This is a genomic window from Streptomyces sp. NPDC012769, assembly GCF_042901205.1.
Classification (GTDB): Bacteria; Actinomycetota; Actinomycetes; order Streptomycetales; family Streptomycetaceae; genus Streptomyces.
On sequence record NZ_JBIBCP010000001.1, the window covers coordinates 1 to 57,671 of the forward strand.

Sequence of the window (57,671 nt, forward strand, 5' to 3'; positions counted from 1 at the left end):
GCCACCCCGTCGGTCGGCTACCAGTCCGGCTGGACGGACTCGTCCACGGGCGAAGTCAACATGGCGGCGCGCTGGTACCAGCCGGGCACCGGCGGTTTCACCAGCCGCGACACCTGGCAGCTCGACCCGGACCCCTCGGTCCAGGCCAACCGCTACACGTACGGCAACGCCAGCCCCCTCAACGGCACCGACCCTGACGGCCACCGGGTCAGGATGGACGGCGGCAGCGGTTCCACGGGCACGACGGTGCCGTACCGGCCCTGGACGCCGCCCCGGGAGACGGTCACCGCCGATGAGATGCGCGCCAGCATGCAGCGGTGGTCCGGTAGCCCGCAGGTGTCCAGCCCGAACCGGTACAACAACGTCAAGAGGCGGCACGGCTCGGTCGACAACGACTGGGGAAGCTCCTCCAGCTCGTCGAGCCGGCCCGGCTACAGCGGCCTGAACTGTGACAAGTACTGGTACAAGGAGGCTTGCGGCGGCAGGGGCTCGCGGGCTGACTACCGCACCACCACCCGCACGGAAATCGGCACCGCGGCCAGTGGTTCGCGCGGCGGTAGCGGTGGCGGCGGGGGTGGTGGTGGCGGCTGTGGTGCCCGGTGCCGCACGTATGTCAGCGCGGCCCCGCCTCCGCCGCCGATCGACCAGAACCCCAACAACGGCAAGAGCCCCGTCCCGGCGCCCAAGCACATCGTCGAAATCGCGACCGGCGCAATCGCCGACGCGGCGTGGACCCTGGCCGACGGTTGGGCCCAGGTGTTCACTGCCCAAGCCGTGACGGGGATGCTGACCTCGGGCGCCCAGTTCACTCCGAGCCAGTCCGTCGCAATCCTGCCGGCCCCCGTGAACGTATTCGGCGGCAAGAACGGCGGACGTGATCGAAACGACCAGAAGTGCGACGACGGCCCGGGTGTGAGCGAGACCGGCCACGCCGTCTACCTGCCACGCGAGCGCTACTACGACGACCACGAGGGTAGCTATCAGTGCCGGGCGACAGGTGTCTACGGACTCCTGGACATGAGTGACTACAACAAGGGCCGGAAGCACCCGGGGACGAACACCAACGGTTCCACCCGTCCGCCCGGCATGAACGAGATCGATGCGCAGGGCCACACGCCTGCGAACGGTCACCTGATTCCGGCTGCGGCAAAAGGCTCCGGGATCGATCTCCGCAACCTTGTGGCTGAGTACGAGGAGACCAATACCCCCTACCTCAACCACGGTGTGGAGAAGGAGATCAGAAACACGATCAAGTCCGGCAAGAAGCTGTCCATCTCGGTGATTCCGCACTACGGAAATGCGAAGTCGGGCATTCCCACGACTCTCGAGTACAACTACGGAGTCCCCGGAGAGTGGATGAAACATTGTGTGATCCGTCAGTCCCCGACAGGCGGGACCACGACCGGCAGCGCAGACTGCCCGAGAAGGTGATCTCCATGACAGGTGAGTTTCTCGACCGAGTGCTGGCGATGCTGGGGGACCCGCCTCGGGAGCATGCGGACCCCGCTGCCTGGTCCGGGCTGGAAGCGGAGCTGGGTTTCTCGCTCCCGAAGGATTACAAGGTGATCGTGGACGCCTATGCTCCGGTCAAGCTGAATCACCATCTCTATCTCGACCATCCGGCAACGGATCGCTGGAACCTCACAGCCGGCATCCGACAGACGTCGGAGGCGTGGGCTCAAGTCCCTTGGGACGATGATGTCGACGGAGATCCTCGTATTGCCCTGGGGCTTGACGAGATGGAGTTCGGGACACCGAGAGGGCTCACGCCCATCGCTTCCGCGGATAGTGGCCAGACTGTCTTCCTTGCGCGCAAGGACTCGCGTGATCTGCTCTTCGTCGAGGACGGTGACGGCGAGTTCTTCGAGTACTCCATGAGTTTCTCCGAATGGTTGTTCCGGTACCTGATCGGAGAAGACATGTCCGGTCCGGGTTCCTCCTATTTCTACCCGGGTCCGGTCGTACTGGAGTCAAGGCCCATGCAGCCGGGTGAGCAGGTGATACGCCGACAGGGCCCGGACCGGGGCATGTAATCACCACCTGAGACTGGTCCTGCGCCATCGGACTCGTCTCGATGACCCAGCTGTCAAGAACCTTCGCCCCACCGATCTCGTCATCGGTGGGGCGAAGCGTTTCCCGAGCCGGAATCAGGCGCGCCGGGCCACCCGAACCCCGGGGCGACATGTGGACCGGACGCAGTTCCAGCCGGGGCCGGCGATCCGGCTGGCGGTGAGCCCCGCAGGGAGGGTGCCCTGGACGGTGACCGTCGTGCCGTCCGTGGGAGCGGACCCGTCGTTGCGGACGGTGAGGGTGTACTCGCCCCGGCCGCCGCGGATGAAGTTCCCGGTGTGGGTCTTGTCGATCGTCAGGGACGGCCCCGGGGTCGGGATGCCACCGCCGTCCTTGTACCGGGCCAGTGCGAAGTCGCCCGTGGCACTCCCGGCACCTCCCGCGGCGACGATCCTGCCAACGGACTGGACGGACACGGCATTGGCCCCGTCGCTGCCGGCGAAGAAGTCGGTGCTCACCCTGCCGTCGGCGCCGAAGCCCGCATCCAAGCTGCCGTCACTGTTGTAGCGAGCCACCGCCCGTGATAGCGACTTGCCAATGCCGGCGGCGTAGCTGGGGCTGCCCTCGGGCGCGGACGGCCGCGTCGATGCGTGCGGAAACGTCGGCGCGCGCATGCTTGCGAGCGCCGCGGTGTATCCGTAGACAGGGTCGTCGTCCCAGGTCCGACCGACGACGGGCTGACCGTCGGCGCGGAGCGAGTCAAGTGTCCGGGATCGCACGGGAGTCTGGGGCGCCGCCCATTCCGGACACGAACGGCGCATGCACCGGCTGCCACAACCGCAGCAACGGCAACCTCCGCCTCATCGACTATGAGGCCGGGGAACAATGCCGCCGTCCCGGGATCACCATCACGTGGGGCGCGTCAGGACCGCAGGGACCGGCTGGCCCACAGGGACCCGCGGGCGCACAGGGACCATGGCCGTCTGCCCGCCGGGCCAGCCGGGCCCTTCCTGCCACGCTGCCGCAGAACTGACGTGGCCGCGCGCGCCCATGCGCTTCACACTGGCGTCCGGGGTGAGCGTCGCCATCCTTAGGGTTCGACCGTAATTACATTACCCGTAGACCCACACCCAATTGGATCCGGAATCTGCCGCATCCAGTTCATGCATGTCGACTATCCGATGTGCCGTGCTCGAGAGACTGGCACACGACCGGAACGCCTTCCAGGGAACGGCCTCAGGAAATGGCCCCGTCCACTGCTTCCCGTCCACAGCGAATACGTATGCGTACCACCATCGATTGAAGTTGTGGTTTCCGTGCCATACTACCTTCGATGTCAGAGGTTCAATGTTGTACCATCCTGTTTTTTCCCACTCTGACCCGTCGCAGTTGGGGTGCCACCATTCAAACGCTGCGCTAATTCTGACCGTGTGATTATTCAGAATGGTGATCATCAGGATCCCTGCCCCGCGGAGTTCGGCGAGTGGTGTTTCCTGGGAATCTGATATCCTTGCCGGTTTCTTCGACGGCCAGATAGGAGGTCTCGCCTTCGCCCTCCAGCGCCCGCCGCAGGTCCTCTTCTTCAACGTCAGTTGTCGATTCCTCCGGCCCTGAGTCGGCATCCATGTGGCGTTCCAATCCGACTGTTTCGGCATGTCTTGCGGGAGAGTGCTTCTTCACCAGTTTGCGCTTTCCTGCACGCCCTGCAACTGGGGTGGGGGGTCGAGCTCGGGGGTTGAGGAACGTCGCTGCGAAGGCCAGGCGCTTGTACTCTCCGTGACCACCTGCTGCAGATAATGGTCCCCGTTATCTGAGGGAACACTTCAGGGTGGGTTCACTACCAATGCTCCGGCAATCGCCCACCCGGGGAGGCAAGGCTTTAGACGTCGTTTCAGTTGGTGAGTCTGCGGTAGCTGATGAGGGCTGCGGCGATGGCGACGAAGGCAAGGAAGTGCTCAGCCTTGCGCTCGTAGCGGCGGTGGAGCCGACGGCATCCTGCAAGCCAGGACACCGTGCGCTCGATCACCCAGCGGTGGCGGCCGAGCCGTTGTGAGGACTCGATGCCCTTGCGGGCGATGCGGTGACGGATCCGGCGTTTGCGTAGCCATTTCCGCAGGTGGTCGTAGTCGTAGCTCTTGTCGGCATGCAGCTTGGCCGGCCGTCTGCCACAAACCACGAACGACCCAACAGCCCCAAAAGAAACGACGTCTTGGGCCGTCTCTTCCTGATCTTGCAGGGCTCCCGACTCCCGACACCGGACGCCGCTCGTTGATCCGACCTGATCCGAAGGAAACGGCCTAGCCGCCAGCGGCAGGACGGAGCTCCGGCTGCTCCTCAAGCCTTCGAGGAGTCCCGCCTGGCTTCGACGCCGAGACGTACAAGGAACGCAACACCGTTGAACGGTGCATCGCCCGGCTCAAGCAGTGGCGCGGCATGGCCATGCGAACCGACAAGCTGGCCATCGCGTATCAGGCTGCACTCCACCTGGCTGCCATCCTTATCTGGGCTCGCCGCTGACCAGGCATGACGACGCGCCACTGAGCAGAGAAACGCGGTGGTCCCAGCCTGAAGGTACCCATAGCATCCGCCTATGACTGAAAGCATCAGGGTTGCAGGCGACGAGCATGAGGCAGAGGCCGAAAGGGAGCTTTCCTGGCGGGCCAAGTCCGTCGGCCTCGCAGCACTCGACATAGACGACGCCGAGCTCATACACAGCTGGAGATCCGATCCCGTAGCCGCCCACCACATAGGCATCTGGCCACGCTCACTCACCGCCGTGCGCGCGCGCATCGAGCGCGACATCGAGGACGACGATCGCGACGACTTCCTCATCTACCCCTCCGGCAGCGCCCCTGTCGGCTACGTCGCACTGACCAGCCAGAACATCGTCAACGGCACAGCCCAGGTCGAGCTGATGCTCGCTGCTCAACATCGCGGGCAAGGCCACGGCACCGCTGCCCTGGACGCCGTGGTGGACCTCGCCTTCGGCGAACTTCCGATGTATCGGCTCACGGCAGAAACGCACACCGACAACACCCCCGCGCTGGCCGTCCTTGCCAAGTCCGGGTTCACCCAGGAAGGAGTCAGCCGCGCCGCCTGCCTCCACCGCGGCCGCCGCCACGACCTCGCCGTGTTCTCGCTACTCCGCCCCGAGTGGGAAGAGCTGAACCGTCCTCGTGCCTGGGACGCCTGACTGCGGAGCACTTGTTCAACACTCGGCTCAGCCAGGCGCCACACTCGTCAGAGCATCAAACAGACAGGGCCTAGATGTGTTGTTCGGGGACGTTGGTGACACGCGTGCTTGGTTCTTGAACTGGGTATGAGTCGTCCGGGTCGGAAGATTCCGCCGTTGTCGGTCACTGATGCCCAGCGGGCGGTGCTGGAGGGCTGGTTACGTCGCCGGACGACGGCCCAGGCCCTGGCCAGAGGTCGCGGATTGTGCTGGAGTGCTCCGAGGGTCACTCGATCATGGAGGTGTCCCGCCGGCTGCGTATCGCTCCGGACACGGTCCGCACCTGGCGGCGGCGCTGCATCGAGCGGGGCCTGGATGGCTTGTGTGACGACCCGAGGCCAGGCGTCCCGAGGAAGATCACCGACGCTGACGTCGAACGGGTCATCGTCAAGACGCTCGAGGAGACCCCGAAGAACGCCACGCACTGGTCGACCATGTCGATGGCCGCGGCCCCGGGAATGTCGCAGTCGACCGTCTCCCGGACCTGGCGGGCGTCCGCGCTGGCGCCGCACCGGTCGCAGACTTCTCTGCTGTCGACGGATCCGCTGTTCATCGACAAAGGTCCGTGACGTCGTGGGTCTGTATCTTGATCCGCCGGAGAAGGCGCTTGTTCTCTGCGTGGACGAGAAGTCGCAGATCCAGGCCCTGGACCGGTCCCAGAGTACGGCGAGATCGAACTCGTCCAGGGCAGGACGAACGGCCCGGACGGCACCGACGCGGCCCCGCTCGGCCGCCTCCTCAACCGGGCCCGACACCAAGGCCCGGAAGGACGCGGAGGTCCCCCGTGAGGGCATCGCCGTCCGCAGGCAACCGACCGTGACCCGCCGGGCGGCGGATACGAGCGCTGGGCGACCAGACGGGTCCGTGTGGGCCGGGGCAAGGGAGCGAGCCCAGCCCTTCGACGCAGCGGTGTCGCGTAAGTCACGGCCGACGGAGTAGGGGGCTTCGGGTCGCGGGGCGTCTGGCCTGATTGGTCGTTGTACGGCCACCGGCCCGCAAGCGAGACTGATGTGTGCGAACGGGAACGCGGGGACGGAATGTTCGGTGAAACGGATCCACTTCACGGGCCGGGACCTGATGCGGATCCGAGTGGCCGGGACGATCGGTGCGGCGGCCGAGACGTTCGACAGCGTGAAGCTGCTGCACGCCCCTGAGGTCGGCCTCGGTTTCCGGCGCTGGCAGGTTTCCGTACGGGGCCGCCTGGACGAACGGGCACGTCCCCTCCTCGCGCTGCTGCCGTCCCTGGGGCCCGATGTCGACGTGAGGAGCCTGGCCGGCGACTCGGCGTGCATCGAGGAGGCGGTGGACCGGCTGCTCGGCGCTCCCCGGAATCTGCGCCGCCTCGAGTTCGAGAACATCCGCTTCCGTCCCGCGCACCGCGTCTGGGCCCGCAATCTGGTGGACGGCGACCGTGAAGCATGGCTCCAGGTCACCGCGGCCTTACGGGCATGCCACGGCGTGACCGTCGCCCCGTACTGGGTCGGGGTGCGCACGCATCTGGCCGAGGTCCGCGCCACGTATGCGAACGCGATGGCCGAAGGCGGGGTCGAGCACCTGCTGAAGATCCTGTGCGGCCCGATGCTCCGCTGGCGGCCGCCGGTCCTCGAACTGGAGCATCCGCACGAGGCGGACGTCCACCTGAGCGGACGCGGTCTCGTCATCGCCCCCACGATGTTCTCCGCCGGGCGGGCCGAGCTGATGCAGCCCACGCTGAACCCGACCGAGGCCCCCGTCCTCGCCGTCCCGACTGTCACCGACGCCCTGGTGGGCAGCACGCTGTGGGAGGGCAGCGGCGCGTCCACCGGTCAGGCGCTGGAGGACCTGCTGGGACGTACACGCGCCGCGATCCTGGAGGCGGTGGCGGTCGGTCGTGGCACCACGGATCTGGCACGTCGGCTCGGCATCTCGCCGGCGACCGTGAGCCACCACACCTCCGTGCTCCGCAACGCCGGCCTGGTCACCACTCGACGCGAAGGCAAGGCGGTCCTCCACAGCGTGACGTCGATGGGCATGGCCTTGCTGGAGCCGGGCGCGCGCCCCCTCTGACCGACCACCCCCGGACGGCCGCCAGGCCACATTCCACGCCAATCGCTCCGGTGCTTTCGACGGGGATCGAAAGCTTGGCCTCGCCACCGATCCCCGACCTACGGTGAGCCCGCGTCAACCGGCCACGCCACGAGTCGACCGGCGTGCCGCAGAGCCGTTTGACGAAGGGCCACCGGAGTCACTCGCGGTGGCATGACGAGAGGAGAAGAGAGATGCGTCTGCGTTCCTTCCACAAGGGGACCCTCGCGCTTCTGGCCGCGGCCGGATTCCTTGCCGCCGGCACCACGACGGTTTCGGCGCAACCGGTCACCCGGCCGGCCGCACACGCCGATACGGCCACGACCGCCGGTGCCCTGCGTACGACGGGCACCGATGCCGGTGTCCTGCGCGCGACCGACGTGGTCCAGACGTTCGCGAACATGGCCACCGGATCCTGCCTCGACGACAGCCAGCAGTACGGCCTGCGCGGCTACGGCTGCAACGGCGGGGTCTACCAGAAGTGGAACGTGCACGTCTGGAACGACGGCACCCGTCAGCTCCGGAACCTCGCGACCAACGAGTGCCTCTACGACGACGGCGTCACACTCGCCACCCGGGCCTGCAACTCGTCGCGCGAGCAGAGCTGGTTCGCGCACAAGAGCGGTGACCAGGTGACCTTCCAGAGCCAGGCCACGGGCGAGTGCCTGGACGACAGCCCGTACGGACTGCGGACGATCCAGTGCTACTACAACCGTAACCAGACCTGGCGCTGAGCCAGGACCCGACCGGCCCTGCCTGAACGTGCGGGGAGGGCGACCCCGGCCAGGGGGCCGCCCTCCCTGATGCGGATGCTGATTACGGCTTGCGTCCGCACCACGCCACGAGGCGGTCGATGGCCGGCGCGTCCGCGTCGACGTCCACCGCTGCCCCGAACGGCGCACCGTCACGCGGCCCGGTGGGCAGCCCGCGCCTCATGGCTGCGTACGAGATCGCGACGAGCTCGGGGTCCCAGTCCGGGAGTTGGCCGGTCGCGGTGGCCATGTCCCAGGTGTGCACGGTGAATTCCGAGGTCCAGACAGCTGCGGCGGCCGCGCCCGAGAGGCTGCCGAACGGCAGTGTCAGCGTCCGGCCCAGGATCGCGGGATCCGCCCACGCCGCCTCGACCTCACGCACCGCGGCGTCCCACGCCTCCTGCCATTCGGTGTCCGCGAGGTCGTCGGCGACCGTGGGGAGACTCATCACGTCACCGCCGCGCCCGGCGAGGGCGATCCGGCGCAGGACCGCGACGAGGTGCCCGGCCAGCCTCCGGACGGTGAATTCGGTGCAGGGCGTGGGCCCGTCGAACTGCTCGGGCCGGACTGCGGCGACGGTGCGTCCGGCCAGCGCGATGGCCTTCAGCAGGCCCAGGCGAGGGTCGTCGGTGGCGTCGGGGGTGACAGTGGGCCGTGGGGTGTTCTCGGTGTGCGTCATGAGCTCATCCTGAAAGCTGAACAGGTCATCTCCTGGCCACTTTCCGGAGGAGAATGGTCGGCATGAGAGCCGATCGTCTGGTGGCGACCCTGCTGTTCCTCCAAACACGCACCCGTGTGACCGTGGCCGAGGTCGCCGCCGAACTCGAAGTGTCGCCGCGGACCGCACGCCGCGACCTGGAGGCCCTGTCCACCGCGGGCATCCCCGTCTACTCCCAGCGGGGTCGCGGCGGCGGCTGGTCGCTGGTCGGCGGCGCCCGTACGGACCTCACCGGGCTGAACACCGAGGAGATCCGGGCACTGTTCCTGCTCGCGGGCCCTTCGTCCACCGCGCCCGAACTCCGTACGGCACTGCGCAAGTTGGTACGTGCGCTGCCCGCACCCCTGCGACCGGGGGCCGAGGCCGCGTCGCGGGCCGGACATACCGACGGCACGGACTGGTCGGGCGCCGACGTCACGGCCCTCGGGCCGCACCTCGACGCGCTCCGGCGGGCCGTGGTGGACGGCATCCAGGTGCGGCTCGGGTACGCCGGGCCCGGCAAGCGCGTCGGCGTGCGAACCGTCCATCCGCTGGGTCTCGTGGCCAAAGCGGGGCGCGACTACCTCGTCGCCGAGACGGAGCGGGGCTTGCGGACCTTCCGGCTCAGCCGGGTCACCTCGGTCGAGTCGACCGGCGAGCCCGTCGTACGGCCGCACGGCTTCGACCTTCCCACGGCCTGGCGTTCGTTCGCGGCACGTTTGGAGGAGCGGCTGTACGCGGCGACGGTTCGGGCCCGGGTCGAGCCAGGTGCCATGGCGATCCTGGAGCGGCTGTTCGACGGGCGCCTGCACGTCGGTCCGATGCTCCCCGACGGGTGGACGGAGATACGGGTCGACGGGCCGACGCCGGAGGTCGTCGCGACACAGCTGGCCGGGCTTGGGGCACGCATCGAGGTGCTGGAACCGCCGGAGGCAAGGGAGCGGCTCGCACGTCTGGCGGTTGAGCTGGCCGGTGTGTACGGGCCGCCGGGCTCTTTGTGAGCGAAAGGTGGCGCGCTGACCCTACGGGTGACCTCCGACAGTTCCAGAGGCAGGCTGACCTCCACCCGGCGGACGGGGTGGGCAGGCACCGACCACCGGCCCACACACGATACGGCCGGCCGCTGCCGGACCGCCGGTCCGCGGCCCCGGCTCCGTCCCGTGGGCCTACCAGGTCACCGGCAGTCCCACCGGCCCGCGGATGAGCACGTCCTTCTGCCAGACCACCTCGCCCGGAGCGACGGCCAGCCGCAGGTCCGGCAGCCGCTCGACCAGCGTGGTCAGGAGCAGCTCCGCCTCCAGCCGGGCCAGCAACGGTGCCACGCAGTGGTGGGGACCGTAGCCGAAGGCCAGGTGGGGCCGGCCCTGGCGGTCGATGTCGATGCGGCCCGGGTCGGGGTAGCATGACTCGTCCCAGTTGGCCGCCACGTACGAGACGTACACGGCCTCGCCCCGGCGGATCTTGACCCCGCCCACCTCGACGTCCTCGGTGGCGACGCGTGGCTGTCCCACGCCGTGCTTGTGCGGAATCCAGCGCAGCAGTTCCTCCACCGCCGCCGGCACGGCTCGCGGGTCCGACCGAAGCCGGCTCATCAGGCTGTCGTCGGTCAGGAGTACGTACATCATGTTCGAGGTGTGGTTGCGGACGGCGTGCCAGCCGTTCAGCCCCATCAGCACCGCCAGGGCGAGCATTTCCTCTTCCTCGATCCGGCCACTCGCGACCGCGGCTGCCAAGGTGCTCGTGAGATCGTCCTGCGGCCGGGCCCGGCGCTCCCGGGCCAGCTCGCGGAACAAGGCGCGGGCGTCCTCCTTGGCCTGACGGGCCCGCTCGACGCCTGCCTCGTCCGTCGCTCTCGTCAGCACGGTGTCCGCCCAGACGCGCAGCCGCGGCCGGTCGGCCTCCGGCACGCCCAGCACCGCTCCGATGACGTGCAGCGGGAACGGCGAGGTCACCTGCCCTACGAGGTCCGCGGACGGCCCGGACGCCACCATGCGGTCGATCAGGTCGTCGAGGACAGCCTGTGCGCGCGGACGCAGCGCCGCCATGCCCGAGCGGTTGAACGACGAGGAGACCACGGAACGGACCCGGGTGTGGTCGGGGGGATCCACGAAGCTGACCGCACGGTCCAGCGGCACGAGGTACCGGTTCATGCTCGGCAGCGGCCGGCCGACGATGTCCCGGCTGAACCGGGGGTCGGAGGTGACGAACCGGACCACGTCGTGCCGCGTCGCCAGCCAGCACTCACCAGGAGTCCCGTGCGGCAGCCGGACCCGGACGACCGGCGCTTCCCGCAGTGCCTCGCGGAGGAACGGGTCGAAGTCCAGCGCCGCCAGGTCCACGGCCTCGTACACGGGTGGAGCGGTGTCCCGCATCACTGGCTCCTCGCCGACCGGTCGTGGCGCAGCGGGGTGAGCTGCTCGATGTCGTAGCGGCGGCGCAGGGCCGCGACGGCGGTGCGGTCGGTGGGTCCGTCGGCGGACAGGATGTCCATGAGCTCCTCGAAATACCGCTCGTGGTCCGGCGGCGGGGACGACTGGAAGAACATCCTCGCCGGAGCCTCGGTGGGATTGGCGAACGCGTGCGGGCAGCCCGGCGGTACCACGACCTCGAAGCTCGATGCACTGCGCGACTGTTCGCCGGTCACCTTGAACGTCACCTGCTGCGCGGCGGTGCGCAGCGTGCGGCCACCGCCGGGCGGCACGATCAGGCCGCCAGGTGGCCGCGGGACCGTGGGGGATGTGGCGGATGTGGTCGTGGTGTTCGGTTCGGGAAGGGTCACGGCGTACGGCTCCAGCGGCCCAGTGTCATCTCGGCGGTGATGCCCGGCCCAAATCCGGCCAGCAGGCCGCGCGCCCGATCGGCGGCGCCACCCTCGTCGAACAGGCGGCGCAGCGCGTCCAGTACGACGACGCTCGCCACGTTTCCGTACTCGGTGAGCGTGGCCCGGCTGAAGCGGAAGGCGTCCGGGGGCACGCCCAGGAACTTGCTGAGGTCGTCGAGGATCCGTGGCCCCCCGGCGTGCACGATGTAGAAGTCGAGGTCGGACGCCTCCCAGCCGTGTCCGTCGGCGAGGGCTCGCAGCGCGGGGGCGAGCGGCTCCATGGTGCCGGGCACCCGCTTGTCGAGCAGGAAGTGGAAGCCGGTGGCGCGTACGTCGTACGCGATCCAGTCCTCGGTGCCCGGGATCAGGTACGTGCCGTTCCGCTCCAGGTGGATGCCGGCTCCGCCCGTCCCGCGGACCACCGCGGCGGCCACACCGTCGCCGAACAGGCCGTTGGACAGCAGTGATCCGATGCCGATGTCGGTGGGCTGGTAGCACAGGGAGCAGAACTCACAGGCCACGATCAGCGCGTTCGCCTCCGGGTAGGCCGTGCAGAAGTCGTGCGCCCGGTTGATCGCGGCGCCGCCGGCCGCGCAGCCCAGCTGGGCGATCGGCAACTGCCGGGTGGTGGAGGGAAATCCCATCGAGTTGATGAGCCAGGCGGTGAGCGAGGGCATCATGAACCCGGTGCAGGACACGTAGATGATCAGGTCGATGTCGGCGGCACGCACCCCGGCGTCCTCAAGCGCCCGTCGTACGACCAGGGGCACGCGGGCCTTGGCCTCTGCCGCGTAGAGCCGGTTGCGCTCTTCGAAACCCGGATGCGCGAGCGTCTCTTCGACCGGTTGCACCAGATGGCGGGTCCGTACCCCGGTGTTCTCGATCAGGCGCAGCGAGAGGCTCAGTCGGGGGTGGCCGGCATGGCGCGAGCGCGCGAGCTCGAGCGTCTCCTCCATGGTGATCACGTACTCCGGAACTGACACGGCAGGCCGACATAACGTCGCCATGCGACACCCTCTTCCCCACGGGCCACCAGCGCGCCCGGTCCGACTCAACCCGCTGAGTAACGATCACCCTCGGTCTGGGTCACAGCGGTCCGCAGCCGGCACCGCGGCGGGGAACGACGTTTGGCAATGAGACGGTGGCAGCAAGACCGCCGGGTCATGCCGAGCGGCGAGGCACAGCGCCAGACTCCGCGAGCCCGGAATGATCCGAAAGGCAGGCGCCGGCTCACTCGAGCAGGGCCGTACTCAGTGACATCCGACCCAGAGAGCTCTCCGGCCTGGCTGCTGCGGCCAGGGCGGATCGAGTGCCTCGCCATGTAGGGGACAGTGTCCGCGATTCAGGCGCGCTCACCGGGCTGGTCCTCCCCGGCGACGGAGGCCGCCACCGGCAGCGCGCCTTCCGAGATGCGCCGGCGCCCGTGCACGGTTGGCTCCCCGACCGTCCGGATCACGATGCGGAGGTCGCCGCCATCACCTCCGCATCCATGAGGTCTCGTCGCTCAGGGGCATTGCTCCACGAACGCGGGTGTACCAGCCTCGTATCTCGCCTTTGGATGAGGCTCAGCGGTCGGCCGTCATCGGCCAAGGTCGAAGCGCGCCCGCCCGGCCACCCCATCAGTTGGCCGGGCGCTGGTGCTTTCCCGCGCCGACCGTTCGGCTCGGCCCACACCAGCACGATCAGGCAGCCCAGGCCCCTCGTTGCCCACAGCAATCGATCGGGGAACGAAGAGCAACGATGGCCGTTTTCACGGCTCTGACCGCAGTTCCGTGAAGAGCCTTCCTGCCGGCTCAGCGAGAGCGGCGGCGGCGGTGATACGCGAACGTCAATGCGAGCAGCAGGGGGCCCCACAAGGTGAATAGGCCACTGACCGTCATCGCCAGCACGTCCCAGCCCTCGGCGTACGGGAAGCCGTCGGCGCCGTTGATACGGAAGGCCCCGAACGCCCAGTGGACCATCAAGGCGGTGAACAACAGGCCGGCGATCGTCGCGGGGAGGATCACTGCGAAGGGCGGTATTCGTCTGCCGCCCAGCTTGGGAACCCAGGTGGGCACGACCTCACCCCACCGGCGAACCAGTCCGAGGCTGAGCAGGGCGAACGCCTCTGACAGGACGCTGAGTCCGACGACGTAGGGAATGTTCCACGGTGAAGAGGGCAGGACCTCCCCGCCCATTCCGTAGCCGAAGGCGATCGGCAGACGCCACAGGCACACCGGCAGTGCGACCAGAGGCATCGCATGCGCTGCGCCGGCAGCCCACCGGGGAACGGGCCGTTCCGTGGCTGTTCTGCTGATGTGCGCCATGGGGGTTGTCATGCCTTCACCCTGGCTCGGCAGCTCACGAGCCGGATCCGCTCAGCGGACGATCCTCCTCCGCCGGAAGGGCGAGGGACGCGGAGCAGAAGTCCGACCACCTCACCGTCATCGGCCACGGCACGGCCGGGTTTCACGAAAACACGGACAGAGCCGAGATCGAGCACCACCACCTCGACCATCCCATTCCTGCCCTCCTCCATCCCGGCTTGACCCTCCGGACACAACAAGGGGCGGCCGCCCTGATCTCCGGGCGGCCGCCCCTTCTACCGCCAACGCTTTGCCCGGAAGTCCGCCGCCGCTTCGCGCCAGGACGGCGGCGCTTCGACCCTCAGTCACACCAGTCGGCCGACACCGCGAGGAAATGCCACGCTCGTGAGACTGGCGGGTGTACCACCCGACCGCGACAGGGAAGAGCCGCAGGTCCGCAGACACAGCCGTGCCACGGATCGCGAGGTCCTCCACGAAGTCAGTCGTGTGCAGCGCCCTGAACTGGGTCGACTGCCTTGGATGTCAACACCAGAGCTGGACCGGCTCGGGTGAGGGCAGCGTGCACCCGCCGGTGGCTATGGCGTCAACTCGGCCATGACCTGATACGTCCCGTTATGCGAGAGGCATCCAGAGCCCCAGCATCACGGCCACACAGACGCCGGCGAGGAGCAGTGAGGCTCTTGCGGCAGAACGGAAGGACTCCGGTCTGTCCCGTGCTGCGCGGAAGCCGATCTGCAGCAGAAAGCCACCCACCGCACAACCCGAACCCATGCTCGTCACCGCAAACGACAGAGCCTCCTCGTCGTTCGCGACGAACTGGCCATCTCCGGCGAGTGAGTCGCGGTGGGTGAGAATGGCCCCGATCAGGACCGCGAGGCTGATCACGAGCCCGATGAGCCCCACCGCGATCCCCGTCCCCCCGGTCATCCTCGGCTTGGTGCCCGACAGGTCCGTACTCAGGACCACGTATCTGCCCTGCGTGCGGGCGAACAGGTGCACCGTGGAGCCGGGGCCGACCCGGGCCGTAATCGGCTCGCCGCGACCGGGCAGCGTGGCTCGAGCCCGCTCGCAGCGCACATCGTGCACTCCGGGCTCGACCTTAACGGTGTTGCTGACGCCGCTCTGGACATTGACACACCAGGCGCCATGGACGATGACCTTGAGCCGCACCCCACTCCGATTGATGACCCGCAGCGCTCCCCGCTCCTCCGTTCGCGGGGACGGCGCCTCGGACGGGGCGTGCGCCACCTTTTCCGTGATCACCGCCGTGGACTCACCGCCGCGCAGCATGTCCAGGGCCGCCGTGACGGTCGGGCGGTCGCCGGGCTCCTTGGCCAGCAGACGGATGGTCAGAGGGGCGGGGGGCGCCGGCCCGCTCCGGAGGCGGGGCCTGAGCCAATGCCACCGCCGCCAGAGTCGCGGTCGGGGTATCCCGCCGAAACGGTGAGACGCCCTCCACTGCCTGGTACAGCGTCGCTCCCAGCGAGAACAGATCACCGGCCGTCTCATCGATGCCGTTCAACCGCTCTGGTGCCATGTATTCGGCGGAGCCGATGACCCCACCGGTGGAGGTAAGCGCGGTGTCCGTCTGATGCACGGAGATACCAAAGTCGGTCAGCAACACCTGTCCGTCGGGGGTGAGCATCGCATTGGCCGGCTTCACATCCCGATGCACGATCCCCATCACGTGGGCCGCACCCAACGTCTTCAGCAAAGCGCCAGCCGCCTCGGCCACGCGCGGCGCGGGCAATGGCCCCTCCGCGCACAGGCGCCCCCCCAGGGAACACCCGTCGACCAGCCGCATCACCGTCCACGGCACGCCGTTCTCGACCACCACATCGTGGACGGCAACGATGTGCGGATGGTCCCGCGACTTCGCCGCGTTACGTGCCTCACGCGTAGCACGGGCCACCCGCTCGCGATGTTCCTCGTCCGAGCCGGCCGGCGGCAGCCAGATCTCCTTGATCGCCACGTCCACGCCCAACGTCTCGTCGTACGCGGCCCACACCCGCCCGAACCCACCAGACGCCAGCCCCTCGACAAGCCGATAACGCCCACCGACGACTCGTCCTACCCTCGCTTCCCCTGCCAACCCGCCGCCCCTAACTCCTAGTTCAGCGCGATCGTGCTCAGCGTACGGACACGATACCGAGCATCAATTGACAAACCCCCCGTCACGTTGGTGGCCGCGGGAGAGGGACCACGACCAGAGAGCTGATGAAGATGGTGACTGCATCGTGCGAGATCTAGGCAGTCTCTTACGGATCACCGCCCAAGCTCCGGGCTGTCGGTGGTGGGATGGCGTCATGCGACCTGAGCATTGTGTGACCAGGAACCACGTCGAGGTGTGGCATGAACGTGTGGTGCCGTCGGGGCCAGAACGGATCAGGTACTGGACGGTGCTGCGCGGCTCGCTCCTGCCGATCCTCGTCTGGACTGGGGTCGCGTGCTTCGCGTACTTCGTCTACAACTCGCTCGTAGCGGTGGTCCTAGGTGGGCTCTTCGCGTTGTCGTTCATCGTGGGGTTCGGGCTCCGCCGCAGGGCAAAGCACTCGGTTCGCTGCAGCGTCTACGGTGCGCTGGGTGGAGTGCTCGACAAGTCGATGGCCGGGTTCTGAGGCGTTGCGGCGGAGGGGGCCCGTCGTTGTATCGGGCGTGTTGACCGATACCCAGGGGCCAGGATCGAGCCTCTGTTGCCGGACCGGACTCCTCGCCGAGGTGGACGATGGCGTGATCACCGGCAGGTGATCGATGCAATCGCCTGGAAGTACCGGACGGGATCTCCGTGGATGGACCTGCCTGCGGAGTTCGGCTCGCGGAAGGGTTCCTACAGCCGCCTGCGAGACTGGGCGCTCGACGGGACTTGGGAGCGAGTGTTCACCGCCCTGCTGACCCAGGCGGACGCCGATGAGAACCTGAGCTGGGTGGTGTCCGTCGACTCCACGGTCGTTCGAGCCCATCTGCACGTAGCCGGAGCCCGCAAAAGGGGGCTCCGGCTGACGAGCCCGCTGACCACGCCATCGGCCGCTCCCGACGTCGCCTGATGGGGCGGCACGCCCCGCGCCGCGCCCGCATCGTCTTCTACGACGTGGCGCAGGAGCAGATCGAGAAGATGACCGAGGCCGAGCGCCTGCGACTGGACCCCGTGCTGGTGCCCTCTCCAGGAACCCGGAGATCGGCGTGCTGTCGAAGCACGGCGCGATCCGCGAGCACCGCGAGGGCGGTGTCCGCATCCTGTACGTGCCGATAGCCCTCGGCACGCTTGTGCTCGTCGCCTATGTCGAGACGGACTGATCGCTCCCGGCTTCGTACTGCTATCGCAGCGGCGGTATCGCGCCCACCTGTCCCGGCTCATCCGACCACGAGCATCCGGACGGCGTGGACTGCGGTCTCGAGGTCACTGTTGCTGAGGATCCACGACAGTGATCGCGGTAGTCGGTAGGTCCTTCCCGTGCCTCCTGCTGAAAGCCCCACCCTCTGGAGGGGTGGGGCTTTCAGCAGGTGCGAGGTGGCTCTATCCGAAGGCAATCTTGTCGGTCCACAGCCCGTCAGTCCAGATGACGGTGCTGTATGAGGCTACGTGGGATGTGCGTCCTCCTCGGACGAAGCGGACGGCGCCGGTCTTGTACATGCACCAGAAGTCGGGGATGCCGTCGCCGCCGGCTTCCGGGTTGCCGGTGTCCGGGGCAGCCATGAACAGGGGGATCTCGGTCGGCTGCCAGCCGGACGCGAGGCTGTAGACGGGGTCCGTCGGGGTGGCGGGGGCCGCTGCGGAGGCGAGGGACAAGAGGTCGGTGCCCGTACCGGAGGTATTGGGCTTGCCCTCACGGCGTCGGAGTTCGCCCGCGGTGTTGTTGCGGAAGATGAGGTCGAGGACGCCGTCTCCGCTGATGTCGTTGGCGATGAAGATGTCACGGTCGGACCAGGAGCCGTAGATCAGCCGGGTCGCCTGGTCGAAGGTGGCTCCGCTGTATCCGGTGAAGGCCCACAGGCTGCCGTCCTGCGTTGTGGCGAGCACGTCCGGGCGTCCGTCGCCTGTGGCGTCGCCGACGGCCACGATCTGGTCGAAGGTCGAGGGCGCGGGGGCGTTGGCGGGCATTTCGATGTCGATGCGCTGGTCGACGTTGAAGGTGCCGTAGCCGTCACCCGGGTAGATGTAGAGGCCTCCGTCGGGGCTGACCGCGAGCAGGTCGTTCATGCCGTCACCGGGGTAGGTGTCGTTGAAGTGGGTGATCGGCACGGGCTTGCTGGTGGTGGCGTTGTAACAGTAGCCGGGCGGGTTGAGCGTCTTGTCGGTGGTGTAGGAGCCCGGCACACAGGCTTGCAGTTCGCCGTTCGGTCCGCCGGGGCAGGTCAGCAGGTTGCCCTTGGTGTTGATGGTCAGCAGGTCGGGGATGCCGTCGCCGTTGACGTCGCCGGGAGCGTCGGCGGTGTCGCGCGGCTGCATGTAGAAGGTGTAGTCGGTCCGGGCACTGATGTTGCCGACATTGTCGAGGGCGAAGACCTGCAGCACGTTCGGGCCGGCGTGCGGGGGCTTGAGAGCCGACAGAGTGAGTGTCCCATCGCTGTTGGCGGCGGGGTCAGGTGAGACGAAGGTGCCGTCGAAGCCGTAGCGGAACTTCGTGGCGCCCTGGGAGGTGAAGGTGATGGCGCCGGTGCCGCCGAACTTCACCGTGGCCCAGGTGGCGCCGTCGTCCGTGGCCTGCTTGAACACCTCGCTGGTGACGACCGGCTGCGGCGGCGAGACCGCGTCGATCGTGAGCCGGCAGGTGTTGCCGCCGCCGGGATAGACGGCGGAGTAGGCACCGGAGTGGTCCTCGGCGCGTACCTCCCACGCGTAGGTCGCCTTGTCTTCCAGCGGGAAGGTACTGGGAATGGTGAGAGTGGCCTTACCGCCGCTGGCGGGAGTGACCAGAGTCTCGGCCGGGACGGCGGTGCCAGCCTTCCAGAAGCGGAAGCGCAGGCTCTTGAGGTTGCCGTCCGGGTCGGAGCCGGTGGCAGACAAAATGATGTTGGTTTTGCCGACCTTTACTCCTTCGCCCGTTCCGACGGAGCACGTTCCGCCAGGAGTCGAGGAGACGGCGGTGGGGGTGCCGGGGGGCCGGTTGAAGGTGACTTCCAGGACGGCGGAGGTCGCCTGGAACTTGCGCCAGGTCTGGGTGTCGCCTTCGCTGGTCGCCCGCATGCCGAGGGTGATGTTCGACCAGCCGCCGGTGGCGGGCTTCTGGGCGGCGACCTTCACGTTGAAGGCTTCGTACTCGTCGGGGCAGGAGGTCGAGGACCAGCCGTGCGCGAAGGACTTCCTCTGCAGTTCCGTCTGCGAGCTCGGCTGGGCGTTCCAGGTCGTGCCGGAGGAGATCGGGCCGGTGAGCCAGAACTGGAATTCCCGTGTCGTGCAGGACCAGGAGTGGTTGTTGAGCACCTTGAAGGTGGCGGCGCTGATCGTGGCGCCCTTGAGGCTGCTGGAGAAGCCCATGCGCCAGAACGAGCGGGCGGTTCCGCCGGTCTCGTTCTCGGAACCGACGCGGGCGTCGGAGGTTCCCGAGGAGAAGTTGGTGCCGTTGTAGAAGCTGCTGTTCGGGTACGGCTTATAGGCCACCGTCCAGGCCTGCCAGCCGGCATTGAGGGTGGGGTCGACCCCTTGGGGTCGAGGACCAGGACGCGTTCGGGGCTCGTGTCGTGGCTGAAGGTGGCCGTGTCCGAGCGCAGCCCGTACGACACCTTCGCCAGCGCCGCGCTCTTGGCGGCTTCGGGGGTTTTGACGATGAGGAGCTGGGCGAAGCCGCCCTCTTCGCGGGCAACAACGAGGAGGTCGACTCCGGGGAACACCTCGGAGTACAGCGCACGCGGTCCGGAGAGCACAGGCTCGGGCAGAGGTCCGGGCCAGGTGTAGGAGATGGCGTGGCCGCGGATCGTCACGCGGGCTAGCACGGTCTCCTCGGCGGGCGCTTCTTCAGCGCGCGGGGTGAGCGGAACGCGGAGGTATGAGCGGTCGGCCCGGGCGGACCGCTGCTTGCTGCCGCTGGCGAAGCGCACAGGGTACGCCGCGTTCACGGGCACGATACCGAGGCCGTCCTTGGCCTTGTCCGTCCGCTTCAGCGTGTTGTCGATGGGCGCCCAGTGCCCCTGCGCGTTCTTTGCCCGCTGGGGCAGGGCGTGGATCTGGCTGCGGAGCTGGCCGGTGGGCAACGCCCAGGTCTGCGACGTGGCCGTGGTTGCGGTGTCCACCAGGACGTTCTTGCCGGTGCGGACGGCTTCCGTCATGGCGGCGGCCTCGTCGCGCGGACCCGTGGAGACCGGCTTGGCGTCAGTTGCGCGTCCTCCGGCAGTCGGTGGCGGACCTTCAGGCTGCCACCAGGGCAACAGGCTGACCGTGAGTGCAGCCAGCAGGAGGCCGAGAGTCAGAGACAGCCGAGTGCGGGTGCGCACGAAGGGGCTGAGAAAACGAGGCGGCGCGGACACGGCGGTCTACTCCCGTGGGAACCAAGCGGATGGGGACAGCACAGACAGCCCCATACGGCAGCCCGCGGGGCAGAGAACGCCAGACTCGATCACACGTTCGACACGGGTCGGTACCCTTCTGAGGAGCGGGCAAGGCGCGGCCCCTGTGGCCGCGCCTTGCCCGCTTCCCTACGGGCCGGGCCATTATAAGGCGCACTAAATAGGAACGGCGATAATTTGAATCCGTACACGATCATTGGTATCACCGATTGGGCTAATCTCGAAAATGCTGACGGCTCGGCCTTCCCGGACACGCCGGCCAAGCTTCGCGATTTGACGTCCGGTGACCCTTCGGCGGTAACGAGTTCACTCAACCACCTCTATAACGCCCTTCTCAACGATGGCGTGGTGTATTCTGCAACCGTGCCAGCTTTCAGGTATGTTGCCGCGCTTTTGGGTGACCGGTCAAGTCGAGCCGCACTTGCCCCCCCGTGGGAAGGGGTAAAATTCCCACTTCGAGGCAACCTTCTTACGTGGCTAGCCAATGTGGCCTTTGATGTCAGCGCTGGACAGGAGCAACGCATCCGGGAGTGGGGAAAGTATCCACCGTCCGAGCCATTCCCTAACTTCATAAACATTAGGAATACTTACCCGGAAGCTTTTCCGAGTGCTGCCTCCTACTTCGATGACCCTGATTTGAGAGTAGTGGAGGCGGCCCTTGTTGCCGCCATTCGATTCTCGGAGTCCCCGGAATTGGCGATGCATCGCAAGGGACTGAGTCACTTGGTGGAGAATATCCTAGCGAAAAGCTCCACTGAACGGCATAGAAATTTGGCCTCTGAGGCGCTAAATACCTGGAGGCAAGGGCGCTTGTTGATTGCATCGCACACTGATCCGCTCCCCTCCGAGGAGTATGGGATGGTTCATAATCCGCAGGGAAATCAGGGATCAGTTGACGAGCCGCCATTTTAGTAAATGGAGAGTTGGTTGGTCAGTTTTTGCGAGCGAGGCGGAATGTGAGAGACCCCACCGGTAGCCAGGTGCGGATCGCCTCCGAGCTGTAGCCCTTGTCGCCGAGGACGTGATCGGGCCTGGCACATGAAGCGCAGAGGGATTACAAGCGCCACCGTAGTGATCAACCACCGCGGTGGACCCTGCAGCGGCGACTTCTCCTGTACGAGTGCGGTCTCGGCCATCCAGCCGGTGGGACCCACACTGAATGTACTGTTTCCTGATGGGCAAGGTGGGCTTAGAACTCCTAACGGAATGACACGTTGAGGTCGGCTCCTGGTAGCGAGGTGCCGTCGGTAAGCACGGGGCGATGGGCTTCGATCTTCTCTGCAGCAAGTCGCCAGGCGCTGTGTGCCGGTGCGAGAAGTCAATCCTGCGCGAGCTGGAGTCGTCCGAGAGAGCGCTCATCGGCGAGCCACTCATCGGCCTCGTGGTCGGCGATGAGGCCACGCAGTCCCGCCCGCAGCTCAGGGTCCAGGTGATCGCAGGCGGCTGTGAACGTCCGCACGTCGTCGGCGCTGGCCAGCAGGGTCAAAAGCTGGAGGACCTGGCCGCTGTGGTCACGCGGGATGCTCAGGAGATCGGCAGCTGCCAGGACCGTGCCTCTGACAAGATCCCGACTGGGGAAGCGCTGCAAGGCACCGTAAACGGCTTGGTGGGCGCCGTAGTCCTCCTCCGCGCGGAGCGAAGCGATCAGGACACAAGCAGCGCGGGGACCCTCGGTGCCGTCAACCATGTCCGCAAGCGCCACATATCGGTCGTAGCGGCGTCCGGCCTCGTCGTCGGATACGGAGGAGTCGCCGTCCTGAACGAGATCGCCCGTGGCCAGCAGCTCTTGCCGCCATGCATTGAAGTCACCGAACGGCATAACTGCTCCCCTCGTAGCTGCCCGCGGGATCGACGGCGGGCTCGATCTCGGACACTACCGAGCACGCGTTCGGCGGCCTTCCGGCGGGTGCACGATGACAAGCTGTGACAGGCGTCGCCAGCAGATGAGTGCGCATCCCAGGGTAAGGAAGCCTTCGTGGACGTCGTCGCGGATCTCCCAGCGGATCCGCAGGCGGCGGAACCAGTGCAGATGAGCGAAGGTGCGCTCCACAACCCAGCGTTGGGTTCCGAGTCCGGAGCCGTGTTCGGTGCCTCGCCGTGCGATCAGTGGCTTCGTGCCGAGCGCGCGGACGAGGCGGCGGTACTTGTCGTGGTCGTAGCCGCGGTCACCAAGCACGACGTCGGGGCGGCGGCGGGGTCGGCCACGCTTGCCCCGGACGGGCGGCACTGCTTGAAGCAGTGGAATGAGCTGGGTGACGTCGTTGCGGTTGCCGCCGGTCAGGGTGACGGCGAGCGGGATGCCGGTGGCGTCCGTGATCAAGTGGTGTTTGCTGCCCGTCCTGCCCCGGTCGACGGGGCTTCGTCCCGTCTTGGAGCCCCTTTAAACGCCCGGATGTGGGAGCCGTCGACTGCGGCTCGAGAAAAGTCCAGGGCGTCCGCGCTGCGGAGCTTGGCCAAGAGCGCTACGTGGAGCCGGCGCCACACGCCGGCCTCGGTCCACTCGGCCAGGCGACTCCAACACGTCATGCCCGAACCGAAGCCGAGCTCCTGCGGCAGGTGTTCCCAGGCGATCCCGGTATGCAGGACGAACAGGATGCCCTGAAACACCAGTCGGTCCGGATGACGCTTCCGCCCGGGATGACGAGTGCGACGTTCGACTTTCGGCAGCAGCGGTTCAATCACCGCCCACAGTTCGTCCTCAACATGCCACAGCTTCGGCCGAGCCACCTCGCACCCACGGATCAACGCGCTCTGAGCGATCCAACCACCCCGAAGATCATTTCGTCAGGAGTTCTTACTCACGCCCCCCTCCACGGCAGGCGGCGCTCGTGACGGCACTCACGAAGATGGGAGAAGAGAAGGTGATCCTTAGCGTCGCTTTCGGCGGCCAGCGGCGCTACGCCGAGACATCGCAGGACAAGCGCCGACTCATCACCGAGATCATGGAGACGCTTGAGGGTGAAGGCGGAGAAGGCCGCTCTCGGTCACCAGGCGGGGACGCTTGGTGCAGCCTTGCTGAGCAGCGGCACAGCGAGGAGAACCGTGTCGCGGACAACTTCCTTCGCGTTGCGGTCAACCGGACAACGGGCTACGGCGCTCTGATTTGGTTCGTCACTGAGGGCAGTCCACGGAAGGGCGACATCTACGAACAGGTGTGGGTGTCCAACAACCCGGAGCCCCCAGGTTTCGACCCGCGCGTCGTGTCGGATCCCGGCTACCCCTGTTCCACGATCCGTGCAGCACTCTTCCTCTGGCTCAGGTCCGCGCCGCTCTGGAGCAGTTCTGCCAGGCAGACACGGGAGAGCGGCCCGACTGCATCAGCTGGGTACCCGGGCACATGAACGGGCAGCGGCTCGACAGGCCGTCCGCTCTGGAGAGCGTGGAAACCTCGGATCCCTTCGCGTAGCCCACGAGCACGGTGAGCAGATTCACCCGTTCCACCGGTCCAGCCTAGTGTCATGGCTCGCTGCGCGTAACACAGAAGCCCCACCAGTACAATCTGGTGTGGCTTCGTCGTACCGCGCGCTCTCGCAGCCACCTCTCACTCGCCGACGTCTTTGGGCACGCGCCGGTTGGCCGGGCGCGGACTCTGCCGCTCCAGGCGGGATTTGCAATCCCGCACCAGCGCCGTTCAAGCCGGAAAGGGCAACTCGCCATGACCCCTCGAGTCGGCGACGAAGTACTGGTCTCCTGTGATCCGGCCAGCGCGAGAGTCGTTAAAATCAATGCACGCTACGTCACTCTCGAGTGGCCGTGGGGCACGATTGATAATTCGTCGCGGTATCGCTGGGATGGAACCTACCTGCTCCCTGCCGATTCGTCTTCGGAGGAATGGGTTCCCTACCACATCGAACCGGCATGCTCCGAGCTTAACGTCGGAGATTTCTGCAGGGTCTCAATCCCCTTGACGCGGCTCTATGTCGGGCACTATGAGGAGTACGACCCTCCACGCAACCTGGGATGGTCCCCCGCACCCTCTGCAGGGATCTATGTGATCCCGCCTGAGAGAAGTGAAGAAGAAGATGTGGGGTGCATGCTCTACCTTGGGGGAGCACAGCCAATTCATGTGGATCCGGTCGCGAACTGAGGCGCCTTATTCGGATTTTGTACTCGATCTGACGACCGGGAACTGATCTAGGTCAAGCACGTCGCAAGTTGCTCACGGTCCAGCGCTCTTGGGCGCCGTCCGGGCTTACGTGTCTTGTGGATGCTGGTGGGTGCGCCAGAGGCGTCTGAGGGCTTCGAGTTCAGTTCGGGGGAAGTGCTCACCCCACTTGCCTCGGTAGCCGCTCTCGCCGTAGGTCTTCGCGACCTCGTCGAAGCAACGGATCACAGCGCGGGCGAGCTGGTCGAGGCCGAGCTGACTCGACCAGATCTCGTTTCCCTTGTTGGCGTGGTCTCTGCCGTCGCGTAGTTCGAGCACGCGGATCCAGGTGTCCTCGCCTTCGCGGTAGAAGATCCACCGGTAGACGGTCGGCTCGGCCTCGAACTGGGCACGGGTCTCTGGCTCGCCGGCGACGAGCCGGGCCACCGCAGTCAGGAAATCCTCGGGCGCATTGCTGATGTAGGACGCGGTGAGCTCGACTTTCACCTGGTGATCTTCAACGGTGCAGTCGGCCCACCCGGATCCCGCCAACATCCAGGTGATGCGCATGCCGGATGTCACGGCTGCTCCTTGGTGAGGAAGCTCCGGACGTCGGCCGCCAGGGAAGCCATCGGCTCGCCGGCCTCCAGCCAGGTGGTCACCGAGGCGCCCCAGCCGCCAGCGGCCTGTGGCCACGGCCGCAAGGCCCAGGTCAGGCCGACGTAGCCGCCGGATCGGAAGACGGCCGACACCGTCAGGTCTCGGTCGTTGGTCTGCCAGCTCCGTTCGCCGTCCCATCCCCGGTAGTCGGCAACGAGCTCGTCCAGGAACGTGGTGAGATCGCTGTCCCAGATCCAGGCGACGACCTCGCTGACACGAGCGGTCAGGCCCGGGGCCCGGAGCTCGACGGCATAGTGCACCGAGTCCGCGTCGAAGCTGAACCGGTCACAGAACGTCACGCCCACGGATGAGTTGTCCTGGCAGCGAATGGTCACGCTGGACTTGTCATCGATGTGGCCGCCTGGGGATGTCATGCACGGAACGCTAGGCCAGTGCTGCCTTGATCGTCATCCGGATTCGCCGCTGACATGGTGCAACAGGGCTTCGGCGATCTCACGCACGCGGTCCATGGTGATGCCGGCGCGCTGTTCGACAGCGAGCGGGTGGTCGGTGGGCTCGAGCTCGTGAGGGGACGCTCGCCGGCCGGGCGGGTGTGGAGGTTGGTCTTCAAATTGATGGTGCTGGGGGAGTAGATAGGCAGCTACGCGATCAGATGGTTCAGATGGCCGAGACCGGGTCACCTTCAGCGAGACACGTCAATAATCCACCGGCCGCAACGCGCGCATTGCGCAACTTCTGATAGTCGGAACTACCAGCAGAGCCGTCCGGGTCCTGGTGGGAGCCAGTGATGCGGGCGACGCCGACCACCGCGCCGGTCACCAGGTCGCGGCCCCGGATCGTGCGGGCGACCAGCGGCTCGCGCAAGGCGGTGCGGTCGATCTGCTTCGCCGCGTGAGCAGTACCCAGCCCGGTCGCCACGACGGCTGAGGCCGGGGTGTGCGGTGAGGTTGGGGGCGTCCGTCCGGTACGGGGGAAGGTCCTGTTCCGGACGGACGGTTGAGCGGGGGGCGTCAGGCCGTGGTGGCGGCGCGGCGTTCGGCGCGCAGGCGGCGGCGGTCGTTGAACGTGGTGCCGGCCCAGATCGCGGATCCGGCGCGGGTCGGGTGGTCCAGGGCCCAGGCCAGGCACTGTTCGCGGGTGGCTTCGGGGCATGCGCTGAGGCAGGCCAGCTGGCCGTTCAGGCGCTGCTTGGGGGTCCTGGTCCAGTCCTCGGGGTCGGCGTTGGGCGCCCGGCACGGTTCGTTGCCGGTCAGCTGCGGCCACCTGCGGCGCATCGTGCTCGGCGGTGAAGCGCTCCACCCCGGGCCGCTGAAGCAGTGGATCAGCCGGTACGACGTGGCCAACGCCTAAGGCCCGACCGAGGCGTGCGTCGAAGCGATCGTCCACCGGCACGTCCACGCGGGCGAAGACCCGGTCCCGATCGGCTTCCCCCTGCCCGGCGTACGGGCCTGGGTCCTCGACGACTACCAGCAGCCGGTAGCGGCCGGGGCGGGGAGCCATACCTCGGCGGCGCCGGCCTCGCCTCCGGCTACCTGGACAGGCCCGACGAGACCGCGAAGGCGTTCCTCCTGCTGCGGTTGCCCGGCCCCGACGATGTCCGGCGGTCCGAGCGGGTGTACCGGACCGGGGACGTGGTGCGCGAGCGGCCACGGGTCGGACGCCTCGTCTTCCTCGGCCGCGCCGACAACCAACTCAACGTCGGCGGCGTCCGCCTGGAGCCGGCCGAGGTCGAACAGGCCGCCACCCGGATGCCCGGCGTGCGGGCAGCCGCGCTGCTGACCGACCGGGGGACGAGCGGCAGACCCCGACTGGTCCTGCACGTGGAGACCGACGACACAGGCTTACCGGAGCGGCTGCGCAGGCAGTTGGCGGACCTGCTGCCGCCGGCGGCCGTCCCCGCGCTCATCACCGCGCGCCCGGCCCTGCCCCGGACCTCCTCGGGGAAGATCGACCGCCGCGCCCTCGCCGCCGCTTCCAATCCGGAGCCCGCAGGGGCGGGGACGCGTACGGGGGTAGCGCAGCCGGGGCTTCCCGAGGTCGTCGCGGGCTGGTGGCAGGAGCAGACCAGAGCTCCGGCCGACGGCGCGCGGGACTTCTTCGCCTCCGGCGGCGACTCCCTGGGTGCCCTGCTCCTGCTGCAACAGATCAACGAGAAGTACGGCACCGAGATCCAGCTCGCCGCGTTCTACGCCAATCCCACCACCCGGTTCCTCACCACCGCCCTGACGCCCGGGAGTACACCATGACCTCTTCGGTACGCGGACTGCTCATCGACCTCGACGGCGTTCTACGGCTGTGGCCGCGCCGCAGCGCGATCAAGGCCGCCCGGGACTGCGGCCTGCCCGAGCAGGCCGTCCGCAAGATCGCCTACGACGGCGGCTTCGACCTGGCGCACCACGGCGTGTGGAGCCACGAGCAGTGGGTCGAGCAGGTCACCGCGCGCCTGATGGAGGAGTTCGGCGAGGCCGGGGCGCGCGCCGCCAAGCTGTGGGCGGCCGACCGCGGGGACGCCGATCCGGCGATGGCCGACCTGCTGAGGCGGGCCCGCGCGGCCGGGCTGGTCACCTGCGTCCTCACCAACAACACCACCGCCGTCGCAGCCGACTTGCTGTTGCACGGGCTCGCCGACGTGTTCGACCACGTCGCCAACTCCGCCGAGATCCGGGTGACCAAGCCCGCCCCTGGAGCCTACGAGGCGGCGCTGGCGCTGATGGACCTGCCGGCCGCGCAGGTCGCCTTCACCGACGACAGCCGGACCAACATCGCCGCCCTCCACGTGGGCCTGCACGCCCACCACTACACCGGCGCCGAGCAGTTCGAGCGGTTCCTCGCCGACCTCGGCACCCTCCTTCCCCCGGCGGCCGGCGATCCTCCGGCCCGCTCCGCGGGCGTGCCCGCCGGGACGGCACCGCCCGCCGGCCACGCGGAAGCCGACGAGGCGACCACGGTGGCGACCCGCTACGCCACCACCGGCCTGCCACCGGCGGTCCTCGCCGCCCGCCTGGCCGTACACGACCCGACCGTCACCGTGGTGCCGCTCGGCCCCGACAGCCTCACCACTATCGGCGCTAGTGGAGCCCTGACCACCTGGCGGCTGCTGCCGCACGGCGCGGACCCCCGGGCCGCCGCCGGACACGTGGACGCCTGGGCGGAGACGGCCGGTGACGTGGACGCCGAACACCTGCCGCCCTGGACCCCCGCCGCCCGTACGGCCGCCGCTCCGCACGCCGACGACCTGCTCCACCACACCGGCTGGGCCCTGCACCAGCTCGCCGCCGCCGACCGCGGCGGCGACATGCTGGCGGCCGCGACCCATCTGGATACCGTCCGCCAGCACCTCACCGCGCTGGCCACCCTGCTCGTGCGCCACCAGCAGGCGCCCTGGCCCGGCGCCACGGCCTCCCGCTACCTCCCCCCGGCCACCCGCGAGGCGCTGACGGCCTCGCTGCGCACGGACCCCACCACCCGTACCGGTCTCGCCGCCGGTCTCCGGCCGCTGCTCGGTCTCCTGCGCCACCTGCGCCAGATGACCCAGCTCGTCCTGGACACCACCAGTTCCTGGCCGTGGCCGCACACCACCGCCGCGCTCACCCCACTGCTCGACGGGCCCCCGGACCTGTCCGCCCAGGCCCCCGAAGACCCTCTACACACCGGCCCTGGCCGCGGTCTACGAGCAGCACCGCCCCTTGGCGCAGCCCATGGCCGACGCGCTGCGCTGCTGGGCGGCGCAGGAGCTGTCCGGGTGCGATGTGGTGGAGCTGGGCGCTGGGACCGGGCGGATCACCCGGCAGCTCGCCGGGCAAGGCCCCGCGTCCTACCGGGCCATCGAACCGTCCGCCGCCATGGCCGCCCACCTACGGGACGCGAACCTGCCGGGCGTCGAGGTCGTTCAGGCCGACGCGCTGCTGTTCCCCCTTCTCTCCCTCGGCGCGGACGTCGTCGTCGAGCACGAGGCGCTGCAGTTCGCCGCCGATCCGCTGCTCGCCGCCGACGAGGCGCTGCGCGTCCTGCGTCCGGGCGGCCGCCTCGTCCGGCTGCTGCTGCACCCGGCTGGCCCCCACCCGCTCGCTGGCATCGACGCCGCCTACCGTCGGGCGGCGTTCGCCGACGGCCCGCGTCCGCTGTTCTTCGGCAAGGGCACCGACCAGCGCATCACCGCCCACCTCGCCGCCCGCAGGCGCCCCACCCAGGACCGGACGCTGGCGGAGTTCAACCAGAACCGCACCGCCGAGCAGGCCCTCGGCGCGCTCGCGGACCGGGCCTGGCCCTACCAGCACCAGCTCACCGACCCCGCCCACCGGGACGGCATGGCGGCCGCCCGGCAGGAAGCCGCCCGCCTGCCCGCGAGCGTGTCCGTGCCCTACGTGCTGCGCGCCCTGATCACGCCCGCCGACCAGGAGGAGTGCTGATGCCCCGCCTTCCCGACGGATACCGCTGGGCGTCCACCCTCGCCGACGCCGCCCGGTTGCTGAACGAGGAGAGCGTGCCCGTCCTTCGGCCCGAGGACACTGGGCGCGCCGAACGGTGGGCGGACATCCTGCACACCTATCCGGCGCCCGACCTCGGCCGGGGCGGGCCGCCGGACGCCCGGGTAGTGAGCCTGGCGGGCCACGAGGACCTCGGCGAGCTCGTCGCCCGCGCGCTCGGCCGCCCCCACCACCTCCTCGACCCCGCCCGGCTCCACGCGCCCGGCGCCCTCGGGCCCGAGGGCGGCAGCGTCCTCGTCGTCGCCCGCTCCCGCGCGCTCACCCTGGGCGTCCTGATGCCGCTCCTGGACGCCGCGACCCGGAACACCACCTTCGCCGGGGTCCTCACCGGCCGCGACGACGCCGCCTGCACCTTCGCCGCGGCCAAACTCCTCGCCTCCCACCTCGACCGGTCCGCCCCCGCGCGCACCGCGCTCCTGGACGGCACCACCGGACTGACCCACGTGCTCACCCCCGGGCGCCCCGACCAGCGCAGCACCCTGGCCGACGTCCTGGACGGCGACTTCGGCAGCCTCCTGGTCGACGCCCACGGCTCCGCCGCGCATGCTTCCCTGGGCACCGTGACCCTGTGCGGGCTGAGCGGACCGGCCGAACACGGCCCCGACGGGACAGTGCTGGCCGGCGGGTGCACGCCGAGCGCTTGCAAGACCGACCCGGCCGGCCGCACCCGCCCCCTCGCCCCGCACGCCCTGCGCGCCCGCGTCCTGGGCCTGTTCGTGTGCAACGCGATCACCCTGGGCGAGAGCGAGCAGTACCCCTCCGACGTGAGCCTGGCCCTGGACGCCGTCGAGGGCCACCCCGGGGCCGTCCTCGGTCTGCTGCGCGGTGACCTGGACACCAGCGGCTACGAACCCCGTCTGACCGCCGCGAGCCTGCACTCCGGCGCCCGGCTCGGCGAGATCACCGCGCTGCTGGACGCCGACGGCCACCGCCGGGGCATCCGCGGCCCCTCCGCGATCCTGCTCGGCGACCCCGAACAACAGCTCCACACCGCCAACACCGCGATCGCCGCCCCCGCCCCGGCGGCGCCCGCGACCATCCGGCCGCCCGCCGACGCCGAGACGCTCAGCAGCTGGCGGGTACGGCTGGCCGATGCCGAGGCCCTCGAGCACGGGCTGTACGCCTCCCTCGACCAGCGCCCCGACGCGGACCTGTCCGCCTGCGTGAAGGAGATGGCTTCCTACCGGCAGACCGCCCAGGAGACGCTCCTGGCCGCCACCCGCACGCCGGACAAGGGGTGGGAGGAGCGTGTCGAGAAGCAGAGCCTTCAGTGGGGGCGCGCCCTCCTTGAGATCCTCAGCCGTACCCGCGGCGGCACGTTCTCCCGCCAGCTCACCGCCGCCCGCCCCCACCACCGCACCACGCGCTGGACGCCCGCGCCCGCGTGCGGATACCGCCGCGCGCCCCAGGAGTTCGAGCACCTGACCAGCCCGCTCGGCCTCACCGACCGGCGCACCCTGCGCTGCCCCAAGTGCGGGCCCGCCCTCAGCCTCCCGCCGACCCTCCAACCCCTCGACATCACCATCCCGTCCGCTCTCCGCCTGGGTCAACCCGTCGAGATCCACCTCACCTTCTCCGAGCAGACCCGTGGCCTGTTCGCCGTCCATCTGCGGCCCCGCTCCACCCGGCGCGGCTCGTACGATCACGCTGCCCTGACCGCCACCCCGGGCCGGCACACCATCGCCCTCACCGTCCCCGCCACGGACACGCCCCTGGAACTGGAGCGCCTCTGGGTCGTGCACGCGGACCGCTTCCACGTCGCCTACCACCAGCGGCGCCTCCCCCTCCTCCCCCACCCCGACCCCACCGACCACCAGCAGTAACCGACCCGGCCGTCTCGCCGGCCGGGAATCAGCACCGCGAACACGAAAGAGACACACGCATGATCATCTGGGTCAACGGTCCCTTCGGCGGCGGCAAGACCACCACCGCCCACCTGCTCCACCAGCAGCTCCCCACCAGCCTGATCACCGACCCCGAGGAGATCGGCTTCGTCCTGCGCAAGAGCATCGGCGACCACCCCACCCGGCAGAAGGACTTCCAGGACTACCCGGCCTGGCGCACCCTGGTCGCCAGCCTCTGCGCCGAGCTCGACCGCCAGACCCAGGGCGGGCCGGTCATCGCACCGATGACGCTGCTGCGCCGCGAGTACGCCGAGGAGATCTTCGACTCCCTGGCCAAGGCCGGCGTCGAAGTGCGCCACCTCCTCCTGCACGCCGACTCCGACACCATCCTCAAGCGCATCGACGGCAGCATGGAGTTCCCCGGCGACGAGGAACGCAGCGAGAAGGTCCGCGCCTTCCGGCGCCGCAAGCTCGCGGACTACGAGCAGGCGTACGCGACCTGGCTGGGCGAGCGGGCCGACGTGATCGACACCACCGCGCTCACCCTGGACCAGGTCGTCGCGAAGGCCCTCACCCTCCTGCGTCTGCCGTGAACAGCCACGCGATAGCGAGGATGGCCGGGCCGGCCGAGGTCATCGCCGACCACAGGTGGCCCGGCACGTCCACCACGGTGCTCCGCCTGCGGCCCCCGACGGACGACAGATGATCCTCAAGTCCAACACCAGCAGCGACAGCTTCCAGCGGGAGCACAGGGCCCTCTGCCGCTGGGCCCCGGCGCTCGGCGCCAGCGCGCCGCAGCTTCTCAACGTTGACGAGGACGCACAGATCCTGCTGATGCCCGCGGTCACTGGCCATCCTCTGCAGTCCCTCACCCTCACCGGCCAGCAGGAGCGCCGCGCCTACGAGCGGGCCGGCGCCCTCCTTGCCCGCTTCTACGACACCGCGCCAGGAACCGCCCTGCCCGCCTTCGGCGCCGAGCGCGCCGCGTACATCCGCACCCAGCTGACCGACGGCACCCATCCCCTGACCGGCGCCGACCTCAGTGTTCTCGATGAGGCACTCCACCTGCTGGAAACCCTCCCGCCTCAGCGGGCTCAGCCCTCCCATCTCGACTTCACCAGCCGCAACGTCCTGTGGGACGCCCGAGCAGAGGTGGGGGTCATCGACTTCGAGACCAGCCGCTACGAGGCCGTCGGCCGGGACTTCCTGCGGATCACACAACGCACCCTCTACCACCGCCCGGACCTTCGCACCGCGTTCTACCGGGGATACGGCCGTGACCCCGATCGGGCGGAGAGCGAGTTGATGCGCATCTGCACCGTCACCGACGCCGCCGCCATCGTCGTCACCGCCACCGCCCGCGGGCAGCACCCCTTCGCCACCGAGGCGCGCAGCATCCTGACCGCCGCCGTACGCGCCTGGCCCGCCCCCGCGCCGGGGACCGCCATCCCGCACGGACGGAGACCCTTATGACACCCCCACCGCGCGCTGGCACGAAGGCGGCCATCACCGCCACCACCAACTTCCACTCCGTTCTCCACCGCGCCCCCGACCTGCTCGCCACACTCCACCACGCCCGTCTTTCGCGCGCAGACGCGCGCTTGAGCGTCGGCGTTTCGGCCAATCCGCACCCCTGCCCATGGTCTGGCAACGCAAGGGTCGGTGCACTGCACACATGCAGAGAACCGCTCAACCGAGGGGTGCATGACCCGTCCGAAAGAGCTGGTGTTCGAAATCGGGTGGCGTCGTTGAACACGGCGACGCCGCGATCACAACCATGAGGGGGAACACATTGTCAGCCGAACGAGACAGCTGCAGAGCCGAGAACCTGCCACAGGAATCGGCTGCGGACAGCGCTCGGCCGGCCTGGATGCGCAGCCCCTACCGGGACATGGGTCACCTCGTGCACACCCTGGCTCGCCGACCGGAGCGGGGCCGATCGTGACGCCCTCCAGCAAAGTTCGTGACGCGGCCGCGGAAGGCGCGGCCGCCGCCCTTCCGCTGCGCACCAACCGGTCCTTTCGGGCGTACTGGGTCGGCGAGGCGGTGACCCTCGCGGGGTCATCGGTTCACGGCGTGGCGCTGCCGGTGATCGCGGTGCTGGAGCTGGACGCCTCCCCCGGCCAGGTGTCGCTGCTGGCCGCCTCGGCAACGGTTCCCGCGTTCGTTCTTGCGCTGCCCGCCGGGGTGGCCGGCGACAGGTATCCGAAGAAGAAGATCATGATCGGAACGGATCTGGCCGCAGCCACGGTGGTGTCCGTGGTGCCGGTCTGCTGGGCCGTGGGAGTCCTGTCCGTGCCCGTGCTCTACGCGGTCGCCCTGCTTCTGGGGGCGCTGACCGTACTGCACCAGGCGGCGTCGATCGCCCTCGTGCCCGAGATCGTCGACCGCGCCCACATGCATCCGGCGAACGCGCGGATCGCCGGCGCGTTCTCCCTGGCGGACACCGCCGGTACCTACGGCGGCACCCTCGTCGTGGGCCTCCTCGGTGCGGTCCGCGCTCTGTGGCTGGACTCCCTTTCGTACCTGTTCAGCGCTTGGTGCGCCTCCCGGATCCGGCCCAGCGCGGCACGCCGGGCGGCTGACCGGCCCGTGCGGATGGGCGCCGCGATCCGCGAGGGGGTCCGCTTCGTGATGCGCGATCCGATACAGCGTCCTCTGGTGCTCTCGCTCGCCGGGCTCGCGTTCGCCGACGGGATCGTGACGACGTTCTTCGCGTACACGCTGCTGACCCGGCTCGACTCCGGCAGCACCGGTCTCGGCCTGGTGATGGGCGTCACCGCCGCCGGCGGCCTCGCGGGGGCGGTGGCCGCCACCCGTCTCGTGGAGCGATTCGGGCCGGCACGCGTGATGCTGAGCGGGTTCCTCTCCTACGCCGTGTGCGGCATACCCGTCCTCCTCTCCCGTCTGGGGCCGGTGTGGCTGGGCGTGATCGCGGCCGCCGGCGCGCTGAGGACAGCGGCCGCGGTCGCGGCGGGCACGACACAACGGTCCCTGCGCCAGCAGCTGTGCCCGCCCGAGCTGCAGTCCCGCGCCCAGCAGACCTCCGTCTGGCTGGTCACCGGACTGCGCCCTGCCGCCGCCCTCACGGCCGGCGCCATCGCCGCCGCCTCCTCCGTGCACGCCGCGCTGATCGCCGGGACCTTGCTCTACCTCGTGCCCGCAGGACTGCTCTGGGTCTCGCCGGTCCGCCTCCTGACCACCATGCCCACTGCCGCACCCACGCCCGTGAAGGACTCCGCTCATGCCTCTTGACCTCCACACGGTGACGAGCGGCCGGCGCGCCGGCATGGTCGACCGGCTGACGACCGACGGTGTCCTGACCGACAAGCTGCTGCGCGACGCGCTGCTTCGCCTGCCGCGCGAGGTCCTGCTCCCGCACGCGTACGTCCGGGTCAGCGGCCCGGGCGCGAACCCGATCGACTGGCGCCTCCTCAACGGCTCCCACCCCGACGACCAAAAGGAGTGGCTCGACCTGATCCACAGCGACGAGTCGATCCTGCTCCAACGCGACGGCGAACCCCTCGACGCTCTCCCCCGCGGCCCGGCGACCGGCGGCCACATGACGTCCATGTCCACCTACACCCCCGCCACCATCGAAGCCCTCCAAGCCATGCAACTCGGCCCCGGGCAACGGTATCTGGAGCTCGGCCCGGGCCCCGGGGTCTCTCTCGCGCTCGCCGCCGCCGTCACCGGCCCCGGCCTCGCCACCGGTGTAGAGCGGAACGGACACATGGCGGCCTTCGCCCAGCGGAACCTGGACCGCCTCGGCGTCGGCGCGACCGTTGTCGAGGGTGACGCGCTCGAAGGGCACGAGCCGCGGGCACCGTACGACCGCATCCACTCCGGCATCGGTGTTCCCAGCGTTCCGGAGCCGTGGGTGGAACAGCTCGCGCCCGGCGGACGGCTGCTCACGACGCTCACGACCCATACGCCGAGCTGGCCGGGACAACTCGTCATTACCCGCACCGCGGCCGGCACGGTCGAAGCGGTCCTGCGGGGCCGGCCTCGCGGGTACCGGCCCTTGCTCGGCTACCGGTGGCTCAACGCCCTGGACCACCGCGCCCGCATCAAGGCCGACCCAGGGACGGCGCGGCCCACGCGGCTCGCGCCGCCGCCGGACGACGCCTACGGATTCTGGCTCGCCGCCGCGTACCTGGTCCCCGGCCTGGTCCGGGACTTCCAGGCCGAAACGATGACCATCGTCGCACCCGAGGACGACTCCTGGGCCGTGGCCGGCCGTGGCGACGGCACAGTGCGAGTCCATGGTCCGCGTGACGTGTGGGCCGAACTCGAAGACGTGCACGCTCGCTGGGAGCGGGCCGGGCGTCCCGAGCAGTACCGGGTCCACCTCCGCGACAGCTCCGGGGCCCAGCACGTCACCTCCGGCACGGGCCCGGAGGCCCTGTCCTGGACGCTGCCTCCACTCGCCGCCGTGCCCCGGCAGGCGCCATGACCGCGCCTCCTCGGATCGCCGTCATACTGCACGCCCCGGACCCCATCTACCAGGCGGGAGTGGTCAGCCTGCTCAGGCCCCGCCCCGAGATCACCCTCGCCGACACCGCCGGACCTGCCGTGGACACCCAGGTCGCGCTGATCGTCACGGACACCGTCAAGGAGCCGACGCTGCGCCTGCTGCGGGAGATCAAGCACACGAGCACAGCACGGTCCGTGCTCATCGTGGCGGACATCGACGAGACGACACTGATCAACGCGGCCGAGTGCGGCCTCGCCGGTCTCCTGCGCCGCGCCGACGCGACGCCGGACCGCCTCGTCCAAGCCATCACGACGGCCGATCGCGGTGACGGATATCTGCCGGACGACCTCAGCCACAGCGTGCTGGAGGCATTCAGCCGTCTGCGGGCACGCCTGCCCAGCCCCGTCGAACAGCGGCTGACGGAGCTGAGCGACCGCGAGGTCGACGTCCTGCGCTGCCTGGCTGAAGGACTCGACACAGCGGAGACCGCCCAGAAGGTCGGCTACGCCGAGCGCACCGTCAAGGACGTCATCCACGGTCTACAGACCCGGCTGCAGCTAAAGAACCGGGCGCATCTGATCGCCTTCGCCTACCAGCACGGCTACCTCTGAGAGACCGCGTCCACACCGCCCCACCAGCCGCACAGCAACAAGGAGTTACGGGTACCCCAACCAGTCGTTCCCCATCTGCACAGCCACATCTGCCCTCGGCACGCCGGTGACACCGACCCGGCGCCGGGCTGCCGCCGCCCTGGGAGATCCTCGACAACGGGCGCCAGAACGAGGCACAGCTGCCGGCCGACGCCGCTGCGCTGCGGGTACTGCTGGAGGACGCGTGAGCACCCGACCGCAAAACGAGCCCAAGGGGCTGTTCACGTCGGCGGCGGACTACGCCCGCCACCGTCCCGGCATCCCGCCAGTGGCCGTCTCGCTCCTCGCCGACACGATGCGGGACGTCGACCGGCCGGTCCTGCTCGATCTCGGCTCCGGCACGGGCCAGGTCCCGGCCGCTCTGCTCCCGGCCGTTCCCCGGATCGCCCGCGTGGACCTGGTGGACCCAGACCAGAACATGCTCCGCCAGGCCGCCGCCACTCTCGAACCCCTGCTGGGCGGCCGCCCGGCCGGCTTCCACCTGGTGGCAGCCGAGGGCTTCACGCCCCCGTTCAACGGCTACCAGGCGGACCTGATCACCTGCGCGCGGTCCTTCCACTGGATGGACCGGTCCGCCGTCCTGCGGATGGCCGACCGTGTCACCGCTGCCGGAGCCGCTGTGGCGATCATGGGGGACGGCAGCCTGTGGACCTACCGGGCGGACTGGACGGCCGCGCTCAAGCAGCTGATCCAGTCCTACCTGGGCGAGGAGCGCCGCGCGGGCACGGGCGGCGTGTATGCCGGGCCGGGCCGACCGTATGAGGATGACCTCGCCGCGTCACCGTTCAGCCAGGTCACCGAGCGCCGCTTCCCTGTCCGCCGTGTCTGGACGCCGGCCCAGGTCCTTGGCTACCTGCGCAGCACGAGCTTCGCCCGCCCCGACTTCTTCGGCGGCCGTCACGACCGCTTCGAAGCCGAAGCCCTGGAGCTGCTGGAGCGGCACAGCGAGCTCGGCGGCCTCGTCGAGGACGCGGTGTTCACCGTGCTGCTGGCCCAACGTCCGGGAGGCAAGGCGTGAGCGGCGGGCGGCACACCGTGCCGGTGGACGTGCACCTGCTCGCCGTCCGTGACGGAGATCGGGGCCCGGAGGTGTTGCTGTCCCGGCGGGCTGGCGACGTGTACGCGAGCGGTCCGTGGCACGCGCCGTCGGGGCATGTGGAGCTCGAGACCGTCGTCGACGCCGTTGTACGCGAAACGCGGGAGGAGACCGGTCTCGTCGTGGAGGCGGCGGACGTGCGGGCGGCCGTCACGGTGCACCACCGGCCGCCGGGCGGTCAGGCGAGGGTCGGGTTCTTCTTCGAGGTCCGCCGCTGGAGCGGCACCCCGCGGGTCGTGGAGAGGGACAAGTGCGACGCGATCGGATGGTTCGCGCTCGACGAGCTCCCGGAGCCGATGGTCGCCTACTGCCGGGCAGGGTTGGACGCCTATCGGGCCGACGCGCGGATGGCCGTGCACTTCCAGGAGCCCGGCGACCCGATCGCCTACGACCCATCCGCCGACCGGCTGATCCTGGTCCCCGCCCCCGGCAGCTGCGGCGCCGTCCCGGAGAAGGCGGTGCGCGCCTTCTCCGAGCAGGCGGTGGGCCGGATCACCAGCTGGACAGATGTCTCCTGGACACGCGAGGAAAGCCGCGTGTGGAGGGTGCGCGGCGCGGAGGGCGGCACATGGTACGTCAAGATCCACCAGAACGACCGCTTCCACCAGCGCGAAGTGGCCGCGCTCCGTGGCTGGGTCCCCGTTCTCGGCGCGGCCGCGCCCCGGCTGGTGTCCGCCGATGCGGAGCTGCGGGTCGTGGTGCTCACCGCGGTGGGAGGCCGGTCCCTGCATGGCGCCACGTACGCGCCCGGGCAGCAGCGCCGGATCTTCTACCGCATCGGGCAGCTCGCGGCCGCCATCCACCGCAGCGCCCCGGCCCGGCCGGCCGGCGGCACGCTGCCCCTGGGGAAGCTGGAGCGGCACCTCGACGGAGCCCGCGCCTATCTCGCCCCTGAGGATGAGGAGTTCATCCGCTCAACGGCCGACAAGGCGGCCGGCCTGCCCGCCTTGGACGTGGTGCCGACACACGGCGACTTCCAGCTGCTCAATCTGCGGTGGGACGAGGCCGCAGATGCCCTGTACGTGATCGATTTCGAGCGGTCGGAGGAAGGCCCGGCGGTGCGGGACTTTGTGCGGCTGGCCGATGCCTGGCATGGCCGTCCCGACCTTCTTGCAGCCGTGATGGGTGGCTACGGCCGTCCCTTCACCTCGGAGGAGGAGGCCCAGTTCACGGTCCTGTCCGTCCTGGATTCCGTCTCCGGCATCTCCTACGGCGCTGGCCACGGCGATCCCGAGCTGGTGGAGCGCGGCCGACGCACCCTGGCCCGGCTCCGCGCCGCGCAACGCCCCTGACCACTACCGCTACTACGCACGAGGAGCAGCACGTTGACGTACACCGCCCGCGACCAGTGGGAGCAGCACTACAGCGATGGCAAGAACTTCCGGCAGGTCGGTGAGCGCGAGCGGGAGCTGCTCGCCGAGCGGCTCCCGGCTCCCGACGGCGGTGGCCGGGCGCTTGACGTGGGCTGTGGCACCGGGGAGATGAGCGTCTATCTCGCCTCCCTCGGCTACGCCGTGGACGGCGTCGACTTCGCCGACAGTGCGATCGCGCGGGCCCGCGAGGAGCATGCCGGCGTCGAGGGCGTGCGCTGGCTGCAGATAGACGTCGAGCGCGATGACCCGGCCCCGCTGCACGAGGAGGGGTACGACCTGGTCGTGCTGCGGCTGATGTACCCGTTTCTGAAGGACCGCGGTCGCGTCGTTCACGGGCTGGGCGAGCGGCTACGGGATGGCGGCGCTCTCGTCATCATCACGCCGGTGGCGGAGAACACGCCTGAGGAGCGGCGCGGGATCGCCCTGGACGAGGACGAGATCGCCCTGGTCAGTTCCGGCTGGAAGTCGGTGGAGCAGCTGGACGCGGATGGTCTGGCCTTCCTGGTCCTGCGCGGCCACTGCCACACCGACACCCGGGCCGTCGAGAAGAGGCCGACCACCGGCCACGCCCTGACCGGCGCCCTCGCCGTCGTCACCGACGACGCCGGACGGGTCCTGCTCGGCAGGTCGAGGCGCGGCATGCTCGAACTGCCCGGCGGCAAGACCACCGGTCCGGAGGACTTCGCCGCCGCGGCGGTGCGCGAACTCGCCGAGGAGACCGGGCTGGTCGCCGAGCCGGCGGACGCGCACGTGGTGACGATGCTGGTCGACGACAGTCACGGCGTGCCCCGGCTCACGGCGGTCGTCCGCATCACCAGCTGGTCCGGGAGGCTCGCCAACCCCGAGCCTGACAAGTTCGATCGCTGGGAGTTCTTCGATCTGCACGCTTTGGCCTGCGCTGGCGAAGTGTTCGTTCCGGCGGCCCAGGCGCTGGATGCCGTGTGGCCCGGCGTCATTCCCGGCCTGCCGCCCGTGGTCTCCTACCCGATCTCCGCCGAGCAGCCGCCCGTGCCGGGTGAGCCTGCCGAGGCGGTCCGGCTGCGTCAGGCGATGGCCGAGACGGTGATCGACGGCGGCTGGGCCCTGTCCGAGCCGGTCCAGAAGGCGCTGCGGACCGTGCCGCGCCACCGCTTCGCCCCGGAAGCGGACCTCGCGACCGCGTACGACGGCGGCGACCGGGCCGTCATCACCCGGCGCGACGAGACCGGAGCGGCGATCAGCTCGGTGTCCGCGGCGTGGCTACAGGCCAACATGATCGAGCACCTGCGTCTGAAGCCGGATGCGGTCGTGTTCGAGGCGGGCTCCGGCGGCTACAACGCCGAGTTGATCGCCCACGTCACCGGACCCCACGGGCGGGTGGTCACCGTCGACATCGACTCGTGGGTCGTACGCCGCGCCCGCCGGTTCCTCACGGAGACCGGCAGCGGACGCGTCACCGCCGTCGAAGCCGACGCGGCCCACGGCGCGCCCGCTCACCTCGTGCCGCGCGGAGGATTCGACGGCAGCCTGATCACCTACAACTGCTGGGACATCGCCCCAGCCTGGCGGGAGCAACTGGCCGAGGGCGGCCGCCTGGTGCTGCCGCTGGAGATGGGCGGCTACACCCGGGCGGTCACCTTCGAGCGGCGCGGCCAGGTACTGCACGCCCGTCATTTCACCTACTGCGGCTTCGTCCGCGATCAGGGGCAGCAGGCCCGCAGGATCCCGGTCGTCTCGCTTCTCGATGGCGGGCTGACACTCCGCTTCGAGCACGGCACCGCCGCCGAGACAGCGGGCCTGGAGGAGGCGCTGCACAGGCCGCGGCACGAGGTCGCCACCGGCGTGACCATGGGGGCGGGCGCCTACTTCGGCTCCCTGCATCTGTACGCGGCCACGACCCTGCCCGCCTTCTGCCGGCTGGCCGCCCACCAGGACCCGGACGAGGGTATGACCGGCATCGCGAAGGACCGCGACACACCCGCGATCGTCGGCGACGCCTCGCTCGCCTACCTCACCCACGTCCAGACCCAAGACGGCGAACGCCGCGAGGACAAGCAGTGGGAGTGGGTCGTCCACGCCTTCGGCCAGCAGGGCCCCGAGCTCGCCGAGCAGCTCGCGGCCACGGTCCGGACCTGGGACCGCCACGTGCGCGCCGACGACAACAGCAAGCACACCGATCCCGTCCTGACCGTCCACCCGGCCGGCACACCCGACGATCTACTGCCCGCCGGGCACGTCGTGGACAAGGAGCACTGCCGCCTGGTGTTCCAGTGGCCGGGCCGAGGCAGGCACCTGCCGAGTCCGGCTCGGCACCACCGGGCAGCCCCCGCACCCGCACCGGTGCTGGAAGACAGGTGACCAAGCCGCGCGACACCACCTGATCAACAGTGCTTCCCGACCGCAGCAAACCGCCGCACCGCAGCGCGCACACCTCACCACACGGAGACCAGCGCCCGTTATGACCGCAACCCCCTCCACCCGCTCCCTGCGGCTCGGCACCCGCCCGAGCCCGATGGCCATGGAGCAGGCCGACCGGTTCGCCCATGCCTTCCGCACCCGGTACCCGCACATCCCCCTCGACATCGTCACCATCACCTCGGAAGGGGACCAGCACCGCGGCCCGCTCGCCCAGATCGGCGGCAAGGGCGCCTTCACCCGGCGCGCCGACGGGCACCTCCTCGGCTGCAGGGTCGAGGCCACCATCGCCTGCGCGAAGGACCTGCCAGGCCCCCACGACCGCGAGCCGGGAATCTCGGTCGGCGCGGTCCTGCCCCGGGAAGACGTCCGCGACGCCCTGGTGCTGCCCGCTGGGCACCCCCCGGCCACGCTCGCCTCACTGCTGCCCGGCACCCGGGTCGGCACCAGCGCTCCCCGCCGCGCCGCCCTCCTCAAAGCCCTCCACCCCAAGCTGGTTGCGGTGCCGATCCGGGGGAACGCCGACAGCCGCCTCCGCGACCTGGATTCCGGCGTACTGGGCGCCGACGTGATGATCGCCGCCCTCGCCGGTCTGCGCCGCCTCAATCTCGCCGACCGCGCCGGCGAGATCCTCGACCCCGCCGTGTGGCTACCCGCCTCCGGCGCCGGGATCGTCGTCATCGAGCACCGCACCGACGACCACGCCACCGGCAGCGTCCTCGCCCCGCTCACCCACTCCCCCACCCGGATCCTCCTCGACGCCGAACGCGCCACCCTCGCCGCCCTCCACGGCAACTGCCTGACCGCCGCCTCCGCCCACGCCACCCTCAACCCGACAGCCGACCTCGTCACCGTGCACGCCGTCGTCCTCGACCCGGAAGGAGGCACCCCGATCCGCAACGATCACAACCGGCCCCGCCGACCACCCCGCCGCCGTCGGCCAACGGGCCGCTCAGCAGCTGCTCGACGCGGGAGCCGCCCACCTCCTGGGAGCCCGGCCATGAACCGCAGCGAACTCCCGGCCGACCGGGCGGTGTTCACGCCGCCCAGCGAGGAGGCCGACCGGGTACGGATGCGTACGGCACACCGAGCCGCGGCCCGGGCGTTCGCGGTGAGGGCGGGCGGGCCGGAGGCATGGGGCTGGCAGGGCCGCACTCTCAGCCGCCGGGCCGGCCGCTGGTGGCTGCGCCTGGTCTGCGCGCCCGAGGACAAACGCGGGAGCCGGCTATGGGAGGGAAACGCCTCTGCCGACGCGTCCCTTCCCCGCACGGTGCCGCGGCCACGCCTCCATCAGGTCAGCGAGTGGACCCGCGGCGGCCACGCCTACCGCGCCGAGCTGTCCGAGTACATCGCTCAACCGGCCCTCCAGACCGGCGGCCCCGTCCTCACTTCCGAGGCCAACCTGCCGAACTTATGGTGGGGTGATCTACGCACCGCCCTCGCCACCACCGCGACGGTGCCAACCGACCGCCAAGCCGTACGCCGGCAGTGGATCGAACGCAACTTCGCCCGCTTCCTTGGCATCCCCGCACCCGCAGTCATCTCGTGGACGACCGGCCACGGCGACCTGCACTGGGCAAACCTCACCGGCCCACCGCTGGTCATCCTCGACTGGGAGGGATGGGGCCTGGTTCCCGTCGGCTTCGACGTCGGGCTCCTGCACGCGTACAGCCTCGCCCAACCGGCCACCGCCGCCACGATCCGCGCCGAGTTCGCCCACGTCCTGGACACTCCCGCCGGACGCACCGGTGAACTCGTCGCGCTCGCCCAGCTCCTCCAGGTCGCCGATCGCGGCGGCCACCCGGACCTCGCTCCGCACCTTGCCCGCCACGCCGAGCACCTCACCGGCACCCCAGTCCCCGTACCGTGACCGCCCCGGAGATCCCCGTGCTGCCCAGCTTGCTTGCCGTCTTCGCGCACCCGGACGACGAGTCCCTCCTCGCCGGGGGCGTCCTCGCCCAGCATGCCGCGGCCGGGGCCCGAACGGCGGTCGTCACCGCCACCTGGGCCCCGGACAGCGGACGGGCTCCCGAACTCGCCGACGCCCTGGCCATCCTGGGCGCCGGTGTCCCACGCCTGCTCGGCTACAACGACGTCCGCAACCCCGAGGCGGCCCCCGGCCAGCCCCGGCTCGTCGACGCCTCCCTCGACGAGGCAGTCGGCCGCCTCGTCGCCCACATCCGCGACTTCAAGCCCGATTTGGTCATCGGCCACGACGCGGTCGGCCAGCTGACCGGCCACCCCGACCACGTACGCACGCACCAGATCACCCTGCTCGCCGTCGAAGCCGCCGGCCTCGCCCACCTGCATCCCGAAGCAGGACCGCCCTGGCAGCCAGCCGCGCTGTACGCCGCCACGCACCCCGAGTCCGGCGTCGGCCTGCTCCGCCCGCTGCTCGAAGGGGTGGGCAAGGCCGTCCTCGCAGTGCCGGACTCGTACGTGACCACCAGAGTCGACGTCACCCCCTGGGCCGACGTGAAGTGGCGCGCGATCCTCGCGCACCGCGGCGAGGTCTCGCGCGAGCGAACCTTGCCCGGCATCCTCGCCCGCCTCCCCGAAGCCGACCGTGTCCGGATCATCCGGACCGAGCACTTCACCCGGCTCACCCTCGGCCCTACGAAGGGCGACCCAGCCCAGCTGACCATCTGACACCACGAGCAAGCACTCACCGATCGGAGAGAGATGCCTACGACTTCTACACCCGACGAACGTCCCAGCGTGGCCAGGACATTGCGACTGGCGATCGCGCAGAGCACGGTCCCGGAAGACCCCGCTGAGCGAGGAGCCATGCAGGCGCCCGGACAGGAGATCCGGTCCCTGATGGTCGAGGCCGCCGAGGCGGGTGCGCAGTTGGTGCAGTTCCCCGAGGGAGCGGTCGCCTACCCGAGCAAGCACGTGATGGCGGCAGGCCCGGCTGGCGAGCTGGTGCCGGCTGACTGGAGCCGTGCCGCGTGGGATGTCCTGCGTGAGGAAGCGGAGTCGATCACCGCGCTGGCGGGAGAGCTCGGCGTGTGGACGGTGTTCGGATCGATCCACCCCATCACACCGCCGAACCGGCCGCACAACAGCCTCTACATCGTCTCCGACCACGGGCAACTGGTCGCACGGTACGACAAGCGGTTCCTGTCGCACACCGAGGTGTCCTTCCTGTACTCCCCAGGACATCAGCCGCTCGTCATCGAGGTGGACGGCATCCGCTTCGGCTTCGCACTGTGCATCGAGGCCAACTTTCCGGAGATCTTCGCCGAGTACGAACGCCTGGATGTCGACTGCGTCCTGCTGTCGGTGATGGTCGACGACGCACCCCGGGCCCGTGTCGCTCAGGCGTACGGAACGCTCTACAACTACTGGATCGGCTACGCCATCCCGGCCCAGTTCAGCGCAACGGCGCCGTCCGGGATCGTGGCGCCCAGCGGCCGGTGGCTGGCGCGCTGCCCCGCGAACGGACATCCCGCCCTGGCGATCGCGGACATCGACCTCGACTCGCAGGACGAAGACATCAACATGGCCGTTCGCTGCGCCCGCCCCTAAAGGCGCTCTGCCCGAGCTGGACTCTACGACGAATGGACCCCCGTGGGAGACCCCCGCAGCGATGTCCGCACAGCGTTCTGAGGCCGCCTTACTGCCGGATTCGCCGGCCCCACCCTCTGGGCGCACTCCTACCTGCAACGAATCGAGAATCTGATGACCGTCGAGCCCTCGCCGGACCAGCCCTCCGCATACGTCCGATCCGAGGCCGTCCGGACCGGACACTGCCAATGCCTCCGCATCACATATCAGGTCGTCGGCGATCCGATCGACCCGCACTTGTGCTCATGCCCACACGAGACACGCATCTCCGGCGGTCCCGCAGTCCTCTGGGTCGGCTTCCGCAAGGACGGGCTGGCATGGACGGGGCCCGGTGGTGAGCCGACGTGGTACGCGACCTGGCCGACCCTGCGCCGAGGCTTCTGCCCGCACTGTGGAACGCACCTCATCTCGGTCGCCGATGACTCGGACATGGTCATGGTCACGGGCTTCAGCCTCGACGACCGCAGCGGCACCGCCCCCGTCGGACACTCCTTCCGCCACGCGGCGGCGCCGTGGATGACCATCGCCCTCGCTGACGACCCGCTCGCTCCGCAACCCCACTCACCCTGACGCCTTTCATACAGCCAACGGGACACGCCGAAGCCCCAAGACCCCCTCGGTCCCGGGCTGAAGCCCGGCCCACGACATGACCGGAGAAGGAAGAGATGACTACGACTTCTGCGCCCGACGAACGTCCCAGTGTGGCGATGAGGGAGGAGGCGTACGGCGCGCTGCGCGCCTCGGCCGCCCTGTGGGCCGGAACCTCAGTGCTGATCACCAACCAGCGAGGTCAGGTCCTGCTCCAGCGCGTGACCTACCGCCCCACCCGCCTGCTGCCCGGCGGCGCCGTCGACAAGGGCGAGTCCCCCGCACAGGGCGCTGCCCGGGAGATGGAGGAGGAGCTCGGCGTCACGGCGACCGTGACCCGCGGGCTGGCCGTCGACTGGGGCTCCCCCGCCGGCCGCACAACGCCCCCCGCGATGAAGTTTCCCGGCGAACTTTTGCACGTCTTCGACGGAGGCGTCTGGGACGCGGAGCAGATCGCGGCGATCCGGCCCCGCCCGGGCGAGATCGACGGCATCAACTTCGTCGAGCCCGCTGAGCTGCCCGCTCTGATGTCTCCCGGAGACGCCCGACGGGCCCTGTCCGCGCTCCGCGCCCGCATCAACGGCGGCGGCCCCGCGTTCCTGGAGGACGGGCTCCCCATCGCCCCCACCGTCCTTGACCGGGTCGGCGTCCTGCGTACCGCCCGAGCCTGCCACCACTTCCCCTTCCACACCCACCCCGCCCCCGACGACCTTACGGTCCGTCAGTCATGGGTCTGGGCCTTCGCCCCGGACGGGCGCGTCCTCGTGCTCCTCGAACCGGACACCGGCGCAGCGTGCCTGCCCGGCGGCACTCCAGAACCCGAGGATCACACAGACCCCGAGACCACATTGATCCGTGCAGCACGCAAGGAGGCCGCAGCCGAGCTGACCGGCGTCCGGTACCTCGGATATCTGTCCGACCTCGGCGAACGCTGTGCGCGCGTCCGCTTCGCCGCCGTCCTCACAAGCCTCGGCCCGGCCCCCGTCGATCCGGCCACCGGGCGCACCTACGTCCGGATCCTGGCCACCCCAGAGCAGGCCCTGGAACTCTTCGACTGGGGGCCACCCGCAGCTGAGCAGCTCAGGCGGTCCACCAGGCCCGCGGCCTCCTAGGCATCCCCAGGCCCGGTTGCCAGCCCGTCACCGAACTCAGCGGCCCCACCGCCTGGTAGCTCAGCACTGCCCGAAGCGACCCAGCCGACTCGAGGAACCCCACGCCCGAGACCGCAGCCTCGCCGCCCACGCATCTGCGCCCCGGCGCCCGCCCAGGAACAGACGACCCCATCGGGGCTCCGGTCCGGACCGGACGGCCGACAACACCACCGCCCCGCCCAGCGAGGAGACACTCCCGACGAGGCGCGCGGGAGCCCGCGCGCTGCCGACGAAGCAAGGAGTCCTGTTGAACACGAACCCTCAGGTTGCCGCTGGTTCTCTGATCGTGATGAGCGACCCGCGCGTGGCCGCCATTCCCGTCGTGGACTGCGGCGATACGCTCGTCGACGTCCGCGGTCATCTGCTAGTCGACGAGCGCAGGTCCGACCCGGCGGGCGCCTTCGCTCAACTCCGCCGCGGAGTTCTCGACCGGCTCCTTCATGCCCAGTCGCTCCTGCCCGCCGGCCTTCGCCTGCTCTACGTCGAGGGCTACCGCCCGCCCGACCTACAGCAGCGCTACTTCGAGGAGTACGCGGACGAGCTACGCGCCGCCAACCCGGCCTGGCCACAGGCCCAGGTCCACGCGGCCGCCAGCCGGTACGTGTCCCCGCCGGGGATCGCGCCTCACAGCGCCGGCGCCGCCGTCGACCTCACCCTCGTGGACGCCGACGGGAACGAGCTGGACATGGGCACACGCATGAACGCCAGCCCGGAGGAGTCCAACGGAGCCTGCTTCACGCACGCCGACTCGATCAGCAGCCACGCCCGGACGAACCGGACCATGCTCGCCACCGCCCTGTCCGCCGCCGGCCTCGTGAACTACGCGACGGAGTGGTGGCACTGGAGCTACGGCGATCGGTACTGGGCGCTGATGACGCACCAGCCGTCTGCCCTGTACGCCCGCCATCCCTGACCGCCCAAGAGCCTTTCATCGGGAGTTCCCATGAGCACCATACGCATTGCCACCTTCAACACTCTGTTCGGCGGCCACGCCGACTTCGGCTTCGGGACGGCGGACCGATGGGACGGGCAGATCGATTTCCTGCGCACGCTGCGCCCGGACATCCTGGCGCTCCAGTTTTCCGGCCGGACCAGGTGGTGTTCGGCACGTTCGCGGAGACGGTGACCGCGGACATCCCGCTCTCGTTTGCTGACCAGCGTCGTGGTGTTCGCCATGTCGCTGTTGGTCGGCACGGAGGGTACGTGGCACGCAAGTTGTTGCTCGGGCAGCTGCGGGTTCAGGAGATCAGTCACCGCGATGGCAGGGTGTCGTACACGATCCTTCAGCCCGGTGGGAGCATCCTCGATCGCGCCGACGGTTTCCTGGTGAGGTACGCGGGGGCCGGCACGGACCGCACCTACGCCTACCTGCTCGTGGATCACCTGCGGTGGCTGGAGAGCGAGGCGCTGTCGTTTGAGAGCGTGGGGTTCCAGGATCTGCAGCGGTACATGGGGGCGGTTGGCGCCGAGGTGCTGATTCCGTTCGGCTCGCCGTGGCGGGTCGGCAAGAAGCCGTACGGCGACAGCGCCTTGGCCGGCGCGGCCTCGTGCCTGAAGGGCTTCTATCTCCATCAGGCGGGCCTGGGCTTCAATCGAGCCCTGGCCAAGGAGCTGGATCTGCGGCGGCTGCCGACGAAGGCCGACCGTTCCCGCTCCCTGCTCGGCCATGCGGCCCGCACGGTGGCGTCGAATCCACTCGCACCGCGCCGGCCCCGTCGTCGGCACCCGAAGATGCTGCCCGACGGTGCTCGCGGCGAGCTGCAGAACGTCGTGTCCTCCCTTCGAGACCGCATGGCCATCGACTGGCTGAGCGACGGCGGCTTCCGTGCCGGAGAGCTGTGCGGGCTGCACCTGAGCGATCTGCATCTGCGGGAGAACGCCGAGTGCGGCGAGTGCCGGGGCCCGCATGCCCACGTCTGTCACCGGGACGGGCTTTCCAATCGGGCGCGGGCGAAGACCAAGTGGTCCTGGCGACTCGAGGGCGGGGTCATCCGCGGCGGGCTGATCAAGCGTGTCAGTCCGGCGATGATCCACTCGTACTTCGCGTACATGATGTCCGAGTACCCGCGCGAAGCCGCTCACGGAATGCTGATGGTCCAGCAGCACGGCCTGAGCCGTGGTCTGCCGTGGGCGGCCGAGGGCCTGCGCAAGATGATCTCACGGGCCGGTGTCCGTGCCAGGCTGGGCCGGATCCGCCCCCACCAGTTCCGGCACTCCTTCGCGACCGCGGTGCTGGACGCGTCGAACGGGAATCTCGTGGTCGCCAGGGACGCTGGCGGGTGGGCCTCGGTCGAGACCGTGGACGAGATCTACGCCCACGTCGACATCCACGACCCAATCTTCGACGCCGCCCTGCGCGCGGTCTGGGGTGTCGCATGAGCACGCCGATCCTCCTCCCCGTCGTCACCGGACCTGACCGGCGCCAGGGGCGGGACCGGCTGGAGATCCTCCAGGCGCTGCTCGCCGGCCCCACCATTGACGCGTTCTACGCCAAGGACCTCGTGAAGTTTCCCGAGGACCATCCCGTCTACGGGTGGAAGTGCCGTGTGACCGACTGCCATGGCCCGGCGGTGGGCGGCGGGGCGAAGGACATGTGCATCGTGCATCTCGAAGAGTTCCGGAGGCGGCTGAAGACCGAGGCGGACCTGACCAGGTACCACTTCCAGCAGACCGCGAAGCCCCGCGGAACCCTCATGAACGCCGATCCGCCGGACTGCCGAATCTGTCTGGAGCGACCCGCCCGCATGTCCACGGTCGAACTGTGCGAGCGCCACTACAGAAGACATCTTCGAGCCCTCGCCCGCGGCGACGCCGTCGACTTCGAGCAGTGGTGCGCGAACGAGAAGCCGCTGCGAGCTTTCGGCGAGTGCGTCGTGTCCGTCTGCCATGTGCGGGCCCACAGTCCGCTGGGGCTGTGCCTGAGCCACGAGCGGCGCTACCAGAGCGTTGGCCGCCCGGGGCGGGCCCGTGTGACCATCCCGAGATGGGTGCCGGCATTCGAGTTGCACGGGATGACCATCCCCATCGACTACGACGACGAGGCGGCGTACCACTCCTGGTGCGCGACCGAGCCAGTGTTCTACCGGCCGGGCCAAGTGAGCCTTCGGGGGCTTCCGCCGCTGCTCAAGGCGGAGTTGCAGTGGGGGCTGTTCGCCCGCTCCCAGAGACGCGAGCACACCTTCTGGTCCTTGCAATGGGTGCAGACCCTGGTCAATCACTGCCGACGAGGAGGGTGGGCCTCGCTGTTCGACGTCGAGCCCGACGAGTTCGCCCACACGTCCAGGATGATCGTCCAGGACTTCCGCAACGAGCTCCGGCTGGTCTACCACTCGCCACCACCCGGGATGCCGGGTTCATCGAGACCGATCACTTCGGGATCCGGCTGGGCCGGGACCGGCACAGCCACTTCGATCTCACCCAGGTCCCCCAGCGGTGGCTGCGGGACCTGCTGTGGGACAACCTCGCCAAGCGGCTTCGCGATCCGAAGGGCGCCCGCAGCGCCAATCCGTTCGACTCCGCGCGGCGGGCGGCGGTCGAGCTGGGCGCCTTCCTCGCGATCACGGCCCCCGAGGGCGGTCATGAGCCACGCCTGCTCACCCAGGCCCACATGGACGCGTTCGTTGTCGATCAGCGGCACAGAGCACGCGACCGGCTGCCATCGCTGGGCATTCACCGCTACCGCACCATGGAGCCCGCCATCTGCTCGGAGAGCTCGCGACGCACCAACTTCAACTACGCCCGGGTGATCCTGCGGGAGGCGATGGACAGCGGCGTCACCGACGAGATCGGGCTCTCCCGGGAGTTCATCTGCGCCCTGCCCACCGGGGGCAGTCCCACCGAGCGATCGCGGAGTCCGTTCACCGACGAGGCCGCCCGGGCCCTGGCCGCGGAGGCCAACCTCCAGCAGCTCGCCGACGACTTCGATCCCAACGACCGCGGCATCCGCGACATCTGGGAAACGCTCGTCTTCACGGGCCGTCGCGCCAACGAGGTCATCAGGCTCCGGCTCGACTGCGTCGGGCGCTACGGCGGGCTTCCCCTGCTGTGGCACGACCAGACGAAGGTCGGCAACCTCGACGAGGCCATCCGCATCCCCGAGCGGGTCTTCGATCTCGTCACACGCCGGCAGAAGATCACGCTCCGGCGGTTCGTGGACCGCCACGGCCGCCCGCCCACTGCGACGGAACGCAAGGAACTTGCCCTGTTCGCCTCCGGCAACCGCAATCCCCACCTGCGCCGGCCCATTTCCTACGGCTGGTTCCAGAGCAGCTTCCGCGCGTGGGTCGTGCAGCTCGACCTGGGATCGTGCGTCCCGCACCAGGCCCGGCACACGCTGGCCACGAAGCTGCTGCGCAGCGGGGCGAGCATGCAGCAGATCAAGAAGTACATGGGGCAGATCTCGACCCGCATGGCCGAGCACTACGCGAAGGTCGCCAGTTCGGAGATCGAGGACGCCCTGCAGCTCGTCTGGGTGGCCGGTCCGGGGGCGGCCGTCCCCGGCGAGGTGCTCTCCTCGCCGTCGGTCTCAAGGCCCCTAACCGCGGCCGAGGCCCAGGCGATGGCGTTGGACCTGTCCAGGCGCAGTACGCCGACCGAGGGCGGGTTCTGCACGTTCCAGCCCGTGGTCGACGGCAGCGCCTGCCCCTGGAAGCTGAACTGCGAGGGGTGCGACCGGTTCGTCTTGTCGGGTGCGGACTTGCTCTACTGGCGCCGTAAGCGGGATCAGTGGCGCTCGCTGGCCGAGCGGGCGCCGGACGACGCCACGGCGGACTACCTGCACAAGGTGTTCGAACCGACGGCTCAGGCGATCGACGGGCTGGAGCGTGCCCTTGCCGGAATGGGCCTGCTGGAGGAGGCACTTGCCCTCGACCTGCGTCGGCCACAGGACTACTTCCACCGCATCTGGAACACCGGCTTCCTCGCCCAGGACCTCGTCGCCCTCGAGGAACCGGACACCGGCGCCCTCGAAACCGATGATCTGTGCACGGAGGTGCCAGCGTGACCGAGCACACCGCGAAGTCGCCACGCACCGCCCAGGCGCTCGAGGCCCGTCGCGAGCGCACGCAGCTCATGCTCAGCCGCATCAGCGAGGCGGTCGAGGCCATGCTCAAGGGCAGGATCCCGATCACGGTCGCTGCGGTGGCGCGTCAGGCCGACGTCTCACGCACCTTTCTCTACGAACACGCTGAGGCTCGCGCCCTCATCGAACAGGCTGCGGCCAAGGCTGCTGGGCGCCGCGCCGAGGGCCGCCGGGCCGAGCAGGAGGCGATGGACGCGGCCTGGCGGGAGCGAGCACTCAACGCCGAGGACGGCCTCAAAGCCACCCAGGCCGAGATCCTCGCTCAGCGCCGCCACATCGGGCAGCTCCTCGGACAGGTGCGCGACCTACAAACGCCCTGGGCCGAGCAGGACATCGTCCGGATCACAACGGAGAACGCAAACCTCAAGCGAAAGGTTGAGGCCCTGACCGCCGAGAACCGGTCGCTGGAGAGCCGGCTGGCCGCCTCCCGCGACAACGCACGCTTCGCCGACCGGCGCATCGCCGAGCTGGAGGCCCAGCTCCTGGAAAGGGAAGGCATCGTGCCCCAGCGATAGACACCGGTCCGCGCCGAGCCGGCGCAGACCCTCGGGCCGACACAATCCGTACGACTCACACCGCGTACCAGGAAGGGACGAGCATGCAACTGACCGTAGTCATACAGGATCTGGGGATGGGTGGCCTGCAGGACGGTGACGGCAATCCCCAAGACCGATGGCCCCAGCTGGCGCAGCGGATCAACGGCGCGGCGGAGCGCGTCGACGTCGTCCTGCTGTGCGAGGCGACGGGATGGGACCGCTACGGCCACAAGCAGCTCGCCCGCGCCATGGCCGACCTGGACCTCGACGCGGCCCCACTGCCCCCGTCGAGAAGCGGCATCGGAACCGCGCTGCTCTACCGGCGTGAGGTGCTGGGCCGGTGGGTCCGCCACAACGCCGACTTCGGCCTCGAAGTTCTGCACGGCATCGCCGTGACCAGCTTCGACATCCCCGGACTGCCGGCTCCCTTGAGCTTCATGCCGGTCCACTTCACGCCCATGTCCGCCGAGCAGGCACTCATCGAGGCCAACTACGCCGCCACCCGCTGCTACAAGTACGGGCCGTTCGCGGTCCTCGGCGGGGACGTCAACTACGCCCCGGCTTCGTCCAGGCACCCGCTCCCGGACTTCTCCGAGATGAGACCGTACAACCTGGGCTCGCGCACCCTCCTGCCCGACAGCGACTTCGACCCGGCAGCCGCCCCCGAACCCGACCGCCGGGGCGCGCGCAAGCTCGTTCAGAACGGATACTTAGACGTCGCCTGGCATCTGTTCGAAACGTCGCGTGGAGAGGACACTGCACTACTCGCACCGACCGGCACGAACGACCGGATCGACCAGGCGTGGGTGTCCGCCCCTCTGGCAAACGCAGTCTCCGACTACCGTCTGCTCGACGAGCCGGAGGGCGCCAGCGACCACTGCGGTCTGGCCTTTACCATCAACACCGACGCCATCGACACAGCCAGCCCCTGGACATACCGCTAAGGGCAGCCCCGCAGCTGATACCAATCACCGCGTGTCGAGCCTTCGCCCGGAATATACCCTTCCTACCGTTTCCCCTATGGGTCACTTCTGCACCGACTGCGGGTACCGATATTCGGACGATGAGATCGAGGAGTCGGCATCGAAGGAGCGTCAGTGCCCGCAGTGCGGGAGCAAGCGAGTCAGCGTTAGAGCACCTGCTGGCCCCGCGGCTGCTTCCGCTCACGCTCGCGGCCCCAAAGAGATTGCGGTCGCGGCCCGTCTGTGGCCGCGCTGGGCAGGCATTGCGATTGACCGTGCGCTGGCGGCCCGCGTGGCTCGTGAGCAGGCTGTGGGAGCGATCGATGCCGCTGCGGAGTCTTCCGCACTGAATGAGGAGTTCGATGCTGCGCTGGTCGCCGTGGCCGCCTCAGCGCTCACGCTGGATGCCCTCTACGGCTCGGTCGCACCAGCGGATCGCCGGGCCGTGTGGAGGCGCAACCACACCCCGCGACGCTCGGCGATCCGCGAGGGCCTGAAGCTCGTGTTCGCAACCGGGCCTCGCAACACCGCCTGGGTCGACGAGTTCAAGTGGTTGTTCTGCCTTCGGGACGCGTCGGTCCACCACGAGGAGAAGCCCAGAAAGACGGTTTCCCATCCGCCCCTGGGTACGCACACGGGCCCGGAGTACGTCGCCTACTCGACAGAATCGGCAGACCGGGCAGTCGGACTGATGCTGGAGGTCCTGCGCTGGTGTGTCGACCATCCAAAGCCACACAAACCCACCACCGGCCCCCAGTCACCCACTGCCGAGCAGTGGGCCGAGGTCAACAAGCCGTTGGTAACTGATCTGGAGAGCCGTTGGACTGCGGCGCAAGCGTCGGCGAAACCGGGTCCACCGATTGGGTGACGGAAGCGGCGTGAGGGCGGAGTTTGCAACAGACAGGCTCCCGTGCCGGTAAGCGAGATGTTCGACGTCTCAACTCACTGGCGCAGGAGCCCTGTCCTATTCTGCCGCATCGGAGACCAGCTCAGAACCCAAGCACCCGAAGCCGGTTCAGAGCGGCGATCGCGTCCGTATGCCCCTTCTCCGCGGCCAGGGTGTACATGGGGATGGCATCCTGGATCCGGCCCCTCTGCTCCCACACGGCCCCCAGGGTGTGGGCTCCGATCGGCTCGCCCGCCTGTGCCGCGTACTGCCACCATTTGATTGCCGCATCCTCATGCTCCTGTTCCAGGCACATGAGGCCGAGGACCGTGGCCGCCAGCGCGTACCCTGTTGTAGCGGCCTGGTAGAGCATCGCCCACGCCTCTTCTGTGCGCCCCTGATCCTTGAGCTGCACCCCCAGGATGCCGGCCGCCTCGGCACTCCCGGCCCCGGCTGCCTTGCGGAGCCACGGCTCGGCCTCTTCCCTGCGGTCGAGACCGTGGAGGAGCTTGCCGAGTTCCTCTGCCGCGGATGACTGGCCGCCTTCGTCCGCTCGCCTGAGCCAGGATTCCGCCTCGTCGAGGGTTCCCTGCTGCTTGAGCAGGAGCCCTAGGGTGAGCGCGGCGCCGGAGGACCGCCCGCTTTCGGCGGCGCCGCGCAGCCAGGCCATGCCCTCGTTTCCCGAACCTCTGTTGATCAGCGCGACGCCCAGCATCATGGCCGCGTCGGCATGACCCATCTCCGCCGCTGAACGGAATGACGCCTCGGACTGGTCCGCCTGGCCAGCGTCACGGAGACGGAGCCCGGCGGCGAACGCCTCGTCGGCTCGTTGTTCGTCCTGCTGCGTGACTGCTGCCGACTGTGACTGCGCTCCCTGTCCTCGCAGTGTCGCGAGGTGTTCGGCGGCCTCAGGCACACCCAGCTCGACCGCTTTCTCGAACCACTCTTCAGCGTCCTGAGGGCGTTCCTGCTGGCTCAGGAGCAGGCCCAGGAGATACGCAGCCGTGGGAACGCCGGCCTTTGCCGCCTGCGCAAGCCATCTGTGCGCTTCCTCGTACTGGCCAGCCTCTGCGTAGTGAACCCCCAGGCGACTGCTCGCGAGGGACTCGCCTGCCTGGGCGGCCCGCTCGAGCCAATCGACGGCTTCCGAAGGGCTCTGCTCCATCAGGTGGAAGCCGAGCCGGTACGCCGCCTCCGAGGATCCGTCCGCCGCGGCCTCGCGCCACCACCGCAGGGCTTCGTCGGCTCTTTCCTGAGCGGCGAGAGCGCGCCCCAGCAGAACTTTAGCCTCTGTACGCCCTTCATAGTCGTCTTCGGTTGCCTGGGCCAGCCATGGCTCCGCCTCGCCTGCCCGGTCCTGAGCCAGCAGGGCCTGCCCGAGGTGATGCGCGGCGAGCGGACTGCCGCCGGCCTCGGCCACAGCGCGCCAGAAGGGCTCCGCTTCGGTGAAACGAGTCTGCGCAGAGAGGATCATCGCCAGGAAGGCTCCGGCAATCTGCGCGCTCTTGCCGCCGAGCGCGAACGCCTTGCGGAACCATGTTTCCGCCGTGGCGAGGTCGCGATCATTCTGGGCTGCGAGCCCCAGGAAGACCATCGCCTCACTGTCGCCGGCCTCCGCAGCCTTGACGAACCAGGGAAGGGCTTCATCTTTTCTGCCCTGCCCGTCGAGTGCCTTGCCCAGGACACGGCATGCGTCTGTGTCGCCCTCCTCGGCCTGCGGGCGCAGCAGACTTTCGGCCTCCGCGTACTTCTCCTGGCTGATCAGGATCGTGCCGAGGTGCACGCCCGCACCAGGGATCGCGGATCCCGTTGCCAGTGCCTCACGCAGATGGACCTCGGCCTCGGCAAACCGCTCCTCGGCGCAGAGGAGCACACCGAACAGGGACCTGCAGAAGGCGTGCCGCTGCGGATCGACGGCAGTGGCAATCAGCTGCTGCTCCAGGCACTCCTCGGCGTCGCGCAGCCTTTCTTGTCCCAGAAGAGCCCGGCACAGGCCCATGAGTGCGACGTCGTAATCGGTTTCGAGCAGCTCACGGAAGATGCCCTCCGCGATGTCGTACTGCTCCTCGCTGATCGCCGCTTCCGCGACGTCCGCCCGCTCGGTTTCGGCGACGATCTGCAAGGCGGCGTCCCACATGACCTCTGGGACGGGAGACGCGGTGGCATCCCGCTGTGTGGTGTCGACAAGGTAGTCGAACACCGTGATGTGCCCCTCGGAGTCAGTGGGCAGAAGCAAACTGGTGGTGGCCCTGACCTGAGCGGTCGCCCACTCCAGGGCCTGGGGGATGGGCTCGGGGCGAAGCCGAGCACCGCCCCGCCCGCGCAGATAGTGCCCGTGCAGTTGTTCCAGCATCGACAGCGGAAGGGGAGCGCGCACTCCGGCACGACGAAGGTCCACACCGGCAGCTACGAGGGCCGCGCCCCGTGGATGAGCCCCGGGCGCCCACCCGTTGAGCCAGGCTGTCATGAGGTCGGGGCCGGCCGCCAGGTACTCGCCGAGCCCGTATTCGTCCGAACGGGTCAGCGCCTCCGTGAGCCGAGAGTCTTCGGTCCCCTGGGCACGGCCCAGTTCGGCCGATGACCACCGCCGCTCCACGCGGACCACGTGATCGGCCTGCCTGAGAACATCGTCGCCGGCGAGGCGGTGCCCGTCCCCGCCCGGCCCGGACCGCAGCCGTGAGTACTCCTCCACACGCATAGTCGCCAGGAGTGCCACACCCTTCCGCCGCATCAGGCGCAACCACGGGACGGTCAGGCGAGCCGCCCCCAGGTACTGCTCGAGATCGTCGAGCCAGACGATCACCGGCATCCCGTCCGGGATCTTCTGGAGCCCGCTGATCAGATCATGGGGCGGTACGTGAAGCAGTCGGTGGTCCGGAACGACAGTGCGCGCGCCTTCGAAGGCACACCGGCTCTTACCCGCGGTGGACTCGCCGAGGACCAGAACCAGGCCACCGGACCCGGCGACGGCCCGCAGCGCGTCGTGCAGCGCGGCGTCACTGTCCCGCGGCACGTAGGGTGGAAGTTGTGGCTCCCCATCCCGTCCTGTGGCGGTCGGGTGTACGCCCATGTGAAGGGGCGTCTCCACGTTCCGTAGGAGGGGCCACTCCGCCGGCGGAGGCACATCGGCCCCCGGTGCGCGCGCGACGACTGTGGTGATCTGGATGTTGTTGTCGCCGACCTGGACACCGTACGCCTGACGGGCGTCAACCGGCTTCGAACCCGAAGCAGTCGTGTGCTCGCTCACCGTCAGCTGAAGTGATTCGTCTGCGTGTTGTGGTCACCCGTCTGCACACCCTTGGCTTCCCGGGCATCGACGGCGTACTTCGACGCGGGACCGCCCTGGGCCTCCACCTGCGCGAGGAGCAGCTCGGCGGCCCGGAGGATCTGCTCGTCCCGGTCGACTCCCGCCGTGACCAGATGCTCACCAAGCTGTGCCTGCCACACGTCGGGCTCGACCTCCTCAGCGTCCAGTACCTGAACCGCCGC

Annotated in this window: 51 protein-coding genes and 6 pseudogenes (1 of these 57 running past the window's edge); 37 read left to right on the forward strand and 20 right to left on the reverse strand. The window is 69.3% G+C overall.

Annotation, left to right across the window (positions count from 1 at the left end; all coding sequences use genetic code 11):
- On the forward strand, positions 1-1,431 hold a 1,431-nt coding region (locus ACFY7C_RS00005), incomplete at its 5' end, for an RHS repeat-associated core domain-containing protein (protein WP_389641368.1).
- A gap of 5 nt (positions 1,432-1,436) precedes the next feature.
- The gene (locus ACFY7C_RS00010) at positions 1,437-2,033 is read left to right on the forward strand and encodes an SMI1/KNR4 family protein (RefSeq protein WP_389641370.1); all 597 of its coding nucleotides are present in this window, start codon (positions 1,437-1,439) and stop codon (positions 2,031-2,033) included.
- Positions 2,034-2,147: 114 nt separating this feature from the next.
- Here ACFY7C_RS00010 and ACFY7C_RS00015 read toward each other — a convergent pair whose 3' ends face one another.
- The 3 genes and pseudogenes from ACFY7C_RS00015 to ACFY7C_RS00025 form a co-directional block, all read right to left on the reverse strand.
- Complete coding sequence (locus ACFY7C_RS00015) at positions 2,148-2,684, reverse strand: hypothetical protein (protein ID WP_389641372.1); 537 nt, start codon at positions 2,682-2,684, stop codon at positions 2,148-2,150.
- Positions 2,685-3,444: 760 nt separating this feature from the next.
- Entirely contained in the window at positions 3,445-3,690 is a 246-nt protein-coding gene (locus ACFY7C_RS00020; RefSeq protein WP_389641374.1) for a hypothetical protein, read from the reverse strand.
- 211 nt (positions 3,691-3,901) lie between these two features.
- Positions 3,902-4,174, reverse strand: a pseudogene (locus ACFY7C_RS00025) (transposase); the annotation flags it as partial.
- 182 nt (positions 4,175-4,356) lie between these two features.
- On the opposite strand from ACFY7C_RS00025, the pseudogene ACFY7C_RS00030 reads away from it, so the two are divergent.
- The 5 genes and pseudogenes from ACFY7C_RS00030 to ACFY7C_RS00050 all read left to right on the forward strand — a co-directional run.
- Positions 4,357-4,527 (forward strand): annotated as a pseudogene (locus ACFY7C_RS00030) (IS5/IS1182 family transposase); the annotation flags it as partial.
- Positions 4,528-4,600: 73 nt separating this feature from the next.
- Entirely contained in the window at positions 4,601-5,203 is a 603-nt protein-coding gene (locus tag ACFY7C_RS00035; RefSeq protein WP_389641376.1) for a GNAT family N-acetyltransferase, read from the forward strand.
- 126 nt (positions 5,204-5,329) lie between these two features.
- Positions 5,330-5,902: pseudogene (locus ACFY7C_RS00040) on the forward strand (IS630 family transposase); the annotation flags it as partial.
- A gap of 384 nt (positions 5,903-6,286) precedes the next feature.
- The gene (locus ACFY7C_RS00045) at positions 6,287-7,288 is read left to right on the forward strand and encodes an ArsR/SmtB family transcription factor (RefSeq protein ID WP_389641378.1); all 1,002 of its coding nucleotides are present in this window, start codon (positions 6,287-6,289) and stop codon (positions 7,286-7,288) included.
- Positions 7,289-7,500: 212 nt separating this feature from the next.
- Positions 7,501-8,040, forward strand: coding sequence for an RICIN domain-containing protein (locus ACFY7C_RS00050; protein ID WP_389641380.1), 540 nt, complete (start codon positions 7,501-7,503; stop codon positions 8,038-8,040).
- Positions 8,041-8,122: 82 nt separating this feature from the next.
- Here the strand turns inward: ACFY7C_RS00050 and ACFY7C_RS00055 are convergent, their stop codons facing one another.
- Entirely contained in the window at positions 8,123-8,737 is a 615-nt protein-coding gene (locus ACFY7C_RS00055) for a TIGR03086 family metal-binding protein (protein WP_389641382.1), read from the reverse strand.
- Between the two features lie 62 nt (positions 8,738-8,799).
- Between ACFY7C_RS00055 and ACFY7C_RS00060 the strand changes: the two genes are divergently transcribed.
- On the forward strand, positions 8,800-9,756 hold the full coding sequence (locus ACFY7C_RS00060; RefSeq protein ID WP_389641384.1) for a helix-turn-helix transcriptional regulator: 957 nt from the start codon (positions 8,800-8,802) through the stop codon (positions 9,754-9,756).
- A gap of 165 nt (positions 9,757-9,921) precedes the next feature.
- On the opposite strand, the gene ACFY7C_RS00065 is transcribed toward ACFY7C_RS00060, so the two are convergent.
- The 6 genes from ACFY7C_RS00065 to ACFY7C_RS00090 form a co-directional block, all read right to left on the reverse strand.
- Entirely contained in the window at positions 9,922-11,127 is a 1,206-nt protein-coding gene (locus ACFY7C_RS00065) for a cytochrome P450 (RefSeq protein WP_389641386.1), read from the reverse strand.
- Positions 11,127-11,462 carry a hypothetical protein gene (locus ACFY7C_RS00070; protein WP_389645827.1) on the reverse strand — a complete coding sequence of 112 codons (336 nt, stop codon included), beginning with the start codon at positions 11,460-11,462 and terminating at the stop codon, positions 11,127-11,129. The genes ACFY7C_RS00065 and ACFY7C_RS00070 overlap by 1 nt, the downstream gene beginning before the upstream one ends.
- A gap of 68 nt (positions 11,463-11,530) precedes the next feature.
- Entirely contained in the window at positions 11,531-12,583 is a 1,053-nt protein-coding gene (locus tag ACFY7C_RS00075) for a type III polyketide synthase (protein WP_389641388.1), read from the reverse strand.
- Between the two features lie 786 nt (positions 12,584-13,369).
- Positions 13,370-13,882, reverse strand: coding sequence for a hypothetical protein (locus ACFY7C_RS00080; protein ID WP_389641390.1), 513 nt, complete (start codon positions 13,880-13,882; stop codon positions 13,370-13,372).
- Between the two features lie 612 nt (positions 13,883-14,494).
- Positions 14,495-15,172: a hypothetical protein gene (locus ACFY7C_RS00085; protein WP_389641392.1), complete on the reverse strand. Its 678-nt coding sequence runs from the start codon at positions 15,170-15,172 to the stop codon at positions 14,495-14,497.
- Positions 15,156-15,974, reverse strand: a complete 819-nt coding sequence (locus ACFY7C_RS00090) for a serine/threonine-protein kinase (RefSeq protein WP_389641394.1) — start codon at positions 15,972-15,974, stop codon at positions 15,156-15,158. The genes ACFY7C_RS00085 and ACFY7C_RS00090 overlap by 17 nt, the downstream gene beginning before the upstream one ends.
- A 232-nt stretch (positions 15,975-16,206) precedes the next feature.
- Between ACFY7C_RS00090 and ACFY7C_RS00095 the strand changes: the two genes are divergently transcribed.
- Both ACFY7C_RS00095 and ACFY7C_RS00100 read left to right on the forward strand, forming a co-directional pair.
- A complete protein-coding gene (locus ACFY7C_RS00095; RefSeq protein WP_389641396.1) occupies positions 16,207-16,500 on the forward strand; it encodes a hypothetical protein in 294 nt (97 codons plus the stop codon).
- A 30-nt stretch (positions 16,501-16,530) separates the two neighbouring features.
- Positions 16,531-16,916: pseudogene (locus ACFY7C_RS00100) on the forward strand (IS5 family transposase); the annotation flags it as partial.
- Between the two features lie 480 nt (positions 16,917-17,396).
- On the opposite strand, the gene ACFY7C_RS00105 reads toward ACFY7C_RS00100, so the two are convergent.
- Positions 17,397-19,481 carry an FG-GAP-like repeat-containing protein gene (locus ACFY7C_RS00105; protein ID WP_389641398.1) on the reverse strand — a complete coding sequence of 695 codons (2,085 nt, stop codon included), beginning with the start codon at positions 19,479-19,481 and terminating at the stop codon, positions 17,397-17,399.
- A gap of 1,940 nt (positions 19,482-21,421) precedes the next feature.
- Here ACFY7C_RS00105 and ACFY7C_RS00110 point away from each other — a divergent pair.
- The gene (locus tag ACFY7C_RS00110) at positions 21,422-21,601 is read left to right on the forward strand and encodes a DddA-like double-stranded DNA deaminase toxin (RefSeq protein ID WP_389641400.1); all 180 of its coding nucleotides are present in this window, start codon (positions 21,422-21,424) and stop codon (positions 21,599-21,601) included.
- A gap of 100 nt (positions 21,602-21,701) precedes the next feature.
- Here the strand turns inward: ACFY7C_RS00110 and ACFY7C_RS00115 are convergent, their stop codons facing one another.
- Together ACFY7C_RS00115 and ACFY7C_RS00120 are read right to left on the reverse strand one after the other, a co-directional pair.
- Entirely contained in the window at positions 21,702-22,202 is a 501-nt protein-coding gene (locus tag ACFY7C_RS00115; protein WP_389641402.1) for a hypothetical protein, read from the reverse strand.
- A 54-nt stretch (positions 22,203-22,256) separates the two neighbouring features.
- Positions 22,257-23,110, reverse strand: a protein-coding gene (locus ACFY7C_RS00120) for an IS5 family transposase (protein ID WP_389641404.1) whose coding sequence is annotated in 2 segments (ribosomal slippage) — positions 22,257-22,762 and positions 22,762-23,110 — 855 coding nt in all. Because the reading frame shifts where the segments join, the coding sequence is not laid out codon by codon here.
- Positions 23,111-23,537: 427 nt separating this feature from the next.
- Between ACFY7C_RS00120 and ACFY7C_RS00125 the strand changes: the two genes are divergently transcribed.
- Positions 23,538-23,789, forward strand: a complete 252-nt coding sequence (locus ACFY7C_RS00125) for an Imm1 family immunity protein (protein WP_389641406.1) — start codon at positions 23,538-23,540, stop codon at positions 23,787-23,789.
- 786 nt (positions 23,790-24,575) lie between these two features.
- Here ACFY7C_RS00125 and ACFY7C_RS00130 read toward each other — a convergent pair.
- From ACFY7C_RS00130 to ACFY7C_RS00150, 5 genes and pseudogenes are all read right to left on the reverse strand, one after another.
- Positions 24,576-25,049 carry a hypothetical protein gene (locus ACFY7C_RS00130; protein WP_389641408.1) on the reverse strand — a complete coding sequence of 158 codons (474 nt, stop codon included), beginning with the start codon at positions 25,047-25,049 and terminating at the stop codon, positions 24,576-24,578.
- Positions 25,046-25,501 (reverse strand): DUF6228 family protein, encoded by a 456-nt coding sequence (locus ACFY7C_RS00135; protein ID WP_389641410.1) that lies wholly within the window; start codon positions 25,499-25,501, stop codon positions 25,046-25,048. The genes ACFY7C_RS00130 and ACFY7C_RS00135 overlap by 4 nt, the downstream gene beginning before the upstream one ends.
- Positions 25,502-25,534: 33 nt before the next feature.
- Positions 25,535-25,728, reverse strand: a pseudogene (locus ACFY7C_RS00140) (DUF2199 domain-containing protein); the annotation flags it as partial.
- A 17-nt stretch (positions 25,729-25,745) separates the two neighbouring features.
- Positions 25,746-26,006, reverse strand: a complete 261-nt coding sequence (locus tag ACFY7C_RS00145) for a hypothetical protein (protein ID WP_389646101.1) — start codon at positions 26,004-26,006, stop codon at positions 25,746-25,748.
- Positions 26,007-26,098: 92 nt separating this feature from the next.
- Positions 26,099-26,362: a WhiB family transcriptional regulator gene (locus ACFY7C_RS00150; RefSeq protein ID WP_389641412.1), complete on the reverse strand. Its 264-nt coding sequence runs from the start codon at positions 26,360-26,362 to the stop codon at positions 26,099-26,101.
- Positions 26,363-26,722: 360 nt separating this feature from the next.
- Between ACFY7C_RS00150 and ACFY7C_RS00155 the strand changes: the two genes are divergently transcribed.
- The 25 genes and pseudogenes from ACFY7C_RS00155 (at position 26,723) to ACFY7C_RS00275 (ending at position 54,164) form a co-directional block, all read left to right on the forward strand.
- On the forward strand, positions 26,723-27,334 hold the full coding sequence (locus ACFY7C_RS00155; RefSeq protein ID WP_389641414.1) for a non-ribosomal peptide synthetase: 612 nt from the start codon (positions 26,723-26,725) through the stop codon (positions 27,332-27,334).
- Positions 27,331-27,801: pseudogene (locus ACFY7C_RS00160) on the forward strand (HAD family hydrolase); the annotation flags it as partial. The gene ACFY7C_RS00155 and the pseudogene ACFY7C_RS00160, both read left to right, overlap by 4 nt.
- Before the next feature lie 973 nt (positions 27,802-28,774).
- On the forward strand, positions 28,775-29,497 hold the full coding sequence (locus ACFY7C_RS00165) for a class I SAM-dependent methyltransferase (protein ID WP_389645830.1): 723 nt from the start codon (positions 28,775-28,777) through the stop codon (positions 29,495-29,497).
- On the forward strand, positions 29,497-31,398 hold the full coding sequence (locus ACFY7C_RS00170; protein WP_389646103.1) for a hypothetical protein: 1,902 nt from the start codon (positions 29,497-29,499) through the stop codon (positions 31,396-31,398). The genes ACFY7C_RS00165 and ACFY7C_RS00170 overlap by 1 nt, the downstream gene beginning before the upstream one ends.
- Positions 31,399-31,457: 59 nt before the next feature.
- Positions 31,458-32,012 carry an AAA family ATPase gene (locus ACFY7C_RS00175; protein ID WP_389641416.1) on the forward strand — a complete coding sequence of 185 codons (555 nt, stop codon included), beginning with the start codon at positions 31,458-31,460 and terminating at the stop codon, positions 32,010-32,012.
- Between the two features lie 109 nt (positions 32,013-32,121).
- Positions 32,122-32,892 (forward strand): aminoglycoside phosphotransferase family protein, encoded by a 771-nt coding sequence (locus tag ACFY7C_RS00180; RefSeq protein WP_389641418.1) that lies wholly within the window; start codon positions 32,122-32,124, stop codon positions 32,890-32,892.
- 468 nt (positions 32,893-33,360) lie between these two features.
- Positions 33,361-34,674, forward strand: a complete 1,314-nt coding sequence (locus ACFY7C_RS00185) for an MFS transporter (RefSeq protein ID WP_389641420.1) — start codon at positions 33,361-33,363, stop codon at positions 34,672-34,674.
- The gene (locus tag ACFY7C_RS00190; protein WP_389641422.1) at positions 34,664-35,875 is read left to right on the forward strand and encodes a methyltransferase; all 1,212 of its coding nucleotides are present in this window, start codon (positions 34,664-34,666) and stop codon (positions 35,873-35,875) included. The genes ACFY7C_RS00185 and ACFY7C_RS00190 overlap by 11 nt, the downstream gene beginning before the upstream one ends.
- Positions 35,872-36,507 (forward strand): LuxR C-terminal-related transcriptional regulator, encoded by a 636-nt coding sequence (locus ACFY7C_RS00195; RefSeq protein ID WP_389641424.1) that lies wholly within the window; start codon positions 35,872-35,874, stop codon positions 36,505-36,507. The genes ACFY7C_RS00190 and ACFY7C_RS00195 overlap by 4 nt, the downstream gene beginning before the upstream one ends.
- 223 nt (positions 36,508-36,730) lie before the next feature.
- Complete coding sequence (locus ACFY7C_RS00200) at positions 36,731-37,564, forward strand: class I SAM-dependent methyltransferase (RefSeq protein ID WP_389641426.1); 834 nt, start codon at positions 36,731-36,733, stop codon at positions 37,562-37,564.
- Entirely contained in the window at positions 37,561-38,934 is a 1,374-nt protein-coding gene (locus ACFY7C_RS00205; protein WP_389641428.1) for a phosphotransferase, read from the forward strand. Before ACFY7C_RS00200 ends, ACFY7C_RS00205 begins: the two co-directional genes overlap by 4 nt.
- Before the next feature lie 33 nt (positions 38,935-38,967).
- Entirely contained in the window at positions 38,968-41,352 is a 2,385-nt protein-coding gene (fxlM, locus tag ACFY7C_RS00210; RefSeq protein ID WP_389641430.1) for a methyltransferase, FxLD system, read from the forward strand.
- Between the two features lie 100 nt (positions 41,353-41,452).
- Positions 41,453-43,279 (forward strand): hydroxymethylbilane synthase, encoded by a 1,827-nt coding sequence (gene hemC, locus ACFY7C_RS00215; protein WP_389641432.1) that lies wholly within the window; start codon positions 41,453-41,455, stop codon positions 43,277-43,279.
- 11 nt (positions 43,280-43,290) lie between these two features.
- On the forward strand, positions 43,291-44,058 hold the full coding sequence (locus ACFY7C_RS00220) for a PIG-L deacetylase family protein (RefSeq protein WP_389645833.1): 768 nt from the start codon (positions 43,291-43,293) through the stop codon (positions 44,056-44,058).
- Between the two features lie 138 nt (positions 44,059-44,196).
- Positions 44,197-44,940 carry a carbon-nitrogen hydrolase family protein gene (locus ACFY7C_RS00225; RefSeq protein ID WP_389641434.1) on the forward strand — a complete coding sequence of 248 codons (744 nt, stop codon included), beginning with the start codon at positions 44,197-44,199 and terminating at the stop codon, positions 44,938-44,940.
- A gap of 153 nt (positions 44,941-45,093) precedes the next feature.
- On the forward strand, positions 45,094-45,549 hold the full coding sequence (locus tag ACFY7C_RS00230) for a GFA family protein (RefSeq protein WP_389641436.1): 456 nt from the start codon (positions 45,094-45,096) through the stop codon (positions 45,547-45,549).
- 95 nt (positions 45,550-45,644) lie between these two features.
- Complete coding sequence (locus tag ACFY7C_RS00235; RefSeq protein ID WP_389641438.1) at positions 45,645-46,679, forward strand: NUDIX domain-containing protein; 1,035 nt, start codon at positions 45,645-45,647, stop codon at positions 46,677-46,679.
- A 328-nt stretch (positions 46,680-47,007) separates the two neighbouring features.
- Positions 47,008-47,631, forward strand: coding sequence for a M15 family metallopeptidase (locus ACFY7C_RS00240; RefSeq protein ID WP_389641440.1), 624 nt, complete (start codon positions 47,008-47,010; stop codon positions 47,629-47,631).
- Between the two features lie 30 nt (positions 47,632-47,661).
- Positions 47,662-47,844 (forward strand): hypothetical protein, encoded by a 183-nt coding sequence (locus tag ACFY7C_RS00245; RefSeq protein ID WP_389641442.1) that lies wholly within the window; start codon positions 47,662-47,664, stop codon positions 47,842-47,844.
- A 77-nt stretch (positions 47,845-47,921) separates the two neighbouring features.
- Positions 47,922-49,097: a tyrosine-type recombinase/integrase gene (locus ACFY7C_RS00250; protein WP_389641444.1), complete on the forward strand. Its 1,176-nt coding sequence runs from the start codon at positions 47,922-47,924 to the stop codon at positions 49,095-49,097.
- Complete coding sequence (locus ACFY7C_RS00255; protein WP_389641446.1) at positions 49,094-50,464, forward strand: hypothetical protein; 1,371 nt, start codon at positions 49,094-49,096, stop codon at positions 50,462-50,464. The genes ACFY7C_RS00250 and ACFY7C_RS00255 overlap by 4 nt, the downstream gene beginning before the upstream one ends.
- A 14-nt stretch (positions 50,465-50,478) precedes the next feature.
- The gene (locus tag ACFY7C_RS00260) at positions 50,479-51,720 is read left to right on the forward strand and encodes a tyrosine-type recombinase/integrase (RefSeq protein WP_389645836.1); all 1,242 of its coding nucleotides are present in this window, start codon (positions 50,479-50,481) and stop codon (positions 51,718-51,720) included.
- Positions 51,717-52,313 (forward strand): DUF6262 family protein, encoded by a 597-nt coding sequence (locus ACFY7C_RS00265; RefSeq protein ID WP_389641448.1) that lies wholly within the window; start codon positions 51,717-51,719, stop codon positions 52,311-52,313. Before ACFY7C_RS00260 ends, ACFY7C_RS00265 begins: the two co-directional genes overlap by 4 nt.
- Before the next feature lie 83 nt (positions 52,314-52,396).
- On the forward strand, positions 52,397-53,278 hold the full coding sequence (locus ACFY7C_RS00270; RefSeq protein WP_389641450.1) for an endonuclease/exonuclease/phosphatase family protein: 882 nt from the start codon (positions 52,397-52,399) through the stop codon (positions 53,276-53,278).
- A gap of 310 nt (positions 53,279-53,588) precedes the next feature.
- A complete protein-coding gene (locus ACFY7C_RS00275) occupies positions 53,589-54,164 on the forward strand; it encodes a hypothetical protein (RefSeq protein ID WP_389641452.1) in 576 nt (191 codons plus the stop codon).
- A gap of 121 nt (positions 54,165-54,285) precedes the next feature.
- On the opposite strand, the gene ACFY7C_RS00280 is transcribed toward ACFY7C_RS00275, so the two are convergent.
- Together ACFY7C_RS00280 and ACFY7C_RS00285 are read right to left on the reverse strand one after the other, a co-directional pair.
- Positions 54,286-57,429 (reverse strand): tetratricopeptide repeat protein, encoded by a 3,144-nt coding sequence (locus ACFY7C_RS00280; protein WP_389641454.1) that lies wholly within the window; start codon positions 57,427-57,429, stop codon positions 54,286-54,288.
- A 2-nt stretch (positions 57,430-57,431) separates the two neighbouring features.
- Positions 57,432-57,671, reverse strand: partial view of a hypothetical protein gene (locus tag ACFY7C_RS00285; protein ID WP_389641456.1) — the 3' portion only. It continues 141 nt past the right edge of the window; the window shows 240 of its 381 coding nt (coding positions 142-381); the start codon falls outside the window, past its right edge; its stop codon occupies positions 57,432-57,434.

Coding starts and splice junctions, on each gene's coding strand:
- ACFY7C_RS00010 (WP_389641370.1), top strand. CDS start 1,437: ATGACAGGTGAGTTTCTCGACCGAGTGCTGGCGATGCTGGGGGACCCG.
- ACFY7C_RS00015 (WP_389641372.1), bottom strand. CDS start 2,684: ATGCGCGCGCCGACGTTTCCGCACGCATCGACGCGGCCGTCCGCGCCC.
- ACFY7C_RS00035 (WP_389641376.1), top strand. CDS start 4,601: ATGACTGAAAGCATCAGGGTTGCAGGCGACGAGCATGAGGCAGAGGCC.
- ACFY7C_RS00050 (WP_389641380.1), top strand. CDS start 7,501: ATGCGTCTGCGTTCCTTCCACAAGGGGACCCTCGCGCTTCTGGCCGCG.
- ACFY7C_RS00055 (WP_389641382.1), bottom strand. CDS start 8,737: ATGACGCACACCGAGAACACCCCACGGCCCACTGTCACCCCCGACGCC.
- ACFY7C_RS00060 (WP_389641384.1), top strand. CDS start 8,800: ATGAGAGCCGATCGTCTGGTGGCGACCCTGCTGTTCCTCCAAACACGC.
- ACFY7C_RS00065 (WP_389641386.1), bottom strand. CDS start 11,127: ATGCGGGACACCGCTCCACCCGTGTACGAGGCCGTGGACCTGGCGGCG.
- ACFY7C_RS00075 (WP_389641388.1), bottom strand. CDS start 12,583: ATGGCGACGTTATGTCGGCCTGCCGTGTCAGTTCCGGAGTACGTGATC.
- ACFY7C_RS00080 (WP_389641390.1), bottom strand. CDS start 13,882: ATGGCGCACATCAGCAGAACAGCCACGGAACGGCCCGTTCCCCGGTGG.
- ACFY7C_RS00085 (WP_389641392.1), bottom strand. CDS start 15,172: ATGCTGCGCGGCGGTGAGTCCACGGCGGTGATCACGGAAAAGGTGGCG.
- ACFY7C_RS00110 (WP_389641400.1), top strand. CDS start 21,422: ATGAAGCGCAGAGGGATTACAAGCGCCACCGTAGTGATCAACCACCGC.
- ACFY7C_RS00115 (WP_389641402.1), bottom strand. CDS start 22,202: ATGCCGTTCGGTGACTTCAATGCATGGCGGCAAGAGCTGCTGGCCACG.
- ACFY7C_RS00135 (WP_389641410.1), bottom strand. CDS start 25,501: ATGACATCCCCAGGCGGCCACATCGATGACAAGTCCAGCGTGACCATT.
- ACFY7C_RS00150 (WP_389641412.1), bottom strand. CDS start 26,362: ATGCGCCGCAGGTGGCCGCAGCTGACCGGCAACGAACCGTGCCGGGCG.
- ACFY7C_RS00170 (WP_389646103.1), top strand. CDS start 29,497: ATGCCCCGCCTTCCCGACGGATACCGCTGGGCGTCCACCCTCGCCGAC.
- ACFY7C_RS00175 (WP_389641416.1), top strand. CDS start 31,458: ATGATCATCTGGGTCAACGGTCCCTTCGGCGGCGGCAAGACCACCACC.
- ACFY7C_RS00180 (WP_389641418.1), top strand. CDS start 32,122: ATGATCCTCAAGTCCAACACCAGCAGCGACAGCTTCCAGCGGGAGCAC.
- ACFY7C_RS00190 (WP_389641422.1), top strand. CDS start 34,664: ATGCCTCTTGACCTCCACACGGTGACGAGCGGCCGGCGCGCCGGCATG.
- ACFY7C_RS00195 (WP_389641424.1), top strand. CDS start 35,872: ATGACCGCGCCTCCTCGGATCGCCGTCATACTGCACGCCCCGGACCCC.
- hemC (WP_389641432.1), top strand. CDS start 41,453: ATGACCGCAACCCCCTCCACCCGCTCCCTGCGGCTCGGCACCCGCCCG.
- ACFY7C_RS00225 (WP_389641434.1), top strand. CDS start 44,197: ATGCAGGCGCCCGGACAGGAGATCCGGTCCCTGATGGTCGAGGCCGCC.
- ACFY7C_RS00230 (WP_389641436.1), top strand. CDS start 45,094: ATGACCGTCGAGCCCTCGCCGGACCAGCCCTCCGCATACGTCCGATCC.
- ACFY7C_RS00235 (WP_389641438.1), top strand. CDS start 45,645: ATGACTACGACTTCTGCGCCCGACGAACGTCCCAGTGTGGCGATGAGG.
- ACFY7C_RS00240 (WP_389641440.1), top strand. CDS start 47,008: ATGAGCGACCCGCGCGTGGCCGCCATTCCCGTCGTGGACTGCGGCGAT.
- ACFY7C_RS00245 (WP_389641442.1), top strand. CDS start 47,662: ATGAGCACCATACGCATTGCCACCTTCAACACTCTGTTCGGCGGCCAC.
- ACFY7C_RS00255 (WP_389641446.1), top strand. CDS start 49,094: ATGAGCACGCCGATCCTCCTCCCCGTCGTCACCGGACCTGACCGGCGC.
- ACFY7C_RS00260 (WP_389645836.1), top strand. CDS start 50,479: ATGGACAGCGGCGTCACCGACGAGATCGGGCTCTCCCGGGAGTTCATC.
- ACFY7C_RS00270 (WP_389641450.1), top strand. CDS start 52,397: ATGCAACTGACCGTAGTCATACAGGATCTGGGGATGGGTGGCCTGCAG.